The organism is Paenibacillus sp. FSL H8-0048 (genome assembly GCF_038002825.1).
GTDB lineage: Bacteria > Bacillota > Bacilli > Paenibacillales > Paenibacillaceae > Paenibacillus_AQ.
In genome coordinates this window covers 1959104-2016774 of sequence record NZ_JBBODF010000001.1, presented here as the reverse complement: position 1 = coordinate 2016774, position 57671 = coordinate 1959104, and the positions used below count along the sequence as shown (strand labels likewise).

At 54.4% G+C, this 57671-nt stretch carries 53 protein-coding genes and 1 tRNA gene (1 of these 54 cut by a window edge); 47 read left to right on the top strand and 7 right to left on the bottom strand.

Translation table 11 applies throughout. From position 1 onward, the window contains the following. From NSU18_RS08840 to NSU18_RS08815, 6 genes are all read left to right on the top strand, one after another. Window positions 1-143 carry the 3' end of a stalk domain-containing protein gene (locus tag NSU18_RS08840; protein WP_341148806.1) on the top strand. Its footprint begins 1108 nt before the window's first position, so only the last 143 of its 1251 coding nucleotides appear in the window; its start codon lies beyond the left edge, outside the window; the stop codon is at window positions 141-143. 171 nt (window positions 144-314) lie between these two features. Continuing rightward, window positions 315-1268 carry a radical SAM protein gene (locus tag NSU18_RS08835; RefSeq protein ID WP_341020381.1) on the top strand — a complete coding sequence of 318 codons (954 nt, stop codon included), beginning with the start codon at window positions 315-317 and terminating at the stop codon, window positions 1266-1268. A 65-nt stretch (window positions 1269-1333) separates the two neighbouring features. After that, window positions 1334-2371: a bile acid:sodium symporter family protein gene (locus tag NSU18_RS08830; RefSeq protein WP_341020382.1), complete on the top strand. Its 1038-nt coding sequence runs from the start codon at window positions 1334-1336 to the stop codon at window positions 2369-2371. A gap of 444 nt (window positions 2372-2815) precedes the next feature. Next, entirely contained in the window at window positions 2816-4846 is a 2031-nt protein-coding gene (locus NSU18_RS08825; RefSeq protein WP_341020384.1) for a methyl-accepting chemotaxis protein, read from the top strand. A 358-nt stretch (window positions 4847-5204) separates the two neighbouring features. Next, a complete protein-coding gene (locus tag NSU18_RS08820; protein WP_341020386.1) occupies window positions 5205-5480 on the top strand; it encodes a CD3324 family protein in 276 nt (91 codons plus the stop codon). A 239-nt stretch (window positions 5481-5719) separates the two neighbouring features. Then, window positions 5720-6709, top strand: a complete 990-nt coding sequence (locus NSU18_RS08815; RefSeq protein WP_341020388.1) for a phosphotransferase enzyme family protein — start codon at window positions 5720-5722, stop codon at window positions 6707-6709. Here NSU18_RS08815 and NSU18_RS08810 read toward each other — a convergent pair. Continuing rightward, window positions 6688-7968, bottom strand: coding sequence for a histidine--tRNA ligase (locus NSU18_RS08810; protein WP_341148805.1), 1281 nt, complete (start codon window positions 7966-7968; stop codon window positions 6688-6690). The two genes, NSU18_RS08815 and NSU18_RS08810, sit on opposite strands and share 22 nt — an antisense overlap. Before the next feature lie 123 nt (window positions 7969-8091). On the opposite strand from NSU18_RS08810, the gene NSU18_RS08805 reads away from it, so the two are divergent. The 4 genes from NSU18_RS08805 to catA all read left to right on the top strand — a co-directional run bounded on the left by NSU18_RS08805 (window position 8092) and on the right by catA (window position 11220). Next, the gene (locus tag NSU18_RS08805; protein WP_341020392.1) at window positions 8092-8229 is read left to right on the top strand and encodes a hypothetical protein; all 138 of its coding nucleotides are present in this window, start codon (window positions 8092-8094) and stop codon (window positions 8227-8229) included. Window positions 8230-8257: 28 nt separating this feature from the next. Next, entirely contained in the window at window positions 8258-8914 is a 657-nt protein-coding gene (locus tag NSU18_RS08800) for an HD domain-containing protein (RefSeq protein ID WP_341020394.1), read from the top strand. Continuing rightward, a complete protein-coding gene (locus NSU18_RS08795) occupies window positions 8911-10362 on the top strand; it encodes a DEAD/DEAH box helicase (protein WP_341020396.1) in 1452 nt (483 codons plus the stop codon). Before NSU18_RS08800 ends, NSU18_RS08795 begins: the two co-directional genes overlap by 4 nt. A gap of 198 nt (window positions 10363-10560) precedes the next feature. Continuing rightward, a complete protein-coding gene (gene catA / locus NSU18_RS08790; protein ID WP_341020397.1) occupies window positions 10561-11220 on the top strand; it encodes a type A chloramphenicol O-acetyltransferase in 660 nt (219 codons plus the stop codon). Window positions 11221-11374: 154 nt separating this feature from the next. Here catA and NSU18_RS08785 read toward each other — a convergent pair whose 3' ends face one another. Further along, the gene (locus NSU18_RS08785) at window positions 11375-13090 is read right to left on the bottom strand and encodes an ABC transporter ATP-binding protein (protein ID WP_341148804.1); all 1716 of its coding nucleotides are present in this window, start codon (window positions 13088-13090) and stop codon (window positions 11375-11377) included. Between the two features lie 220 nt (window positions 13091-13310). Between NSU18_RS08785 and NSU18_RS08780 the strand changes: the two genes are divergently transcribed. From NSU18_RS08780 to NSU18_RS08760, 5 genes are all read left to right on the top strand, one after another. Further along, entirely contained in the window at window positions 13311-13415 is a 105-nt protein-coding gene (locus NSU18_RS08780) for a YjcZ family sporulation protein (protein WP_341020399.1), read from the top strand. A gap of 217 nt (window positions 13416-13632) precedes the next feature. Further along, complete coding sequence (locus NSU18_RS08775; protein WP_341148803.1) at window positions 13633-14841, top strand: CynX/NimT family MFS transporter; 1209 nt, start codon at window positions 13633-13635, stop codon at window positions 14839-14841. A 154-nt stretch (window positions 14842-14995) separates the two neighbouring features. Next, the gene (locus tag NSU18_RS08770) at window positions 14996-16006 is read left to right on the top strand and encodes an ABC transporter substrate-binding protein (RefSeq protein WP_341148802.1); all 1011 of its coding nucleotides are present in this window, start codon (window positions 14996-14998) and stop codon (window positions 16004-16006) included. Window positions 16007-16130: 124 nt separating this feature from the next. Then, window positions 16131-17732: a helix-turn-helix domain-containing protein gene (locus tag NSU18_RS08765; RefSeq protein WP_341148801.1), complete on the top strand. Its 1602-nt coding sequence runs from the start codon at window positions 16131-16133 to the stop codon at window positions 17730-17732. Between the two features lie 77 nt (window positions 17733-17809). Next, window positions 17810-17893: transfer RNA gene (locus NSU18_RS08760), tRNA-Leu, on the top strand. Window positions 17894-18352: 459 nt separating this feature from the next. On the opposite strand, the gene NSU18_RS08755 is transcribed toward NSU18_RS08760, so the two are convergent. Continuing rightward, window positions 18353-19546 (bottom strand): IS256 family transposase, encoded by a 1194-nt coding sequence (locus NSU18_RS08755; protein WP_341148800.1) that lies wholly within the window; start codon window positions 19544-19546, stop codon window positions 18353-18355. 954 nt (window positions 19547-20500) lie between these two features. On the opposite strand from NSU18_RS08755, the gene NSU18_RS08750 reads away from it, so the two are divergent. From NSU18_RS08750 to NSU18_RS08720, 7 genes are all read left to right on the top strand, one after another. Then, window positions 20501-21124 carry an RNA polymerase sigma factor gene (locus NSU18_RS08750; protein WP_341020407.1) on the top strand — a complete coding sequence of 208 codons (624 nt, stop codon included), beginning with the start codon at window positions 20501-20503 and terminating at the stop codon, window positions 21122-21124. Beyond that, window positions 21087-21380, top strand: a complete 294-nt coding sequence (locus NSU18_RS08745; protein ID WP_341148799.1) for a hypothetical protein — start codon at window positions 21087-21089, stop codon at window positions 21378-21380. The genes NSU18_RS08750 and NSU18_RS08745 overlap by 38 nt, the downstream gene beginning before the upstream one ends. Before the next feature lie 31 nt (window positions 21381-21411). Then, entirely contained in the window at window positions 21412-22287 is an 876-nt protein-coding gene (locus NSU18_RS08740; protein WP_341020409.1) for an ABC transporter ATP-binding protein, read from the top strand. Continuing rightward, a complete protein-coding gene (locus NSU18_RS08735; RefSeq protein ID WP_341148798.1) occupies window positions 22284-23513 on the top strand; it encodes an ABC transporter permease in 1230 nt (409 codons plus the stop codon). The genes NSU18_RS08740 and NSU18_RS08735 overlap by 4 nt, the downstream gene beginning before the upstream one ends. Beyond that, the gene (locus NSU18_RS08730; RefSeq protein ID WP_341020412.1) at window positions 23510-24142 is read left to right on the top strand and encodes a hypothetical protein; all 633 of its coding nucleotides are present in this window, start codon (window positions 23510-23512) and stop codon (window positions 24140-24142) included. Before NSU18_RS08735 ends, NSU18_RS08730 begins: the two co-directional genes overlap by 4 nt. Window positions 24143-24416: 274 nt before the next feature. Continuing rightward, on the top strand, window positions 24417-27500 hold the full coding sequence (locus NSU18_RS08725; protein WP_341148797.1) for a PAS domain S-box protein: 3084 nt from the start codon (window positions 24417-24419) through the stop codon (window positions 27498-27500). A gap of 146 nt (window positions 27501-27646) precedes the next feature. Further along, the gene (locus NSU18_RS08720; protein ID WP_341023217.1) at window positions 27647-28042 is read left to right on the top strand and encodes a NusG domain II-containing protein; all 396 of its coding nucleotides are present in this window, start codon (window positions 27647-27649) and stop codon (window positions 28040-28042) included. Here NSU18_RS08720 and NSU18_RS08715 read toward each other — a convergent pair whose 3' ends face one another. From NSU18_RS08715 to NSU18_RS08705, 3 genes are read right to left on the bottom strand one after another with little or no spacing between them, the layout of a single operon-like run. After that, complete coding sequence (locus NSU18_RS08715; RefSeq protein ID WP_341148796.1) at window positions 28043-28900, bottom strand: TIGR03943 family putative permease subunit; 858 nt, start codon at window positions 28898-28900, stop codon at window positions 28043-28045. A gap of 37 nt (window positions 28901-28937) precedes the next feature. Continuing rightward, complete coding sequence (locus NSU18_RS08710; protein ID WP_341020417.1) at window positions 28938-29927, bottom strand: permease; 990 nt, start codon at window positions 29925-29927, stop codon at window positions 28938-28940. Window positions 29928-29958: 31 nt separating this feature from the next. Continuing rightward, the gene (locus tag NSU18_RS08705; RefSeq protein ID WP_341148795.1) at window positions 29959-30996 is read right to left on the bottom strand and encodes a CobW family GTP-binding protein; all 1038 of its coding nucleotides are present in this window, start codon (window positions 30994-30996) and stop codon (window positions 29959-29961) included. Between the two features lie 214 nt (window positions 30997-31210). Here NSU18_RS08705 and rpmG point away from each other — a divergent pair, with 214 nt between their 5' ends. The 8 genes from rpmG (at window position 31211) to NSU18_RS08665 (ending at window position 37383) form a co-directional block, all read left to right on the top strand. Then, a complete protein-coding gene (gene rpmG, locus NSU18_RS08700; protein WP_036725285.1) occupies window positions 31211-31360 on the top strand; it encodes a 50S ribosomal protein L33 in 150 nt (49 codons plus the stop codon). A gap of 48 nt (window positions 31361-31408) precedes the next feature. Further along, window positions 31409-32617: a GTP-binding protein gene (locus NSU18_RS08695; RefSeq protein ID WP_341148794.1), complete on the top strand. Its 1209-nt coding sequence runs from the start codon at window positions 31409-31411 to the stop codon at window positions 32615-32617. Between the two features lie 525 nt (window positions 32618-33142). Continuing rightward, entirely contained in the window at window positions 33143-33850 is a 708-nt protein-coding gene (locus NSU18_RS08690) for a metal ABC transporter ATP-binding protein (RefSeq protein WP_341020423.1), read from the top strand. Next, a complete protein-coding gene (locus NSU18_RS08685; protein ID WP_341023220.1) occupies window positions 33796-34656 on the top strand; it encodes a metal ABC transporter permease in 861 nt (286 codons plus the stop codon). Before NSU18_RS08690 ends, NSU18_RS08685 begins: the two co-directional genes overlap by 55 nt. Next, complete coding sequence (locus NSU18_RS08680; protein ID WP_341148793.1) at window positions 34653-35846, top strand: metal ABC transporter substrate-binding protein; 1194 nt, start codon at window positions 34653-34655, stop codon at window positions 35844-35846. Before NSU18_RS08685 ends, NSU18_RS08680 begins: the two co-directional genes overlap by 4 nt. 21 nt (window positions 35847-35867) lie before the next feature. Beyond that, complete coding sequence (gene rpsN, locus NSU18_RS08675; RefSeq protein ID WP_341020427.1) at window positions 35868-36137, top strand: 30S ribosomal protein S14; 270 nt, start codon at window positions 35868-35870, stop codon at window positions 36135-36137. A 153-nt stretch (window positions 36138-36290) separates the two neighbouring features. Further along, window positions 36291-36710 (top strand): DUF6157 family protein, encoded by a 420-nt coding sequence (locus NSU18_RS08670; protein ID WP_341020430.1) that lies wholly within the window; start codon window positions 36291-36293, stop codon window positions 36708-36710. Between the two features lie 49 nt (window positions 36711-36759). After that, window positions 36760-37383 carry a class I SAM-dependent methyltransferase gene (locus tag NSU18_RS08665; protein WP_341148792.1) on the top strand — a complete coding sequence of 208 codons (624 nt, stop codon included), beginning with the start codon at window positions 36760-36762 and terminating at the stop codon, window positions 37381-37383. 115 nt (window positions 37384-37498) lie between these two features. Here the strand turns inward: NSU18_RS08665 and NSU18_RS08660 are convergent, their stop codons facing one another. Beyond that, complete coding sequence (locus NSU18_RS08660; RefSeq protein WP_036702276.1) at window positions 37499-38083, bottom strand: helix-turn-helix domain-containing protein; 585 nt, start codon at window positions 38081-38083, stop codon at window positions 37499-37501. 199 nt (window positions 38084-38282) lie between these two features. Here NSU18_RS08660 and NSU18_RS08655 point away from each other — a divergent pair, with 199 nt between their 5' ends. The 17 genes from NSU18_RS08655 to NSU18_RS08575 all read left to right on the top strand — a co-directional run bounded on the left by NSU18_RS08655 (window position 38283) and on the right by NSU18_RS08575 (window position 57592). Continuing rightward, a complete protein-coding gene (locus NSU18_RS08655; protein ID WP_341020433.1) occupies window positions 38283-38570 on the top strand; it encodes a Dabb family protein in 288 nt (95 codons plus the stop codon). A 219-nt stretch (window positions 38571-38789) separates the two neighbouring features. Beyond that, window positions 38790-39230 carry a DUF86 domain-containing protein gene (locus NSU18_RS08650; protein ID WP_341020434.1) on the top strand — a complete coding sequence of 147 codons (441 nt, stop codon included), beginning with the start codon at window positions 38790-38792 and terminating at the stop codon, window positions 39228-39230. Between the two features lie 44 nt (window positions 39231-39274). Next, complete coding sequence (locus NSU18_RS08645; RefSeq protein ID WP_341148791.1) at window positions 39275-39940, top strand: helix-turn-helix transcriptional regulator; 666 nt, start codon at window positions 39275-39277, stop codon at window positions 39938-39940. Window positions 39941-40042: 102 nt separating this feature from the next. Next, window positions 40043-40519: a YtxH domain-containing protein gene (locus NSU18_RS08640; protein WP_341020438.1), complete on the top strand. Its 477-nt coding sequence runs from the start codon at window positions 40043-40045 to the stop codon at window positions 40517-40519. A 223-nt stretch (window positions 40520-40742) separates the two neighbouring features. Then, window positions 40743-41549, top strand: a complete 807-nt coding sequence (racE, locus tag NSU18_RS08635) for a glutamate racemase (protein WP_341020441.1) — start codon at window positions 40743-40745, stop codon at window positions 41547-41549. Window positions 41550-41802: 253 nt separating this feature from the next. Next, window positions 41803-43011 (top strand): M14 family metallopeptidase, encoded by a 1209-nt coding sequence (locus tag NSU18_RS08630; protein WP_341148790.1) that lies wholly within the window; start codon window positions 41803-41805, stop codon window positions 43009-43011. Window positions 43012-44159: 1148 nt separating this feature from the next. Next, window positions 44160-45098 carry a carbohydrate ABC transporter permease gene (locus NSU18_RS08625; RefSeq protein ID WP_341148789.1) on the top strand — a complete coding sequence of 313 codons (939 nt, stop codon included), beginning with the start codon at window positions 44160-44162 and terminating at the stop codon, window positions 45096-45098. Window positions 45099-45123: 25 nt separating this feature from the next. Next, on the top strand, window positions 45124-45960 hold the full coding sequence (locus NSU18_RS08620; RefSeq protein ID WP_341020443.1) for a carbohydrate ABC transporter permease: 837 nt from the start codon (window positions 45124-45126) through the stop codon (window positions 45958-45960). Between the two features lie 102 nt (window positions 45961-46062). Further along, window positions 46063-47442, top strand: coding sequence for an ABC transporter substrate-binding protein (locus NSU18_RS08615; RefSeq protein WP_341020444.1), 1380 nt, complete (start codon window positions 46063-46065; stop codon window positions 47440-47442). Between the two features lie 82 nt (window positions 47443-47524). Then, window positions 47525-49273: a sensor histidine kinase gene (locus tag NSU18_RS08610; protein ID WP_341148788.1), complete on the top strand. Its 1749-nt coding sequence runs from the start codon at window positions 47525-47527 to the stop codon at window positions 49271-49273. Continuing rightward, window positions 49254-50858: a response regulator transcription factor gene (locus tag NSU18_RS08605; protein WP_341151010.1), complete on the top strand. Its 1605-nt coding sequence runs from the start codon at window positions 49254-49256 to the stop codon at window positions 50856-50858. Before NSU18_RS08610 ends, NSU18_RS08605 begins: the two co-directional genes overlap by 20 nt. 756 nt (window positions 50859-51614) lie before the next feature. Further along, window positions 51615-52967, top strand: a complete 1353-nt coding sequence (locus NSU18_RS08600; RefSeq protein ID WP_341148787.1) for an FAD-dependent oxidoreductase — start codon at window positions 51615-51617, stop codon at window positions 52965-52967. Between the two features lie 136 nt (window positions 52968-53103). Then, window positions 53104-55245 (top strand): family 16 glycoside hydrolase, encoded by a 2142-nt coding sequence (locus NSU18_RS08595; RefSeq protein ID WP_341148786.1) that lies wholly within the window; start codon window positions 53104-53106, stop codon window positions 55243-55245. A gap of 151 nt (window positions 55246-55396) precedes the next feature. Then, entirely contained in the window at window positions 55397-55648 is a 252-nt protein-coding gene (locus NSU18_RS08590) for a hypothetical protein (RefSeq protein ID WP_076157676.1), read from the top strand. Window positions 55649-55773: 125 nt separating this feature from the next. Next, a complete protein-coding gene (locus NSU18_RS08585) occupies window positions 55774-56076 on the top strand; it encodes a HesB/IscA family protein (protein WP_036702251.1) in 303 nt (100 codons plus the stop codon). Window positions 56077-56118: 42 nt separating this feature from the next. After that, window positions 56119-56358 carry a DUF1450 domain-containing protein gene (locus NSU18_RS08580; protein WP_036725257.1) on the top strand — a complete coding sequence of 80 codons (240 nt, stop codon included), beginning with the start codon at window positions 56119-56121 and terminating at the stop codon, window positions 56356-56358. A gap of 553 nt (window positions 56359-56911) precedes the next feature. After that, window positions 56912-57592 (top strand): hypothetical protein, encoded by a 681-nt coding sequence (locus NSU18_RS08575; protein WP_341148785.1) that lies wholly within the window; start codon window positions 56912-56914, stop codon window positions 57590-57592. The last annotated feature ends 79 nt before the right edge of the window (window positions 57593-57671 follow it).

Genomic DNA, 57671 nt, shown 5'->3' with positions numbered 1-57671 from the left:
CGGTCTACAGTGAGAACGAAGCCTCTGTCAATGCCAAGATCGGTCTGGCTAAGCGTTACGGCCTTAAGGGAATTGCGGTCTGGCGTCTGGGAATCATCGGCCAGCCGGTGCTGAACCGGATGGGAGAAGCTATCGAGCTGTAGCAGGTACATCTATCTTAATGAAGACTGCTGTATGGTGAGCCTATAACCGTGCAGCAGTCTTTTTGCAAAGATCAAATATCAAATGTCACATTAACCTCACGGGCAAACCTGTATAATTCTATAGTTGACCTTTGAACAGGAACAATCAGCATCCAAGGAGGACTATAGAAGATGAGTACGAAATACAAAGCACTGGAACTGGATAAGCCGATGACGTATGAGCTGGAAGGGCTGGAAGTCGGCGTAACCTCGAACTGCAATTTCCGCTGTGATTACTGCTGCGCTTATAATAGAAATGACGGCCAGACTCTTGACGGCAAGGAGGTCATCCGCATTTTGGAGGAGCTGCCTAATCTGAAGCGTGTGCGTCTGTCGGGCGGAGAGGTTACGCTGAAGTTCCAGGATTGTGTGGAGATTGTGGCCTACTGCTCTTCGCGCGGCATTCAGACCCAGCTCAATTCGAACGGCAGTCTGCTGAATGAGCAGCGGATCGGGCAGCTGGTGGACGCAGGTCTGACGACGATTCATATCTCTTTCAATTTCACCACGGCTGAGGGCTTCTCGCGGTATTACAACATTCACACCAGCGTCTATCACAAAATCAGAGAGAACATCACTATGTTCGCCAAAACAAACGTGAATGTCGTGCTGGAGACACTGCTGTTCAATGAGACTCAGGATCATATGCAGGAAATCAGCGAGCATGTCTATTCCATGGGCGTAAGAACGCATGAAATCCAGAATAGTATTATCATGGGACATACCGGCTGGAAGGCGATTGCCGCCCGCGAGCAGCTGAAGAATGCCGTCAATGAGCTGATTGCACGGAAGCCGGAGGACACCACTCTCTACTTCACCTGTATGGACCGGTTCATGGATGCAATGGGCTTCGAGGAGCAGCCGGGCGTCTATTTCCCGCATTGCATTGAAGGCATGAAGCAGCTTCATCTGCACGGTAACGGCGACATTCTGATCTCCGAGCTGTGCCACCCGGTTATTATCGGCAATATCTATAATGGAACGTCACTGAAGGACTTGTACAGTAATATGCCTGCACCTCTGTCAGACTATCTGGAGAAACGGCCTTGCCCGGCGCTGGACGCCTTGTTCCCCCAAGGAGTATAGCTCCTTTACCGGATCTGGCAGCAGAGACAGTCAGCGGTGTATGATGGCAAAGTTTACATGAAGGGATGAGAACCATGCTTGGTGCAGTAAGACACGGATTAATATCATCCAACCGTGTGCTGGAGCGGATTATGCCGCTGCTAACACCCGCAGCCATCGTAGTTGGCGTGCTCAATGAGGTGTCTCTGCTTCCGTTAACGTGGCTGGTGCCTTGGATCTTCGCCGGTATGACACTGATCGGCAGTCTGAAATCGAATTTCCGGGATCTGCTAGCCGTGCTGGTCAAGCCGCAGAAGCTGATTCTTCTGCTGGTTATCCTGCACGTTGTGATGCCGCTGATCGGGTGGGTGGCTGCGATGCTGTTTTTCCCGGGTGATCCTTATACCGTTACAGGGTATGTGCTGCTCTTCGCTATTCCGACCGGAGTGGTCAGTGTAGTCTGGGTATCCATGCATGGCGGGAATATCGCGCTTACGCTGGCGCTGATCTTGATCGATACGCTATTATCTCCATTGATTGTACCGGCTACGCTGTATGTCCTGATGGGGGCGAGCGTACAGATGGACGCCGGTGAGATGATGCGGGGCCTGCTGTGGATGGTGGTACTGCCTTCTGTAGCAGGAATGCTGCTGAATCAATTCAGCAAAGGCAAGATCAGCACGGTATGCGGTCCGCCGCTGGCCCCGTTTGTCAAGGTGGGCTTGTTCACCGTGGTCTCGATCAATGGGGCCAGCATCGCCCGGTATCTGAAGCATCCGGATGGCAAGCTCATCCTTATTATCGCGGTTACCTTCGTTACGGTCGCGCTCGGTTACGTTATTGGAGCATTCGTTTCGCGCCGCCTGCATTATGACCATGAGAGCTCCGTGGCCGTACAGTTCAACTCCGGCATGCGTAATCTCAGTGCAGGCGCAGTGCTGGCTGTGCGCTACTTCCCGCCCGCTGTGGCACTGCCCGTGATCTCCGGTATGCTGTTCCAGCAGATTCTGGCTGCCTGCTCCGGCATGTTCATCCGCAGCAGGGTGAGACGGCGGCAGCAGCAAGCCCGGCCGGTAGCAGTGCCGACTGGCGCCTCAGCTTCGCCGGACAGCCCGGGCACTTAGTAGAAGACCAACTTCATATATGGAATGCGAACCCGCTTCTCCTAATTCAACCGCTGTATGCGGTTGTTGAGGAGGGCGGTTCTTTGCTATTTGGTAAATTATGATTTGTGCGTGTCGTGGATAAGCAGGTACCCGTTGGCTGCGAAGGCGCATAGACCAAATGTAATCGAAAAACCGGTCACAATTGGACTGTGTGTGTCACTATGGCCGTGCGTTTATCACAGGTTGTGCCAGACGTTTTTTCACAGAAAAACGAATACAATATGTTTTTACTAAGATAAATATAATAGGTTACGATTCGACAAAATTCGATAATATTTCTGAAAATACTACAAGGAATATTCATTATTTTCGAGGAAAATCCGATAATTATTGTAATAAAGTTAGCATTTTGGCTGATTAGAAGCTAGCGGATTAGAAAAGGGCGGAAGGAAGAAGAAAATCATGAAGATTCGTATGAAGCTATCGGTTATGATGATTGTCGTTACACTTATTTCTACAGCATTAATGGGGATTTTTACGTACACCAAATCCACAGCCACCATCATGAACCTGACCGAATCTTCCATGGAACAGGCTAACACCAACAAAGCGCAGACCATCGGCGCAATGATCGACAAGGAGAAGCGGAACATCCAGCTGGTAGCGGGGGAGAGTGAGATCGCGGAGCTGCTGCTTCAGGCTGCTAACGGCGGCTCAGTGGAGGAAACACTGCGGGGCCAGATCAATGTTAAGCTTCAGAGCCAGGTGAAGGATGCAGGCAATCTGGAGCATATGTTTGTGGTCGATCTGAAGGGAACGGCGGTAGCGGACAGCGATACTAAGCTGGTCGGCGCCAACTTCAGCGACAGAAATTATACGAAGAATGTCTTGAAGACCGGCCAGCCGGCCATCAGTGAGACGCTGAAATCCAAATCCACCGGGGCTTACATCCTGGTGTTTGCCCATCCGGTGATGAGCGGGGGCAAGATGATCGGGTTCGTCGGCTCGGCCGTAAATGCGGATAGCCTGATTACGTATCTGGCGGATGCCAAGGTAGCGGGCGCCCCTTCGTCCTATGCCTATCTGGTGGATGAGACGGGGAATACGCTGTATCACCCTGATCATAAGAAGATTGGCTTCCCGGTCGAGAACGAATCGATCAAAGCCGTTGTGGACCGGGTGAAGGCGGGGGAGGCCGTTGCGGACGGCAATGTGGAATACACCTTCAAGGAGGCCAAGAAAAAAGCGGCCTTCACCGTGCTGCCCGAGACGAAGTGGACCCTGGTGCTGACCGGAGATGTGGACGAGGTGCTGCAGCCGGTGAGCGAAATGACCAACTTCATCCTGCTGCTTGGTCTGGGAAGTCTGCTGCTTACCCTGTTGATCGGGACTACGGTGGCTACCCGGATCTCCTCACCGATTATCAAGCTCACGGAGCTGGTGAACCGCACGGCGGAGCTGGATCTCAAGTATGATAATCAATATGAATATTTGACTAAAAATAAAGACGAGACAGGAACCATCGCCAAGGCTATGTTCCGTACCCGCGCGGCGCTGCGTGAGATGGCGGGCAGTCTGATTGCGATCTCCGCCAAGGTGCTGGACAATGCCGAGACGCTGGAGAAGCTGTCGAATGAGGTCAGAGAGAATGCGCATGATAATTCAGCCACGACAGAAGAGCTGTCCGCAGGGATGGAGGAGACGGCAGCTTCTACCGAAGAGATGACAGCGGCCATCCATGAGACCCTGAACAACGTGAGAATGATCAGCGCTAAGGTAAAAGAAGGCTCCGGAGTATCGGGCCAAATTACGCAGCGGGCCCTGGAGCTTCAGCATGATGCAGTGACGTCTACAGAGAACGCGAAGCAGATCTACAGCTCCGTCCGCAGTGAGATGCAGCAGGCCATTGAACAGTCAGGAGCGATCCACGAGATCAATGTATTGGCTGATACGATTCTCTCCATTACAAGCCAGACCAACCTGCTGGCCCTGAATGCAGCGATTGAAGCTGCGCGGGCAGGTGAGGCGGGCCGGGGCTTCGCCGTGGTGGCCGGGGAGATCCGCAAGCTGGCCGAGAAGTCCTCCGAGACGGCTTCAGGCATTCAAGAGGTTGTGCGGAATGTCTATGCCTCCGTAGAGCAGATGACCCGGCACTCTGAGGCTGTGCTGAGCTTCATCGACCGCAATGTGCTGGGCGATTATGAGCGTCTGACCGAGGTCAGCCAGCAGTATAATGATGATGCTTCCACGATTAACGGGCTGATGAACCAGTTCGAGGCGGCAGCTGAACACCTGAACGAGACCGTCTCCAGCATCGCCATCGCTGTCAATGAGGTGGCGGCTACCGTGAACGAGGGGGCCATCGGGGTGCAGGATATCGCGGAGAAGACGGCGGATATTGTGGAGAAGACCTTCCATGAAGCCACAATGGCGGACGAGAATACGCAGAGTGCTAAGGAGATGCAACAGCTGGTAGAGAAATTCAAAATCTAAGCCGGTTTCAGCAGATCTTTACCTGGGCTTCATCTATTTTTAAGCTTGAGGGGGTATAGTACTCACATACCCCCCTTTAATATAACTTTTGGCCCCGCCGGACGCTGGCGGGGCCCCTTTTTTTGAAAGACCGGATACTGGTATGCTATAGTCAATATAAGCTATGTTAGATACTGGAAGGAGGACGCATCATGACAAGATTAATGCTCAGCTCTACGCAAAGTCTATGGATCAGCAGACAGCGGTTATTGTGTAGAGCGGACAGCTATTCTCCGCTGCAACGTTTGGCCGGATAAGGTTCTGTTCTATAGACTTTGCTGCCTTGATAAGTTGAATAACTTAAGAGGAGCGGAGCTATATGAAATATGTAAATGCAGACCTGGTATTACCGCAGCAGCTGCTGCAGGAGGTTCAGAAATATATGCAGGGCGGGATGCTCTATATCCCGAAGCCCGAGGGACAGCGCAAGCGGTGGGGGGAGAGTTCAGGCGGCAGATCCTACTTAAGCGCCCGGAACCAGTCCATTCGTGAGCAATATGCCAGCGGACTAAGCGTAACTGAGCTGGCGGAGCAATTCTGCCTGTCGGGCGACAGCATCAAGAAGATTGTCTATGGAAGCAAGCAGAGAGGGTAGAGGTCTTAAAGGCACAGAAGGTAGCCATTTCTGCTTATGGTAAAAGCAGAAATCTAGTTTATGATGATCGCCTCAAACTGATCCACCTGTAATACAGAGACTGCTCTAAGAAGTCGCGTCATGACTCTTGGAGCAGCCTTTTTTTGTGCAAAAGTCAGGTTATACCTGTCTATTATCTATGTCCCCCGCCTCCGCCGACCCTATAATAAATGCAGACATTCATAGGAGGAGACAGAAAGATGAAAGTAAAAGCAGCAACAAGGAATATAGTACTCCAAGCGCTCAAGGCATACGAATTAGATTGGACAAAAATTGAATATGTAAAGGAATCCGATAGTATCACGTTCAAGATCGAGACGGAAAACAAGCAGCAGCTGCTGCTGCGGATTCATGGCGAACGGTGCAGCCGGGAGGAGATTCTGTCGGAGCTGGAATGGCTCAGACATCTCAGTCAGTCGGCGGAGCTGGTTGTCCCCGTGGGGCTGCCGGATTCAAGCGGCAGTTATATCCTGGAGACTCGAAGTGAAGCTGGCAGTGAAGCGCAGCAGCTTAACTATGTTACCCTGATGCGTTGGGTCGAAGGGAAGCATTCGGAGGGCGATCTGCCGGATGAGCAGCTCTACGCTGTAGGCGTCATGCTGGCCGGGATGCATCAAGCGGGCGGACAGTTTGCCCCCTCTGCAGCGTTCACCCGTCCGGCATGGGGAGCGGACAGCTTCCGCAAGGAATGGGATAAGCTGGAGAAGCATCATTCGGCGCTGGTCCCGGAAGCTTGGTGGAAGCTCTATCAGGCTGCGGCTGTTAGAATTTTGGATGAAGCCGAAGCCATGCTGCCGGATGACAGCAACTATGGTCTGATTCACGGTGATCTCCACGGCGGGAATGTGGTGTTCGCTGAAGGAGAGCCGCGTGCCATTGATTTTGGCCGCTGCGGCTATGGCTTCTACCTCTATGATCTGGCAGCTGCTCTGCTGGAACTGTCCACGGAACAGCGCAGAAGCTTGATAGGGGGCTATAGCAGCATCCGTGCGCTGGAGCCGGATTACGAACGGAAGCTGGAGTGCTTCTTCATTATGATCATGATCGGGAACTATAGCCACCACATCTCTAATCCTGACGAACTCCCCAGCTTGCGGGAGGAACAGCCCTATGCACTGGCCTATCTAAAGGAGTATCTGGCGGACTCCCGGTTTCTGTTTCATAGAATTCAGCCCATCGAAATCAACTGAACCGCCTCCGCCGCCGTAACCAGTTTCTCGCTCCCCAGGTCCATATCCTTCAGCCGGAGATTGCCGAGAGCGGCTTCGCTCTCTCCGACCATAATCACGTAGCGGATGCCTCTGGCTGAAGCGGCGGCCAGCGTTTTTTTGAGCCTGCGCGTGCCGGTGTCCACCGTGGCCCGGATGCCGGCGGACCGCAGGCTAGCTGCAGCGATGAGAGCCTGCGGCATATATCCGCCGATCGGAACGATCAGCACGCCGGAACGTTCCGCCGGTTCTGCCGGGCGCCCGCCCAGCAGGGCCATGATCGATTCCATGCCGAAGGAGATCCCCACGGTAGGATATTCGATATCGTCACGCCCGACCAGCTTGCCGATGATGGCATCATACCTCCCTCCGCCGCCCAGACTGGACGAATAGCCGCCTGTGGCATCGAAGATTTCGTATACAGTCCCTGTATAGAATGACAGCCCGCGTGACAAAAACGGATCGAACACGCACACATCCGCAAGTCCAACCGCATCCATCAGCTGCTGCAAGGCAAGCACTTCAAGCGTGCCCGGCTGTCCTTCCAGCTTGTACCGTTCTACCAGTTCCGCGAATCCCGGGTTCGCCAGCTCCAGCAGCTCCGAGATCAGCGTAACCGTCTGAGCGGTTAGCTGCTTGTCAGTCAGCTCAGCCAGCACCCCGCCGCTGCCGATCTTAGCCAGCTTGTCGAGTGTGAGCATCACCGAGAGCTGCTCCTGCTGCGGTACAAAGGCCGCACCCAGAATCTCACCGAGAAAGCGGCGGTTGTTCCACTTCAGCACCACCGGAATTTCCAGTCTGCGGAAGGCTTCCACCGCAAGCTGCATCAGCTCTGCTTCCGCCTGCGGACCGGCAATGCCGGCGACATCGGCGTCACATTGCAGGAACTCGCGCAGGCGGCCTTTTTTGACCGGACCATCCCGGAACACCTTGCCGATCTCATACCGCCGGCAGGGGAATTCGATTCCCGGATTGAGAGCAATCACCTTGGCAAAAGGAATCGTCAGATCGTACCGCAGCCCCAGCCTGCGCCCGCCCTGATCGGCCAGCTGGTACATTTCGCGCAGAATCTCATCGCCCCCGGCGTATTTGGAGGTCAGCAGCTCCAGCTCATTCAGCATAGTCGTATCCATGGACTCGAAGCCGTACAGCTCGAACAGCTCCTGCAGCGTAGTGCGCACCTTCTGGCGGATGGCCTGTTCCCGGCCGAAGTAATCATAGGTTCCTTTAATATTTTGCATACAGCACAGCTCCTTTAGATGTGAATTCCGGTGAAAATATAAAAAACGCGCCGGACCCCGTGGTCCTGCGCGCTTATCTATGCCGCAGGGAGGTCGAACGCGAAATGCGCTAGCCCTCCCTGAATGAATTCAGGTGTGCTAACGCTGCTTGTGATGATGAAGCTGATTCGTTATGATGGACAAGCGGTTCATATGAATCATATCCCTTCCGGCTGGATTACAGCACATTATAGCGGATGGGGAGCAGCGGCGCAAGCGTAACATTTTTGATCGCAGAGGAGCTATTATAATGAATGATACAGAGCTGATCACAGCAGCGGAGCATTTCGCGCAGGAGCAATTAGGCCAGGATACCACCGGACATGACTGGTTTCATGTGAGCCGGGTGCGCAATACCGCAGCCCTGATTGCCGGAATGGAAGGGGCCAATGTGGTGATCTGTACCATAGCCGCCCTGCTGCATGATGTAGCAGATGAGAAGCTGAATCCCTCCAAGGAGGCAGGGCTGCTCAAGGTGAGTGTCTGGCTGGACGGACATCTGCCGGATGAAGCAGCGTGCAAGCATATTATGGAGATTATTGCCACGATGTCCTTCAGCGGCGGCGGGGGCGAACCGATGTCAACGCTGGAAGGGCAGGTTGTCCAGGATGCGGACCGTCTGGATGCGCTGGGGGCGATCGGGATAACGCGTACCCTGGTCTTCTCGGGAGCCAAGGGCCGGCCGGTCTACGATCCGGCGATCCCTCCGCGTGACGAATCGCTGCAGGAGGAATACCGGGACTATTCCAAGGGGACGGCGGTCAATCATTTTTATGAGAAGCTGCTGAAGCTGAAGGATTTGATGAACACCGCGTACGGCAAGCAGCTTGCGGAGGAGCGGCATCAGTTCATGCTGGATTTCCTGGAGCAATTCTATAAGGAATGGAATCAAGGGGGTACACAATGAGTGAAGTACAAGTGAAATTTAGTGATTATGGTCTGGATGAGGAGATTATCCGCGCGCTGGAGGCTCTGAAGTACACGGACCCTACAGAGGTGCAGCGGAAGGTTATTCCGGTGGCGCTGAAGGCGCAGGATCTGATCGTCAAGTCCCAGACCGGCAGCGGCAAAACCGCAGCCTTCGCCATCCCGCTCTGCGAGCTGGCCGATTGGGCGGAGAACAAACCCCAGGCGCTCGTGCTGACTCCTACCCGGGAGCTGGCCCAGCAGGTGAGAGAGGATATAACGAACATCGGGCGCTTCAAGCGGATCAAGGCGGTAGCGCTGTTCGGCAAGCAGCCGTTCGCCCCGCAGAAGCTGGAGCTGACCCAGAAGACGCATGTGGTCGTAGGCACACCGGGCCGCGTTTTTGACCATATCGAGCGTGGCACGCTGAACCTGAGCCGGATTCAGTATCTGGTCATTGACGAAGCGGACGAAATGCTCAGCATGGGCTTCATCGAGCAGATCGAGAAGATCATTAAGCAGTTGCCCAAGGAACGTGTAACGATGCTGTTCTCGGCGACGCTGCCGGAAGTGATCAAGAATCTGTGCCGCAAGTATATGACGGACCCCGTGGATATTGAAATTGCGGCCAGCGGCTTGACGACTGCGTCCATTGAACATGCGCTGATTGAGGTTGTACAAGCTGCCAAGTTCGGGCTGCTCAGCGATCTGCTGATGGTGGAGAACCCGGATAGCTGTATTATTTTTTGCCGGACCCAGGAGCAGGTGAATTCCCTCTTCCGCGGGATGGCCGACCTCGACTACCCGGTGGACAAGATCCACGGCGGCATGGAGCAGGACGAGCGGTTCGAGGTGATGAATGCCTTCAAGCGCGGCCAGTTCCGTTATCTGATCGCCACCGACGTTGCGGCCAGAGGCATTGATATCGAGAACATCACCCATGTCATCAACTACGATATCCCGTTGGAAAAAGAGAGCTACGTTCACCGCACCGGCCGCACCGCGCGCGCAGGCAAAAGCGGCAAAGCGATCACCTTCGTGACGCCGAACGAACACAAATGGGTCAGAGAAATCGAAGGCTATATCGGCTTCAGCCTGCCGGTGATAAAGGCTCCTTCAGACGATGCCGTGGCCGATGCCAAACCGGCCTTCGACCAGAAGCTGGGCAAGCAGCAGGTCCGCAAAGCGGGCAAAACCGAGGTCATGAACCAGGATATCATGAAGCTGTATTTCAATGGCGGCAAGAAAAAGAAGCTCCGCGCGGTGGACTTTGTCGGCACCATTGCGAAGCTTGAGGGGATTACAGCTGAGGACATCGGGATCATCACAATTCAGGATAACGTGACCTACGTCGATATTCTGAACGGTAAGGGACCGCGTGTACTCCAGACGATGAAGGAGACCACGGTTAAGGGCAAGCTGCTGAAATGTCATATTGCCAAGAAATAAGCCGGAGCTGCTGCTATTGCAGCCGGGTATCGAACGCTGTCACACTGGGCAACAAGGCCGGGGTGACAGCGTTTTTTTGAAATAGTGATGTATGATACAATAGTATGAACTCTTTCTAAAGGATGGGCTTCTAATGAAGAAAGCAGATAAGTCAGCCTCCTAAATTCAGTTTACACAAACATTTAGGAGGCATAGCCAATGATTTTTAATCTGATTGATAGAGATAACTGGAAGAGACAAGAGATCTTTAATCATTATCTGAACCAGGGTACGACCTTTAACCTGACAGCAGAAATCGAGATTAGCGTTTTATACCGAATAATAAAACAACAAGAATATAAGCTGTATCCAGCCCTTCTATTCTTATTGACCTGTGTGGTTAACTCCAATACAGCGTTCAGGACAGGGTACAATAGTGCGGGGGAATTAGGGTATTGGGACAAGGTAGACCCGCTGTATACAATTGCCGACTGTGTCTCGGAATCCTTTTCGGCGATTTGGACGGCAGGTACGAATGATTTCACAGCGTTCCATGATGCTTATGTTTCTGATGTGGAGAATTATAAGGATTCGGGGAGATTGTTTCCCAAGACACCTATACCTGAGCATAGCTTTTCTGTATCTATGATTCCGTGGGCATCCTTTACCGGGTTTAACCTGAATATCAGCAACAACAGGAATTACCTTCTGCCCATTATTACAGCCGGAAAATTTAGGACTACAGGTGATTCCATATCCCTGCCGCTGTCGTTGCAAGTCCATCATGCAGTCTGTGACGGCTATCATGCAGGATGGTTCATGAACGAGGTCCAGGCCATGGCAGATCGTGCTGAGGAATGGATTGACGGAAGGCAATAGAACAATCCGATCAAGAGGACAGCGATCCTTGAGAATATTAATTGCACCACATGCTGTTGTTAAATAAAGAAACCTTCCGGTACGGCTTAAGCCGCATTCCGGAAGGTTTCTTTGAGTCCAATAGTGTTGTCCGCTCCAGTATCACATAGAAATCCTAACTATTATACTGCGCCTGATAGAGACGGCTGTAAGTGCCACCGGCGTTCACCAGCTCCTCGTGGCGGCCTTCCTCGGAGATGCCGTCCTCATTAACTACAATAATGCGGTCGGCATTCTTGATCGTTGTCAGGCGGTGGGCAATAACGAGCGTAGTGCGGCCTACGGAGAGGTCGGCCAGCGACTGCTGGATTGCTGCTTCGGTCTCGGTATCGAGCGCCGAGGTCGCCTCATCCAGAATCAGAATCGGCGGATTCTTCAGGAACATCCGGGCGATGGCCAGCCGCTGCTTCTGTCCGCCCGACAGCTTGACGCCGCGTTCGCCGATTACAGTCTCCATCCCGTTCGGGAGGCTGTTAATCAGCTCCTCCAGGTGAGCCTGGCGGGCCGCCTGCCAGATGTCCTCCAGCCCCGCATCCAGCCGGCCGTAGGCAATATTCTCGCGGATGGTGCCGGAGAAGAGGAAGACATCCTGCTGCACGATTCCGATCTGCTTGCGCAGCGAATTCAGCTTCATGTCGCGGATATCGATTCCATCGATGGAGATTGCACCGCCGGTTACATCGTAGAAGCGGGGGAGCAAGCTGCAGATCGTAGTTTTCCCGGCACCGGAAGGGCCAACGAATGCGATGGTCTCCCCGGCATTCACCTTCAGACTGATCTCCTTCAGCACGGTCCGGTCTGCTTCATACCCGAAGCTGACATTGCTGAAGGAGATATCCCCGCGAAGCGAAGCCACCTCTACCGCATCCCGCTTGTCAGCGATATCCGGTTCAGTGTCGATGACTTCCAGATATCTTTTAAATCCGGCAATTCCTTTCGGATAACTCTCAATAACTGCATTGATCTTCTCAATCGGCCGGAAGAAGACATTAGACAGCAGAATGAAAGCGACAAATTCACCGATTTCCAGTTCTCCCTTGATGAAGAACCACGCCCCGCAGACCATCACCACAACAGTAATCAGACGGGTCATCATATAGCTGACCGAGAAGCTTTTGGCCATCAGCTTGTACGCCATCAGCTTGGTCTCGCGGAACTTCTGGTTGTCCACAGCGAACAGCTCTTTCTCAAATTCTTCATTGGCAAAAGACTGGACCACGCGGATTCCGCCGACATTATCCTCAATCCGGGCGTTGAAATTCCCGACGTTGCCGAATAAGCGGTGATAAGTGTCCGTCATGTTGCGTCCAAAATAAATAATGACCCAGGCCATAACCGGCACGATGATGAACGTGATTACGGCCAGCTGGAGATTGATATCGGCCATCAGTATAAATGCGCCGACCAGCGTCATGACCGCAATGAATACATCCTCCGGCCCGTGATGCGCGACTTCGCCGATATCGTTGAGATCATTGGTGATTCTGCCGAGCAGATGACCGGTTTTGTTGTTGTCGAAGAAGCGGAAGCTGAGCTTTTGAATATGGTTGAACATTTTTTTGCGCATATCGGTCTCAATATTGATCCCCAGCATATGCCCCCAATAGGTGACAATATAGTTCATTGCCGTGTTCAAGGCGTAGATGGCGAGGAGGGCGACACAGGCAATCAGAATCAGCGACCAGTTCTGGCCCGGCAGCAGGTCATCAATGAATTTATTGACAGCCACCGGAAAAGCAAGCTCCAGCAGACCCGCACCCACCGCACAGGTGAAATCAAGGACAAACAGCTTCTTATACGGACGGTAATAGGAGAAAAAACGACGCAGCATCTCTTGTTCACTCTTTTCTGTAATATGTTATGTATCTGGTTACTGAGATTGATTCTCAATTAAACCTTCTGCTTAGGATACTAAAGAGGGTTACATGTTTTGTCAACGGTGAGAATCGTAAAAATTAAAATATACTGCGGAATTGATTGCCGTTTAACCCATACCAAGGACATTATCTATACATATTTTAACAGTATTCAGGCATAAAGGAGGAGTTAACATGGGCGAAAATGTTGGAGGATACGGCGGAGCTTTCACTTCCACTGGCGCAATCCTGGTTCTGTTCATCCTGCTCGTAATCATCTCTAAATCCCTCTGGGTGTAATCCGGTTTCACCTGCTCTGCTGCCGCTGGTCACTTGACCGGCGGTTTTCTTCTGGACCAGGGAGACTGCTCCGGCAAGCGATATGATATAATGAAATAATGCGCCTTCGTTGAAGGGCGTAATACATATAGCGGCTATTCCCTGACAAGCTCCGGGCTTGACAGGTGTTTTGCTGCGACCCTGGAGGTACAACATGAAGCCTGGCCGTGAAAATAACATGAGGACAAGCCCGGCCTTGTCCTCATCTGCTGCGGATATCCGCAGCCGCTGGATGCTTGTCACCGGAATCATCTGTGTGGCCGCTGCCCTGCGTGCCCCGTTCACTTCCGTCGGACCTCTGCTGGAGATGATCCGGGATGATCTGGGGCTGTCTAATACGCTGGCGGGAGCGATTACGACTTTGCCTTTACTGGCTTTTGCCCTGCTGTCACCGTTCGCGCCCCGGCTTGCCCGCAAGCTGGGACTGCCCAATATCCTGGTGCTGGCCATGCTCACGCTGTCCATGGGAATTCTGGTCCGTTCGGCTTCAGGCACGGTAACCTTCTTCGCAGGTACGGCGATGATCGGTCTGTCGATTGCCGTCTGTAATGTGCTGCTGCCTGGACTGATCAAGGGGAAATTCCCGCACCGCATCGGTCTGATGACCGGAATCTATACCGTGTCTATGAACATATGTGCGGCGGCTGCTTCGGGGCTGAGTGTTCCCTTGGCCACCCGTGCGGGGCTGGGGTGGAGAGGGACGCTGGCGCTCTGGTTCATGATTGCTGCACTGGCTACGGTCTTCTGGATTCCGCAGCTGAAGAGTCTGGGTGCAGGACAGGCAGGCACTGCAGTCTCATCAGCGGCACGGGTCTGGCGCTCCCCGCTCGCCTGGCAGGTTACGCTGTTCATGGGACTGCAATCCCTGCTCTATTATGTGCTGATCGCCTGGTTCTCGGTGATCCTCGGGGAGCGGGGGATGTCTGCCAGCCATGCCGGCTGGATTCTCTCGCTGATGCAGCTGGCCCAGCTGCCGTTCACGTTCTTTGTGCCGCTCTGGGTGGGAAGGATGAAGAGCCAGCGGCTGCCGGTGGTGATTACTTCGGTTCTGTTTATCACTGGCATCCTTGGCGTCTGGTTGGGCAGCACTGCACTAATGGCGTTATGGGCTATCTGCATAGGAATTGCCGGGGGCTTCGCCTTTGGTCTGGCGATGATGTTCTTCAGTCTGCGCACCCGGACTACGCAGGAGGCCAGCGAGCTGTCCGGCATGGCCCAATCGGCGGGGTATCTGCTTGCCGCGATGGGCCCCGCGCTGTTCGGGCTGCTGCATGATGCTGCGGGGAGCTGGAATGTACCGCTTGCGCTGCTTGTTCTAGCCAGTGTGCTGCTGTTCGCAGCGGGTATGGGGGCGGGACGCGACAAGTATGTGGGGGACCGGTTGTGAACGATGGGCCCCGTCAGCTTGGCGGGGTCAAAACGTTTGTATAAGATTTTCGCTGAGAAAGTGCATTGTAAGCTGCTTATGGCGTGCTACTATTGTGTTTAAGATCATCTGAGAATGATTATCAGTGAAATTAGACACAGGAGTGAAGAGAGATATGAAGAATTGGTGCCGAAAATTCATTTGGACCGCTGTACTTATCCTGGCAATGTCCGCTATCGCAGCTTGCGGTACGAATAATAAGGCTGCGGACAGCAAGGAGGTCCAGGCAGGGAATGCGGCAGCTGCCAGCGCAGCACCTGCGGAGACTGGCGGAGCGGCAGCTTCAGAAGGGGCAACACGGACAGTAAGCGGAGAATTCGGGGAGGTAGAGATTCCGGCGAACCCTAAACGGGTAGCGGGAATCTATGTGGAGGATTATCTGAAGGCGCTCGGCGTTACCCCGGTGGTGCAATGGTATCATCCCAGCTGGGGCAAGCAGGATTATCTGAAGCTGGATGTGCCGGAATACGATATTGCGGGGAGTATTGAAGCCCTGCTTGAGAAAAACCCGGATCTGATCATCGCCGACGGCGGAGCGGATGAAGCGAGGTACGAGCAATATTCCAAGGTTGCGCCCACTTACCGCCTGCCGGAGGCTGTGCTTCAGGATTCGAGATTGATCCTGACAGCTGTTGCAGAGGCGCTGGGCATCCCGGATAAGGCGAAGACTGTGCTGGCGGACTACGACAAGAAGGTGGCGGACGGCAAAGCTGCGCTGCAGCAGGCGCTGAGCCAGGAGAAGGTGGCGGTGATCCGGCTGAATGTTGCGGACAAGACCTTTGCACTTTTTGGAGTCAAAAACCGCTATACCGGCATGATCTATGATCAATTCGGCCTGACACCTGTCCCTATGGCTGCTGAGATGACGGACTATCAGGCGATCATCTCCGAAGAAGTGATCCCGCAGCTTGAGGCGGACCATATCATTATCTTCCCTGACAATGGCGGTTGGGACAGCGCGGTCAACCAGGAATCCATCAAGCTGCTGGACGGGCCACTCTGGAAGAACCTTCCTGCGGTCAAGAACGGTAATATCTACCGGATGGAGCGTTCCCACTGGCAATCCGGGGGGATTACCGCCAACCAGATGAAGCTTGAGGATCTGCTTAAGGCGATGGTGAAGTAATCCGGCGTGAAGTGATAGTTGGTCAATAAGCCACAAGAAGGTCTATCCGCAAGGTTGATAGATCTTCTTTTTTGTTTTACACTTGAGTCTATGATAATGATTCTCAGTTAGGAGGGGCAGCAGTATGGCGGAACAGTTGCAGGAACACACCACGAGAAGGCTGCTCCACAGCCTGTTGAATATAGAAGTGGTTACACGCTCTCCGATGGGGAAGGATCAGCTCGAAGTGTATCAGGAGCATACCTTAATCATTGTGTCCGAAGGGCAGGGTTGGCTGCAGGCAGGGGACAGAAGATTTTCTTTGGAAAAAGGGGCCGGGTTCCTGATCGAAGCCGGATCACTGAACCGGATTCAGGCCGGCGAGCAGGGGATCAGCTGGTACCGGATGGAGTTCAGGCTGATTCCTGCAGGGCACGGCAGGCTTGGTACAGGGGACAAGGAACATGAAAAAAATATGCTCCGCCCCGGATATCTGGACTGCCGCCCGTTCTCACAGTGTGCTCTGCTGCTGGATTCCATCTATTATAGCTTCCGGCGTCCGGAGGATATCGAATGGTTCACGGCTCAGACCCGGTTCCAGGAGCTGCTGCTGTTGATTATGCGGGCGAATACTCCGGTACTGAGGGCTAAGGATGACCGTGAGGCCGTGGAAGCCTCGATCCGCTATATGGAAGAGCATTGCAGTGAACCGTTATCGGTCGATCAGCTGGCTGAGATTGCCGGGATCGGGCGTGCGCGTTATACGCAGATCTTCAAAGAGATTACCGGACGGATGCCCCTGGAACACCTGAACGGGCTGCGTATTGAACGGGCACAGCAGCAGCTTCTGCTGACCCGGGACCGGCTGCATGAGGTTGCCCTGGCTGCGGGCTACAGCAATGAGTATTATTTCAACCGGCGCTTCAAAAGAACGGTAGGGGTGACTCCCGGACAATACAGAAGCCTCCATCAGGAGGGAGTCCGGGTATTTGCCCCTTTTCTGGAGGATTATCTGCTGGCGCTGGGCATCACTCCGGTCGTACAGTATTGCCATGCCCAGTGGGGCAAGCAGGAATACCTTGGGTTGAATGAGGTTCCGGCGTTCGATATCTCAAGCGGAGACTGGCACGGTCTCAGCCGTTACTCGCCTGAGCTGATTATGCTGGATGACGGCTTCCGGCGCTGGCAGCTGGGAGAATGCAGCCGGGTCGCACCGTTGTTCCGGCTCCCGTTCTATCAGGAGGATTGGCGTGCCACGCTCCGCAGCGCTGCGGCCGTCTTTGGGAGAACGGGACAGGTGCAGGAGGTAATCAGCGAATATGAACAACAGGCCCGTCAGGCCAAGCGGCTGCTCAGCCGCAGCGTCCGGGGGCAGACAGTAGCTCTGCTGCGGATTTCCGCCTGTGGGGTTACCCTGTATGGTTGCGAACATCTGGGCTATGCAGCGGGTGTCCTGTATGAAGATCTGGAGCTGGGTCGGCATCCCCTGGTCCAGCAGCTTACCCGCGGGCAGAAGCGTGTACTTCTCAGCAGTGAAGAGCTGTCCGGCTTGACCGCAGATCATTTGTTCATTGCGTTTGACCTTCAGGAAGGGGAGGGGAGGGAGCTGCTGGATACCCCGCTGTGGAGAAGCCTGCCTGCGGTTCGCAACCGTTGTGTGTACGAGGTGGATTTCATGGCCTGGATGAATTACGGAGTCCTGTCGCATCAGCGGAAGATTGCGGATGTGCTGAAGGTATTGGCTTGAAAATTAAAGCTTGCAATTCCCCGTCAAAGAGAGTATATTCTTAATTACGGTGATTGAATCACTGAATTACATAATATGCGGTCATGGCGGAATTGGCAGACGCGCTGGCTTCAGGTGCCAGTGATAGCAATATCGTGGAGGTTCGAGTCCTCTTGACCGCATCCGCATTACTCAATAGCCCTTCTTTGGAAGGGTTATTTTTTGTGTCTCTACTCCAGTACACGGGAAAGAGACTTATTTCCCGGAAGCGTTACAAAGGAATGCCGAAACAGGTGTGGCGTAAGAGTGCTCACATGTAGGCGTGTGGCCCGAATGTATGTCAAAAACAGCATACATTGTGCTCGCACGCAGGCGCGTGGCCCGAATGTATGTCAAAAACAGCATACATTGTGCTCACATGTAGGTGCGCGGAAGGAATGTATGTCAAAAACAGCATACATTGTGCTCACATGCAGGTGCGTGGACGGAATGTATGCCAAAAACAGCATACATTGGGCTCGCACGGGTAGCGTCAAGAAGTTTGTGTAAGAGAGTAGAAGTACCTCCCCGGGGTTACGGGTTGGGGTGTAGTGTTTCTGGGGGGAGGGGGAACCCCGACCCCCAGAAACTGGATTTCTCTGCTATGTCTCTTCCGGTGTGGGCAAAGAGGGATAGCGTGTTTCGAATAGCTCTTTTAGCTTCTTTTTAACGGCATCCATGCCAAAGCCTTGGGCGACCCGCCCTGCATGACGTTCATTGTATTCCAGCATCTCCAGGTACACGATTTTCTCTGCCGCATCCATGTTCGTCAGACTGTTCATCGGTTTCAGACGCTTGCGGATTTCCTTGTTCATCCGTTCGATGGGGTTCGACGTGTAGATCGCTTTACGGATCGATTCCGGATACTTGTAGAACGTCAGGAGTGTGGATAACTGTTCCTCCCAGGACCTCATTTCCTTCGGATATAGCTTGTTCCACTTCGCTTTGACCGTATCAAAGTTAGCCCGGGCTACCACTTCATCCGGTGCGGTATATACGGTTTTCAACGCTTCAAGGACATCAGTTTTGTGCTCCATCCGGATTTTAGGGAACGTGGCCCGCACTTTGTGCACTACGCAATGCTGTACATCTGCCTGAGGATAGGTCTCTTTAAACGCCGCATCCAGCCCCGGTAGTCCGTCAAACACACCCAGCAGGACTTCCTGCGCTCCGCGGTCGTACAGGTCTTTGAGTACCTCCCGCCAGCCATTCGAACTCTCTTGGCCGCCCACGTAAAACCCGAGAATTTGACGCTGTCCCTCCTCGTCAATCCCCATCGCAAAGTAGACCACTTCGCCACGGACCGTGCCCCGTTTCAGCTTCACGTACAGCCCATCCAAGTAGATCACGGAGTACCGTTTGCTCAGGGGCCGTTTCTGCCACTGGTGGATATCGTCCAGCACCGTAGCCGTAATATTGCTGACCGTGGTGGGGGAGTAGTGGCTGCCAAACATACTTTCAATGAACCGGGCCACATCCCGCGTGCCCATGCCCGATTTATACATTTGGATGACAGCCTCTTCTAACCATCCGTCCCGCCGCTGATACGGCTCAAACATCTGCGTTTGGAAAAGGCTTTGGCGGTCCCGGGGCACCTGAAGATCCTCGATATGGCCGTATTTCGTGTGTAAGTCTCGCGTATAATAGCCGTTACGACTATTACTGGCACCCGCTTCTTCACTGTCCATAAACCCCTGGATTTCGGCGCGCAACAGGCGTTCCATGTTGTCTTTCACAAAATCTTTAACAAGTTTTTCAAATAGATTATTCAGAGAACTTTCGGGTAAAATATTCATTGGTAGGGTTCCTCCTTGGTGGTTTCGCAATCCCGAGGATACCCTACTTTTTTGGTGTCTGACTAGACTCCAAATCTTGGTACACAACTTACTTTACGCCATCCTCGCACGCAGGCACGTGGACGAAATGTATGCCAAAAACAGCATACATTGGGCTCGCACGCAGGTGCGTGGACGGAATGTATGCCAAAAACAGCATACATTGGGCTCGCACGCAGGCGCGTGGCCCGAATGTATGCCAAAAACAGCATACATTGGGCTCGCACGCAGGTGCGTGGACGGAATGTATGCCAAAAACAGCATACATTGGGATCGCACGCAGGTGCGTGGACGGAATGTATGTCAAAAACAGCATACATTGTGCTCGCACGCAGGCGCGCGGAAGGAATGTATGTCAAAAACAGCATACATTGTGCTCACAAGCAGGTGCGCGGACGGAATGTATGTCAAAAACAGCCTACATTGTGATCGCACGCAGGTGCGTGGACGGAATGTATGTCAAAAATAGCATACATTGTGCTCACATGTAGGTGCGCGGAAGGAATGTATGTCAAAAACAGCATACATTGTGCTCACATGCAGGTGCGCGGACGGAATGTATGTCAAAAACAGCCTACATTGTGCTCACATGCAGGTGCGCGAGGGAATGTATGTCAAAAACAGCATACATGGTGAGTGTGCAATGGCACATGGGCCAATTGTATGGATATCCATGCTGCTCATGTTTCATGCTATATGCCGCCAGAAAGCAGAGTGGATGGAGGCACGTAAAGTCTGCCTACAAGTGGCAGAAGGTACCAGCATCATTCACCCGTTGGGGTGATTTTTATTTTTTCACGAACAAACTGTAACCTTTTGCCTTACTTGAACGAATAAGCAGTAGACGGCTGGGCAGGAGAGGAGGCGTGTGAGACGAACGGGAGCGAAAGTGAGCGAGGAGAAGGCCTTGGGGCAGTGGACCAGGTGACGGCGGGTGAGGCGGCGGCTTCTCAGCTGGATGAAGAAGCGGTGCTAATCAGGTTCACGGAAGGGAGCCTGGAGGCGTTTGAATGGCTGGTCCGGCAATACCGGGAGCCTGCTGTGCGGTTTGCCTACCACTTGACCGGAGATTATCATACCGCCGAGGATCTGGCGCAGGACTGCTTCGCCTATCTGCTGGTGTACCCGGAGAAATATGATTACCGGGCATCCTTCAAAACCTATCTGTTCACCATTCTCCGCAACAAGAGCATAGACTCGGTCCGTAAGCGTGCAAGGCAGCAGAGCTTGCCGTATACGGCGGAGAGCAGCAGCGTACATAACCCGGATGAGGGGAATCCTGAACGGCTGGCCATCATCCGGGAAGAGGATGTGGAATGGCGCAGAAGATTGCATCAGATGAAGCCGGACTACGGGCAGGCAGTGTATCTGGTGGATGTGGGACAGATGTCTTATGAACAGGCGGCCGCAGTGATGGGCCGGAATCAAGTGAGCTTCAAGGTCCTGCTGCACCGGGCACGCAAGAAGCTGAGGCAGATCTATGAGAAGGAGGAGTGGGATTGTGAAGTCAACGGAACAGGAGCGGCTATTTCTGGATGAGGTCTACCGCAAGGCCCGTCTGCTGGAATACGACAAGCGTGAAGCACAGAGAGTACTGCATAACCGCAAGGTGCTGGCCAGACGCCAAATTCTTACAGTCTCAGGCATCACAATCGTTACAGCTGTATTCGCCCTAATGATTTGGATCGGTAAGGTGGATCAGTGGCTGTGTGTTGAGCTGTCGCTCCTTCTGATTACAGCAGGTCTGTTGATCGAAAAGCTGGAATTGCTGTGGAGTCTGGAGAACGACAGTTGAACGGGAGTTGCAGGAAAGGGAGAGAGATGAAATGGAGCTAATCATTAATCATTTGACCAAGACTTACGGAAGCAAGGCAGCCCTGCAGGATATCAGCTTTCGGGTAGGCGAGGGCATTCACGGCCTGCTGGGGCCGAACGGGGCAGGCAAAACTACGCTGATGCGGCTGCTAGCCACTCTGCTGACGCCCAGTTCAGGAACAGTAGAGATAGGCGGGGTTCCCTTGCAGGATAAAGCCCGGGTACGCGAGCTGGTCGGTTATCTGCCGCAGGAGTTCGCCTTCTATCCCGGAATGACCGTCTATGAGGCTATGGATTATCTTGCGCTGCTGTCCGGGATAGGCGGCCGTTCCGGGCGGAAGCGGAGAATAGATGATCTGCTGGAGCAAGTGAACCTTACGGAGCAGCGCCGGACCAAGGTCAAGGCGCTGTCCGGCGGCATGAAGCGGCGGCTGGGCGTGGCCCAGGCCATGGTGCATGAGCCGAAGCTGCTGATTGTCGATGAGCCGACAGCGGGGCTGGACCCTGAGGAGCGCATCCGCTTCCGGCGGCTGCTGGGACGGTTCGCGGAAGGGCGGATTGTCCTCCTGTCCACGCATGTCGTTGAAGATGTGGAGTCCACCTGCGAGCAAATGACTGTACTGCAGAAGGGGAGTCTGCGGTATCACGGCAGAATAGGCGATCTTACCGCCGCTGCGGCCGGACGTGTCTGGATCGCTGAGCTGGACCGGGCGCAGTGGGAGCGGGACCGCGACCGCTTCCCGGTACTGTCTGCCGTGCCGGAGGGTGCAGGCATGCGGGTCCGGGTACTGGCGGAGGAGCAGCCGTACGCAGGGGCACAGCAAGCCGCGCCATCGATTGAAGATGCGTACCTGCACCTGATGCGCAGGGAGGAATCCTGCGTATGATGGCATTGATCGGCAAGGAGATGCGCATGACGCTGCGCAGTCTGGTGTTCTATCTGTTTGTAATTGCCAGCGTATTCTTCTATTTCACTTCTTATGCTACGGAGGAGACTTGGGGAGAACTCGGTCCTCCTGTAATAAGTACGCCGCAGAATATGGGGACTGCGGAACAGCCTTATTACGGCTGGGCGGTTCCGTGGGATACCCGCAGCTTGGCTGAACAGATGAAGATTCATATGCAGTGGGATCTGAATGATGGAGCGGGTGAGAAGCTGAGGCTGGGATTCCCGATGGAGATAGGGCTGGATGCCGGAGAGAAGGCCGCCTTAACTGCTGCCATCTCGCAGCTGGATAAAGTCCTGAAGGACCCCGGCCAATATACCATGGATGAGGTGTACCAGATCGCTGAGGCATTGAACAGCGAATTGGGCGGAAGCAGTATGTATCAGCAAGGGTTGAGTAACTACGGTTATGCTACAACGTCTATAGACGAAGCAATGAAGGCGCAGGAAGCGCAGCTTGCGGAGTACAATGCTAAGGTAGACGGTGGAGAGCTGCTTCCCGGAGCCGCCCGCTATTTCAGTGATTATCTGTCGTTGCCCGCAGGGATCTTCCCAGTCTTTCTGTCCGCCTTCCTGCTGCTGCGGGACCGCTCCAGCCGGATGAATGAACTGATCTACAGCCGCAGGGTCTCCCCGTGGGTGTATGTCGGGTCCAAGTTTATCGCCCAAGGGATTATGCTCTCTCTGGTCTACCTCATTCTGGCTGTCATCGGGGGCTGGCAGACGGTGGATACGCTTGGACTTACAGCTCAGACGGGGCAGGCCATAAGGACCTTTCTCAGCTATACGGCCTGGTGGCTGCTGCCCACCCTATGGATCTCGGTAGCCTTCGGGATGTTCGGCTCCATGCTGTTCCGCCGGGGCATTGTGCCTATCGCCTTGCAGATCATCTGGTGGTTCGTATCCGTACTGCCGCTCATGGGCTCCTATGGGCTGAATCGGCTGTTCATCCGCTTTAATTCACCTAATGACTATAACCTGTACCGCGGCTGGGCAGATGAGATTGCCCTTAACCGCAGCTTCTACCTGCTGCTGGCCATTCTTCTGACCGCGGGGGCAGCCTGGCTCTGGGAGCGAAACCGCAGCCGTCTGGATTCTGCCCAGTCACTTGGCAGGAGAAAGACGAAGCGGACTCCGGCGGCGCCCGCATCCGGAGCACTGAGATGAGCCGGCAGATCATCGCGCCGCTCGCCCGTTACAACCTCAAGCTGACAGTGCATTATTCCTGGTTGTTGTCAGCGGTACTTTTGGCAGCCGTACCGGTATTCATAGACCCTGTATTAATGGACAGGCTCCAGGCTGCGAAGCTGGGAGAATTCCTCGTCAGCCTGCTGGGACTGATAGTCTATCCGCATCTGGGTCTGCTGGAGGATGGCGGTATCCAGGAGGTGCTTTATGCCAAACGGGTGCGTCATCTTCCGTTATTTCTGTTCCGCTGGCTGCTTACCGCTCTCTATATCTTCCTTGCTGTTGCTGCTTTGTTCACCTGGATACATGGACACGGCGCGGATTTTGAGTTATGGCCGATGGTGGGAGGGACGGCAATCACCGCCATTGTGATGGGGTCAGCCGGTCTGACGGCCACTCTTCTGGCCGGTAACCTCTCAGCTGGATATATTGCCGGATTCTCCTGGTATCTGCTGGATTTCACCACTAAAGGCAAACTGACTGGGCCCTTTTACCTGTTCGGCCAGCTTAAGGAGCCAGGGGATAACGGCAAGTGGCTGCTTGCCGGTCTATCGCTGACACTGGTACTCTTCTGTGCCTTCTGGCTGCCGCGCAGGAGACTGGACTAACCTGTACCGCCTTGATGTCATGCAAGTGACCAGGGCGGTTTTTTGAAAATATAAGAATGTATATGTTTTGGGGTCCCCTCAAAGCACCTGAGTCATCACCTGCGCTAAAGCCCCACTTTGTGGGGTTTTTGTGTGTGAATATGCACCGTTTCCAGCGGCAAGCTTGCCCGGAGTATCTTCATTAGCGGGACTTTAGGTCTGGAGCATAAATTCCGAAAAAAAGGTATAATGTTACTAAATTATGTCCCCCATTTTCTCAGAGGAGGCTCCAGCTTTGTCCGACACACTATTTAAGCACTTGTACATGCGGTCCTCAATAGGATATGCGGCAGTATCCATTACGGATGGAACTATGCTCATGGCCAACCCTGCGCTTTGCGGGATGTTTGGATACACCGAGACCGAACTCAAGGAGCTGCGTTACCAGGATATCGTCTATCCGGGTGAAGGGGATACCCTGGATCACGGGCAGATTATGAATGACTTAATAAGCAGACCCGATATGGCTGTAGATACCGAAAAGCGGTTCGTACATAAGAATGGTGAGATGCTCTGGGTTGCCCTGCATCTTTTTCTGATCATTGATGAACAGAGCGGAAGTCCCTCCCATCTGGTTGCAGAGATGACTGATATCACCGCGCGTAAGCTGGCGGAGAAGAAGATAGAGGAGGACCACCAGCTCTACGAGCTGGTTACGGAACACACCCCGGATATGATTTCATTCGCCGGTCCCGACGGGACGCTGCGCTACGTCTCCCCGTCGGTCGAAGCGCTGCTGGGTTATCCGCCCAGCGACATGATCGGCCGCAACAAAACGGATTTTTACCATGAAGCGGATGCGCTGGAAATGGCCGGACCGGGTAAGCTCTACTCTGACAATGATACCTTCACACGCAGAGTCAGGCATAAGGACGGCCATTATCTTTGGACCCAAAGCTCCTTTCAGGTGGTGCGGAACCGTGAAGGTGAAGTACGGCAGATCCTGACGATTGCCCGTGACATTACCGAGCGGAAGAAGGTTGAAGATATGCTGGCTGCCGCGCAGGAGCTTGGACAAATGGGCTCCTGGGAGTGGAATTCCGTATATGAGCAGCTGATCGTCTCCGGCCAGCTGATGGCTATCTTTGAATTAGGCGGGAATTGCGGAAATCATACCGTGGTCCATTATACTCAGTTGCTTGACTGTGTAGTGCCGGAGGACCTGGACAGATTGCGCGAAGAGCTGCATTATACGCTGAAGTCCGGGGCTAAGGGCGAGGCAATTTTCAGAGTAAAGGGCAGTGAGGATCGTAAGTCTCTCTACGCACACTGGGAAGTGATTCTGGACGCCTCCGGCAAGGTTCAACAGATCCGCGGTATGGTGCAGGATGTGACTGAGCGCGAGCGGATGGAGGAGCAGCTGCGTGAGAGCGAGAACCGCTACAAGTCGCTTTTCGAATACAATCCGTCTGCCATCAGTGCCATGGATCTCCAGGGATACATTCAGTCAATGAATGCCAGTCTGGAGCAGCTGACCGGATACAGCAGAGAGACCCTGATGCATTCCAGTTACAGTGAGATTATTGAAGAGGATGAGCTGGAGCATGTGAATATGCGGTTTCTGGCGGCAGCCGGAGGCAGGGCCCAGACCTTCGATACCCGGGTGATCCGTCACGACGGAGAGCGGGTGGAGGTGGGGATGATTTATGTCCCTATGCTGATTGATCATGAGGTGGTCGGCGTATTTGCCATTACCAGTGATATTACAGAGCCTAAGCGGTATTTGGAGCAGATTGAGAAGCTTAGCTATGAGCATGCGCTGATCCTGAACTCTGTGTCTGAGGGGATTTTTGGCATGAATCTGGAGGGGGAGACCGTATTTATCAATCCCGCTGCCTCTGTCATGCTCGGGTATAATCCGGGGGAGCTGGCCGGCAATATCAAGCTGCATACGATCGCGCAGACCTGGATGGACGGTGAGCTGTATCCCGGGGGACACCGGACGCTGGCGGAGTTGCTCAAGACGAGGCTCTCTTATGAGCAGGAGCAGGAAGGGATTTTCTGGCGTCAGGACGGCTCCAGCTTCCTGGTCAAATACCGGATGACGGCATTATATGATAACGGTGAGCATAAGGGGGCGGTGGTGGTCTTCAGGGATATCACCGAGGAGAAGGCTGTGGAGCGTGCCAAGGAATCTGCGGAGAAGGCTGACCGGGCCAAGTCGGAGTTCCTGGCGATTATGAGCCACGAGCTGCGTACGCCGATGAATGGAATTATCGGGATGGCCGATCTCCTGTCGGGAACAGAGCTTACGGAGGAACAGCAGTATTACACCCAGATTATCAATAAAAGCGGCGCTGCGCTCGTGCATATTCTTAACGAGGTGCTGGATTTCAGTAAAATTGAATCCGGCATGATGACGCTGGATCTCCAGCCGGTCGATATCCGGCAGGTTGTTCAGAACGTCTGTGAGCTATTCTATCCCCGTATCCAGGAGAAAGGGCTGATTCTGCGCAGCCATATTGATCCTGATATCCCGGCAGTTGTCATCACCGACGAAACCAGGCTGAGGCAGGTGCTGGTGAACCTCGTCGGCAATGCGGTCAAGTTCACGGAAGAAGGCGAGGTCGGCGTCTCAGTGAAGCTGGAGGCTGCCGGGGAGCCGGGCTCGCTGATTCTGAGGTTCTCGGTAACCGATACCGGTATTGGCATTCCGCAGGGCAGCCAGAACCTGTTATTCCAGTCCTTTTCCCAGCTCGACCCTTCGATCAACCGTAAGTACGGCGGGACGGGACTGGGGCTGGCGATCAGCAAGAAGCTGGTCGAGCTGCTGGATGGAGCTATCGGTGTGAACAGCGTCGAAGGGGAAGGCTCGGAGTTCTACTTCACCATCGGCGTGATGTATTCGGTGGAGGAGCCGGGCGAGGCGCCATTGGCAGGAGTTGCTGCCACTCAGGAGTATAAGGGCGGGATCTTCAATCTGGATCATCCCGAGGGTCAATACGGCCCGTTGTCAATCCTTGTCGCAGAGGATCATCAGGTGAATCAGCAGATCCTGCAGACTTTTCTCAAAAAGCGCGGCTACTCCTCAGACCTGGCAGTGAACGGGGAGCAGGCGGTAGAAGCTGTACGTTCCCGGCATTATGATCTGGTGTTCATGGATATTCAGATGCCGGGCATGGACGGAATTGAGGCGACCCGGCAGATCCGCGAAGCGATGGGGCTGTCCCCGGTGATTATTGCCGCCACGGCCTTTGCCCGTAAGGAAGATGAAGAGATGTGCCTCCGGGCAGGAATGCAGGACTTTATTCCCAAGCCGATCCGTGGAGAAGAGCTCGACAGAGTCCTGAGGGAATGGTCGGGCAGCATCCGCAGATAATCTTGTCATGGATTAGGCTGGAGGACTGCCGGACCAGGGAAGCGCTATTCATATTGACAGCTATCCTTTGTCTGCTTTACTATTATATAAATCGTAATTATTACGAATATATAATGGTAATCGAAAGGGTCAACCGAGTGAAAATCATGAAGCGCGGAGATTTCCTGCTGATTCTTATTGTGTTGCTGGCCGCCGGTTCCATCTACGGCTTCAAGTGGTTCTCTAACCACAGTCATCCGTATAAGCAAGGGGAGTTGGAGGCAGTAATCACAGTGAATGGCAAAGCCTACAAGACTGTGCAGCTAACCAAAGAAGAGCAGATTATTGATATCCGCACCAGGTATGGTCATAACACGCTGAAGGTATACGACTATGGTATTCAAATGACCTATTCCGATGCTCCGCTGACCATTGCGCTGGATATGGGATTCATCTCCCGGCCGAAGCAGCAGATTATTTGCATTCCGGCCCGTCTCCTGGTGGAGATCACCAATCCGGAATCTTCGCTGGAGGATGACGATGCGCTGGACGCGGTCATCTAATCAAGGCTGCAGCTCTTTCCATGCCGCTGCGGCATCGGCATTCGTGTACACATAAGGTGTGGACGGTGCTGCCGTTGCGGTTATGCTCTGCGGAGCAATCTGCAGAGTTTCAACTCCCTCATGAAGAGTCACATGAAGCTTGCCCCGAACCTCAATCCAGGTATCGGCGGGCAGGCTTATTTGTGTACCTGGCGCAAGAAGAATGCCGAAAGGAGTGGCATCTGCCGTACAACACTGAACCAGGAAGCGGCTGACGGCATAGCCGGATTGGCCGGACCCCTGCGGCTCACGGTACAGGAAGCCGGATACGGCGATCTCCTTGCCCTCGAACTGTGATTTGTACAGGTTGAGAGCGCCCAGCGTTTCCGAGAAAATCTCAGGGAACACAGGGATCACGGGCTGCCTGTAGAGCTGGCCGGCCAGCTCTGCGAATTCGGCCTCATAGGGGTTGGCCGGAGTGAACCTCGCCCCGGTGCCGGACTCTACGGCAGTGTAGGACAGGGCAAGGCCCTTCTTGGCCGCTGCGGCACTGCCAAGTGCCCGGTCGGGCAGCAGGAAGCCGAGCAGCAGCGGGAGCAGGAACAGGCTGTACAGTGCGGAGCTGCCTATGAATGAACGGGGCAGGCGGTGCTCGCAGTCGCAGAGGGCGGAGCTTCGGCCCAGCACAGCTTGGAGCCCGAGACTGAGCGCCATCAGGGAGAGCGGAACCGGGCACAATCTGATCCAGCGGGCCAGCTTGGGCGCAACATAATAATGGAGGGCGTCCTGCTGGACCAGATGTCCGATATAGAGGGCGAAGGCGAGCAGAATAACCGCCCTAAGTACGTAATGAAACCGGATGCTTGCGGAGCTATTCATGCAGATCCTCCTCCAGTTATTCGGGATTTCACGGAAGCTACAGCCAGAAGGAAGCGAGTACGGAGCCGGTGAATACGGCCGCGGCAATGAGGAAGAACAGGTACAGGGCGAATCGGGTCTTGAACAGCGAGAGCAGCATCAGCGCGTTCTTGAAATCGAGCATCGGTCCCAGCACCACGAAGGCGAGCAGGGCTCCTGCCGGGAAGGTATGCAGGAACGTGGAAGCAACGAAGGCGTCGGAGGTGGAGCAGAGCGAGAGTGCGAAGGCTAGTCCCATCATGAACACGTAGGAGCCGAGCGGACGGTCTCCAATGGCGGACAGGCTGCTCTGATTCATGAAGGTCTGGATGCCCGCAGTCAGCAGACAGCCGATGATCAGGAATTTGCCCATCTCAAAGAATTCATCCGACGTATGCACCAGGACTGCCGCTGCCCGGCCTCCGCGTAGTGTGCCGTGCTGCTCTTCGCTTCCCTCCCGGCGGATGGACAGGCGCAGCGGCGATCTGCGGACAGTCCCGTAGATGATCAGGCCAATACATGCCGCTACGGCAAAAGCCAGTCCCATCCGGGTGTAGGCCAGCTCCGGATGGGAGCGGAAGGCCGTCAGGGTGGCTCCGTAGACGACCGGATTGAGGATCGGGCCGGACAGAATGAAGACGATGGCAACATAGAGCGGCATCCCCTTATGCATGAGGCGGCGGACCAGCGGAATCATCCCGCATTCACAGACGGGAAAGAGGATTCCGAGCAGGCAGCCGAAGAGAATAGCCGGAACCGCGCGGCGCGGAATCCAGCGTGAGATCAGCTCGTCTGGCACGAAGACGCGGAGCAGGGAGGAGAGCAGCGCGCCCAGCAGGACAAACGGCAAGGCCTCCAGCAGAATGCCGAGGAATGCAGTTTTGAACGTGTCGACATAGCCGTTGTCCAGCAGGCTCAGATGTCCAGGCAGCCACAGGCTGCCCGCTGTCAGCAGAAAAGCGGCGGAAAAGAGCAGCGGCAATATTTTAATCGGATTAAGGGTGGTCATGATTTCTTCGGCTCCTTCCCGCACAGGGGTCTTAGCTGAATAACGCTGCCCAGCTGCGGCTGATGGCCTTCTCGTCCAGATTCAGGCCAATGCAGACGATATATGGCTGGCCCGGGTAGCTTGAAGCCTCCCAGGAGATGCGGTTCCCTGCGAGCTGCACCAGCTGTACGGAATCCCGGCCGGCAAGCCGCACATGGCCTTTGGCCCGGAGCAGACTGTAGCCCCATTGCCGCAAAAAATGCTCCAGCTCCTCCTTCCGGAGACTCCCTGCCCATGCCGCAGGAACGGTTAACGTCACGGCTGCGACTTGGGAAAAAGAGCCGTCCGTCCCGGTTTCAGGCTCATGCACTGCCGCCACGCTGACGCCGCTGCTACTGCCCGTGTTCATCCGCTGGAGTGTGACACCGCTGATATTGCCGGGGCCGCGCCTGGGAGCAGAGCCCTTAAAACTGCGTGCTGCGATGCCTGTGAACAGCGGAGCGAGATTAATCTGGCTGTAGTGGGTGAAGACAATCTCGGATTCCGAATTTTGTTTGGAGACCATCTTCTCAATCTTCCACAGAGTCTCAGGTTCTACCAGATCGCTTTTGTTAACGATGATGAGATCAGCGGTGGTGATCTGCTTGCGCAGAGTGCGGACGAGCTGCTTGTCGGACGAGAAGCGGCTGCTATACTCCAGTGCATTCTCGGCATCCAGCAGCGTAATGGCGTGGTGCAGCTGCAGCCGGTCTGCCAGCGACGGTGCCAGCAGCGACTTTGCGATCTCATCCGGGTCAGCTACTCCTGTAAGTTCGATGTAGATGATGTCCGGGCGGCGCGCCAGCAGGGTGCTCAGGCTGCGCGGCAGCTCCTCCTTGCGGCTGCAGCAGATGCAGCCGTCCAGCAGCTTTTCCACACTTGTGCCGGTACTCTCCTGCAGGATATAGCCGTCCACATCCTTGGCGCCCAGCTCATTCATGATCACCCCCGGGTTCAGCCCTCTCCGCTTGCTCTCCTTCAGCAGACTCAGCAGCAGGGTCGTCTTTCCGCTCCCCAGAAATCCGCTCAGTATAATCACAGGTATCTTCATGGCTCACTCTCCCGCTCCAATAGTACCGTCCCCATAAGAAGGCGGCCAAGCCGCTTCCGCTTGTAATTCCATCTATACGTCAAGCTTATTCAGGAAAGAACACTAATCTAAGAGAGCCGAAATGTTCGGGGACAGCTGTTGACAGCGCAGGGATAGAGCGTGTAGAATGTGTAAATCGTAATAATTACGATTAAACGAAAGGAGTTTGATGGAGATGAGAGTAATCGTTACCTTGGCCTGTACGGAGACGGGCGACCGCAACTATACCACCACGAAGAATAAGAGAACGACACCGGAACGCCTGGAGATGCGAAAATATTGCCCGCGCCTGAAGCGTGTCACGCTGCACCGGGAGACCCGCTAAGCTGCTTAGCAGCGTTATTCTGAAAATATAATGTACAAGGAGACTACAATGGACAAAATTCCTGTAACCGTGCTAAGCGGATATCTTGGCTCTGGTAAGACTACACTTCTCAATCATATTTTGCACAATCGTGAGGGCCTGAAGGTAGCCGTTATCGTCAATGATATGAGTGAAGTGAATGTGGATGCGAATCTGGTGAAATCAGGAAGCAGCCTTTCGCGCACAGAGGAGAAGCTGGTGGAGATGTCCAATGGCTGCATCTGCTGCACCCTCCGTGATGATCTGCTGCGCGAAGTGAATCATCTCGCTTCGGAGGGGCGCTTCGATTACATTCTGATTGAATCCTCCGGGATCAGCGAGCCGGTCCCGGTGGCCCAGACCTTCACTTACCCGAACCCGGAGCTGGATATTGACCTGACGGAGCTGGCCCGGCTGGACACGATGGTGACGGTGGTCGATGCCAACCGCTTCTGGCATGATTTCGCCTCGGGCGACAGTCTGCTGGACCGCAATATGACGGCGGGTGAAGGCGACTTCCGGGATATCGTCGATCTGCTAATCGATCAGATCGAGACCTGTGATGTGCTGCTGCTCAACAAGTGCGATCTGGTGGAGGAGGCAGAGCTGAACAAGCTGGAGGCGGTTCTGCGCAGACTTCAGCCGCGGGCGAAGATCATCCGTACGGTGAATGCTCAGGTGGAGCTATCGGAGATTCTGAATACGGGATTGTTCGATTTCGGACAGACCAGCCAGTCGTCCGGCTGGATTGCTGAGCTTGCTAAGGAAGAACACACCCCGGAGACTGAGGAATACGGCATTACCTCCTTCGTCTACCGCCGGAGAACACCGTTCCACCCGCAGCGGCTGAGCTTCTTCTTCAGCAACTGGCCCTCTGAGATCGTCCGGGCAAAAGGACTGGTCTGGCTGGCGGCCAGCGGTGATCTGGCAGCGACCATCAGCCAGGCAGGGCCGTCCATTCAGTTCGGACCCGCCGGTTATTGGCTGGCTACCCTGCCGGAGGAGCAGCAGCAGGAGGTGTTGGCTGCAGAACCGGATGTACTGGCGAAGTGGGACGGGCAGTGGGGAGACCGGCTGAATGAGATCGTCTTCATCGGAGTCCAGATGAACCGTGACGATATCGAAGCCCGGCTGGACCGCTGCCTGCTGACCGCAGAGGAGATGAAGCAGGACTGGACGAAGTTCAACAACCCGCTTCCTTGGTTCGTCGAGGAGTTGCTTGAGGCGGGACAGGAGTAGAAGGATGTTGTGGCAGGGGAAGTGGTACATTAGCTGAGGCGGTGTAAGGGAGCCGGAATCATTGAGCTGATTCCGGCTTTCCCACGCTTAATGGAGCGAGTGGGCCGGATGTAATCGGAAAACCGATTACAATGTGCGGGGCGGGAGTGCGTGGGCCGAATGTAATCGGAAAACCGAACACATTCGGCGTTGCGCGGGCACGTGGTCCAAATGTAGTCGGAAAAGCGATCACAACATGTAATGTGAGGTACGGCGATGCAAGTGCTGAGTGATTACGTAATTTGGTGTCCTACCATCAGAGAATAAAGCAAGTCCAAATCGTTGTGATTACGATTGATTTATGTTTACGGGTTTACAAATCGTAATTATTACGATAAAATCATTAAAGTTAAAACGTAATAATTACGAATAAATAGTGAGCTAATAGCTGCTTAATAGTTTTCACTAACAAGTTCATTAACAGCTAACGGACACTTTAGCTCGAAACGTTCCGCTACAGTGTCAGGAAGGGAGGAACGATGCCATATGATTCTGTCATCGATGCGGGATGTGGTGTTCGGTTACGGGGATGAGCCGGTCATTGACCGCTTGTCGCTGGATTTGGAGGCCGGGCAGTTCATTGGGATTACCGGACCGAACGGGGCTGCGAAGACTACACTGCTGAAGCTGATGCTGGGCTTGCTGAAGCCCTGGAGCGGAACGGTCACGCTGAACCGGGAAATTACCGGAGGAGGCAGGCTGGAGGTCGGTTATGTGCCGCAGCAGGTAGCCTCCTTCAATGCCGGATTTCCGAGCAAGGTCATTGAGCTGGTCCGTTCCGGCTGTTATTCCAGGCTGGGATTGTTCCGCCGCTTCACTAAGGAACAGGAGGCGCTCGTTGAGAGCAGCCTGCGGCAGGTGGAGATGTGGGAGTACCGTAACCGGAGAATCGGCGAGCTGTCCGGTGGACAGAAGCAGCGGATCTGCATCGCCCGCGCGCTGGCCCAGCAGCCGCAGGTGCTGGTGCTGGATGAGCCGGTAACGGGGATGGACGCTGCCAGCCGCACCGGGTTCTATGAGCTGATGCGGCATTATGTCAGCCGCCATGGCCGGACCGTCATTATGGTTACGCACGGCCTGGAGGAGACAAGTTCGTATCTGGATACCGTGATTACGCTGGAACGCAAGGAGCAGGAGGGCTGGACATGCTTGGTTACGAATTCATGCAACGCGCATTTTGGGCAGGAGGCCTGATCGGGCTGATCGGACCCTTGCTGGGAGTGTATCTGATGCTGCGCAGGCAGGTGCTGATGGCGGATACGCTGTCTCATGTCTCTCTTGCCGGTGTTGCACTGGGTTCCGTATTGGGCTGGAATCCTGCTCTTAGCGGTTTCACTGTAGCAGTAGCAGGAGGGCTGGTTATTGAGCAGCTGCGCCGATCTTACCGTACCTACAGTGAGCTTCCGGTTGCCATTATTATGACCTCCGGCCTGGCACTGGCCGTTGTGCTGATGAGCATGAAGCAGAACTTGACCAAGAGCTTCAGCTCTTATCTGTTTGGCTCCATCGTTGCGGTAAGCGATACCCAGCTTAAGCTGATTGCTGTGGTGGCCACAGCCGGTATTCTCTACTTCATTATTCTGCGCCGCCCGCTGTACAGCCTGACCTTCGACGAAGAGACCGCCGCTATCAGCGGTGTCCATACCGGGTGGTTGTCCTTCTCGTTCGCTGTTCTAACCGGCATGACCGTTGCCGCAGCCATGCCGGTGGTGGGTGTGCTGCTTGTATCGGCTCTGATTGTGCTGCCCGCCTCCATTGCGCTGCGGATGGCCTCAGGCTTCACGGCAGCTATAATAATCTCCGTCAGTGTGGGGCTGACCGGTGTGTTCAGCGGGCTTACAGCTTCCTACTATATCAACACGCCTCCAGGAGGCACGATTGCACTTATTCTGCTGGTATTTCTGCTGCTGGCCATTGCGGTGCAGAAGCTGATCAGGCTGCGCAGCCGCAGCCGTTATTCATCTCAAGCTAACGAAGAAAAGGGGTCTCACAACATATGATAAAATTCAAATCCATAGCAAAGTCCAATTCGGCCGCACAGTCCACATTCAGCATCCGTCAGCTTGCCGCTTTATCCTTGACCGCCATGCTGGTGATCTCCGGCTGCGGCAACAATACTGGGACCAAAGCCGCTTCTACCAGCAGTCCGGCGTCTACACCATCGGCTGCGGCCGGAGCGACTACTATACCGGCAGCGGATAAATTGAACATTAAGGTCAGCTTTTACCCGATGTATGAATTCACAAAAAGCATTACCGGTGACCTCGCCGATGTGGAGGTACTGGTCCCGCCCGGGGTCGAGCCGCATGACTGGGAACCAACCGCGAAGGATATGGCTGATATATCGGATGCAGATGTGCTTGTCTACAATGGGGCAGGCATGGAAGGCTGGGCGCAGCAGATTGTGGACAGTGCGGCCGGAAGTGATCTCATTACAATAGAGGCAAGTAAAGGACTCCAGATTATTGAAGGAGCAGAGCATGAACATGAACACGAGCATGAGCACAGCCGTGAAGAGGAAGCGGCAAGTGGAGCAGACGACGATCACGATCATGAACATCATCATGATGAATCCGCAGCTGAAGGAAGCGATCATGATCATTCCCATACTGATTCCGCTAACAGTGAAGCAGACAACGACCATGACCACGCTCACGACCATGGCGGCCTTGATCCTCATGTATGGCTGGATCCTGTGATGGCAATCCGGGAGGTTCAGACCATTGAAGCAGCACTCTCCGCAGCTTTTCCCGGGAATGCCGCTGCCTTCCACGCTAACAGCGAAGCTTATATCGCCAAGCTGGAGCAGCTGGATCAGGATTTCAGAGCCGGGCTCCAGAACACGAAGCGCAAGGACTTTATTACTCAGCATGCCGCGTTTGGTTATCTGGCACAGCAATATGGCTTGACGCAGGTGCCGATTGCCGGGCTGTCGCCGGAGCAGGAGCCCTCTGCTGCACAGATGGCGTCAATCGTGGAGTTCGCCAAGGCGAATAAGGTGACCACGATCTTTTTTGAAACCTTGGTCTCCTCGAGTGTCGCCGATACTATTGCCCAGGAAATAGGAGCCAAGACCGCCGTGCTGAATCCAATTGAAGGATTAACAGAGGAAGACGCTGCCCACAATCTCGATTACCTGAGTCTGATGCGGCAGAATCTTAACGCGCTGACCCAGGCGCTGAACGAATAAAAACGAAGGAGCTGATCTATAGTGGCCAAGAAATCCAAGGTTGTGAAGGAACAGAAGCGGCAGGAGCTGGTGGCGAAGTACGCCGACAAGCGCAGAGAGCTGAAGGCGGCGGGCGATGTAATGGCACTGCAGAAGCTGCCCCGGGATTCCTCAGCCACCCGCCAAAAGAACAGATGCAGCGTGTCCGGCAGACCGCGGGGATACCTCGCCAGATTCAAAGTATCCCGGATCGTCTTCCGGGAGCTGGCACATAAGGGACAAATTCCAGGTGTCACCAAGTCCAGCTGGTAAACTTTTAACTTAACCAAATACGATAACGGCAAGACGGCTGATCTCTCTGTGCTACAGGAGCCAGCCGTTTTGCTGTGTCTATAGACTTTGCCGGATCGGGCAGAGTGGACTATGATAGGAGGATAGTATTGTCCTGCTGAAGGAGGCTTACCTATGAGCTATACTGATACATTTATCCGGATTGCAGAAGATTGCCCGGTGGAGACCGGCACCATCCCTGTATCTGATCGTCCGCTCCCGCCTGCTCATGTTATTCAGTATCATCTGCTGGCCGGCTCGCCTTACCGTTATAATCATGAAGAACTGCTGTACCAGGTGTATGTGCGGCACAAGGCTATTCCTGAAGAAGAGCGTGAATCACGCCGGGAGGAAATCTGGACAGCGCTGTTCTCAAAAAATCATCCGTGCCTGCGGGCCTCCATGCTGCCCAAGAAATACGGCTGGGGTGTCCATTACGATGCTGAGGGGAAGATCGCACTCTATGCCAAAGAGTCTCCAGAGTATGATTATTACACTACCAAGGATGAAGCCGGAGTGAAGCTGTTGAATGCCATGCGGAATAAGCGGCGTTAATCTTAAGACCACGCAGGATCATATTCTGAACACAGAAAGAAGGAGCTACATGACAGAGTATTGGAGTAAAAGATTTGCGCAGGAGGGGATGATCTGGGGGAGTGAGCCCAGCCCGTCGGCAGAATGGGCAAAGCGGAAATTCAGGGAGGCAGGCGTATCCACTGTGCTCGTTCCGGGTGCCGGGTATGGGCGGAATACCAAGGTGTTCTCCGCTGAATTTACAGTATATGGAATAGAACTAAGTGAGGCGGCACTGGAGCTGGGTACAGTATGGGACCCGGGAACGAGTTTTATTGCAGGCTCGGCGCTGGAGCCGCAGCTTGGGCAGTCTGTAGATGCCGTATACTGCTACGATGTTCTGCATTTATTCCTCGCCGGGGACCGCCGTCGCCTGATTGAGGCCAGTCTCAGTCAGGTTAGAACTGGAGGGCTGCTCTACTTCACCAGCTTTTCTGATGAAGATCCCCATAACGGCTGCGGGAGAGAGCTGGAGCCGGGCACATTTGAATACAAAGAGGATAAATACGCCCACTTCTTCAGCGATGCCGATTTGCGGGAGCATTTTGCCGGGACGGAGATTCTGGAGACAGGTTCCTTTACCGAGTCGCTACAGAGCCCGCAGGGCGGGACTCATGAATACATACTAAGAACGATCCTTGCGCTTAAAAGGTAGCTGCGTTCTGAGACAGAAACGCCAACATGGCCCCTCCCTGCGGCGAGAAGGACCTTACTGTGAACCTATGCTGTACTTACTCCCTCATCATCCTGCGGCTTTCTATTTAATGAAGTTAATGGAGCTCGCAGTCGGCGAACAGGATATGCCGCGGAATGCGGAAGAAGTTCTCAGCTTTCTCCTGAAGCGCCAATGTAGGCAGATGACAATGGTGCAGCCACTTGCGGAAGGTGCCGGGATGGACGCCGATCCAGATGCTGACATCGGTGACAGAGAAATCATACACCATGCAGAGTCCGGTCAGAATCGCGTTGTGCTGCGGTGAATGGGCAAGCGTTCTTTTCATGAAACGGGATGGGGTCGGCTGGCACACAATCGGACTTTGCCGCAGAAGAGCTTCGTTGAACAGGATATGGGGCGGATAGCCTAAGTGGCGGCAGACCTTGTCCAGATTGGTTCTGGAGGGAATGCGTCCTTCATATACCCATGCGCTTACGCTGCGTGAGGAGACGGAGAGCTCTTCTGCAAGTCGGGAGAGCTTCATGTCCTTGGCCATCAGGATGGCCAGCAGAACGCGGTTGCGGATCTGGCTGCGTTTGGGGCGGCGAAATCGTTTGACCCGTACGCCTTGTCCAAGATATTTGCGGTTGATCAGAGACCAGGCCTGAATTTTATGTGTTTCTTGCTGATTTTTAGCCATAATACCTCCGGGTGTACTGATTTAATGAAGTGACGGATCATCTAGTTTAACTGTTATGACTTTACCATTTCATTACGGCATTCGTCCAGAGTGCAAAGCACCTGTTTTGGTCATGAACCAAGATTGTTTCAGTAATGCTGCGGTTTATGATATATTTTGAGTAATCCATTTCACATTAATCAGGCTGGGAGCGGGATAGATGATCAAGCATATTGTTTTCTTCAAATTAAAGGACCGGTCCCGAGACAAGGTCGCAGAGACGGTTGCAGTCCTCCGTAATATGGAAGGAAGAATTCCGCAGCTGCTGTCCATTGAAGTCGGGGCCGATCTGATTCACTCGGAGCGTTCGTTCGATATCGCCCTGGTCACGGTTGTGGCCTCGATGGAGGATCTACAGGCGTATCAGGTGCATCCGGCCCACAAGGAAGTCATTGCCCATATCAATGAAGTTAAGGAACTGTCGGTAGCGGTCGATTACGAGATCTGAGACGGCACGTACTTGCAAGGCTGGAACCCATTAAGCACGGAAAGCGGTGAGCGGAATGCGCGAGCTTGAGTATCCGATGGAAGCATTGACGTATCTGATTGTTTTTATGGCGGCGTGTGTCGTGATGGTGTTCTGGCTGAAGCGCCGGGGCAGGCGTGGGAAATAACGGCAGTTCATGTTAGGGAAGTTTACTAAATACCGCAGGGTGGAGGGTCAGCTGTGTATTATGTCAACCGGAAGCAAATAGAAGTTATTCTTGAACAGATCCCGGATCTTAACGAAGGTCTAGCGTATGCAGCTTCTTCCTGGGACGGCAGTACGCTGCTGGGTCTGGTGCAGGAACGGTGCTTACATCTGGCCGTTGAAGTCGTGACGGATGTGGGCAGCTGTCTGATTGACGGGTTCATTATGCGTGATGCCGGAAGCTACGAGGATATTATATCTATTATTCATGAGGAAAAGGTGCTGGGAGACAGCGGGATCTACGAGGATCTGACTTCGCTTGTGGCCTTGCGCAAGCCGCTGGTTCAGGATTATTTTGTGTGGGAACGCAAAGAATTGCACCCCATGACCCTGACGCTGCCGGATATTCTGGAGAAATTCGCCAGCGAGGTGCGCAGGTATCTGGATCAGGAGCTGGGCAGCGGGGTCACGGGCTAACTGAAGCCGGGGCTGTGTGCATACAGACAGAAAGGAGGTCCTTTATGGCGAAGAAGAGTCAGGAGAGCGGTTCAACCCGGCGGATGATTATGACACTGCTGAAGATGAGAGGTCCGCTGACAATCAGCGCTCTTGCTGAGGAATTGGGAATTACCGAGATGGGTGTCCGCCGCCATGTGCTTCAGCTGGAGCAGGAGTCACTGGTGAGAACCAAGGTCGTGCGCCAGGCTATGGGACGTCCGATGCATGTATATTCGCTTACCGAGCGGGCGGAGGATCATTTTCCCAAAAGCTATCACAATCTGGCGCTGGAGCTGCTGCGGGAGCTGGACCACGGGAGCGGGACGGATGCGGTCAATATGCTGTTCGAGGGCCGTAAGCGGCGGATGCTTGCCCAGTATAGCCCTATGATGAAGAGCCGTGAGCTGGAGGAGCGGGTTGCGGAGCTGTCAACGATTCAGAATGCCGGGGGCTACATGGCGGAGTGGAGCAAGGAAGAGGACGGCTCCTACACACTGCGGGAGTATAATTGTCCCATCCGTCAGGTGGCTACCCAGTACCGCAAGGCCTGCCAGTGCGAGCAGCATTTGTTCGAGGAGCTGCTGGAGGCGAAGGTGACACGCAGTGAGTGTATGGCGGAGGGCGGCCAATGCTGCCGGTATGCGATCACGCCGAATCCCAAGCAGAAAACTTCCGAAATCAAGGGCTGAGCAGTCACAGGACATCCTCTCTATGCTTATGATATAGCAGAAATAGGCGATCGCCCGGGTGGCCGGGCAGAGGCACAATAGAATCCAAAGGAGAGATTGATGATGAAAAAAGATAACAAAAGCTTGCTCTGGGGCGTCATTGCCGGCAGTATTGTAGGATCGGTGACAGCGCTGCTGTTCGCCCCTAAGCCGGGTAAGGAGCTGCGCAAGGATATTGCCGAAGGCACAACGGAAGCGGTGGATAAGGTTCAGGTGATTGCCGGCCAGGCCAGTGAGAAGACTACAGAGATCTACGGTAAGGCCAAAGAAGCGGTAGTCTCGGTGGCGCATGAGGTGAAGGAATGGAGCAAGTCCGCTAAATGTGCCGTGGAAGAAGCCGATGTAGCCACAGTAAGCGGTATTGCTGAGCAGGCTGTAGAGGTCACAGATGCAGTGGAAGCTGTAAAAGACGAGATCGCTGCTTATGAAGCTGCGGAGCAAGCCGCCGTGGCTGACGCTGAGATCGAAGCTGTGACCGGTACGGATGCGGCAGTAGCTGAAGCTATCGAGGATGGCAAGACCGCAGGGAAGCTGTCGTAAGCTTCGCTTGATCGATATGAAGCCGTTCTCCGCTGGCAGGCGGGGGGCGGCTTTTGCGTGTGACGGCATGCTTCAGGAGGGTGCGTATTGTGGCTTCCCTGGCTCCCTACTTGAACTGAACCCGTAAATGGAGTATTATCTGCAATTGGGGCTGAAATCCTGGTACACATTATTCCAGCCTTACATAAGCTACACAAAACGAGTTAAAGGATGCGGTGTGTTCGTGCAGCAGGCAATAGCAATATTAGACTCAGGTGTAGGAGGATTGACCGTTGTCAAGGAAGTGATGCGACAGCTCCCCCGGGAGAAAATCATCTATTTCGGCGATACGGCAAGAGCCCCGTACGGACCCCGTTCCACTGAGGAAGTGAAATTGTTCACTGAACAAATCGTGGACTACTTAATTCAATTTAATCCTAAAATGATCGTCATTGCTTGCAACACAGCAACAGCAGCAGCTCTTGATTATATCTCCGCCAAGGTAGCCATTCCTGTGATCGGAGTCATTCACCCCGGTGCCCGCGCTGCCATCAGCGCCTCCAAGAGCGGACAGGTCGGCGTGATCGGGACCATCGGTACGATTACAAGCGGTGCCTATACGGCGGCGCTGAAGCAGCTGTCCCCCTTCGTTCAGGTGGTCAGCCAAGCTTGTCCGGCGCTTGTGCCCTACGTGGAGCAGGGGCTATTTCGCTCGGAGGAGAGCCATCTGGCGGTGGCTGAATCACTGAACGGCATGAAGTACGAGCCGATTGACACGCTGATTCTCGGCTGCACGCATTATCCGTTCCTGGTCGAGCCGATCGGCAAGGTAATGGGACCCGGCGTCAAGCTGATTAGCTCGGCGGATGAGACCGCGCGGGAGATCAGCACCATCCTCTATGATAAGGGCCAGCTGGCACGCGGGGATGAGAGTCCGATTCACCAGTTCTTTTGCAGTGGAGATGCGGAGATCTTCCAGCGGATCGCCCGGGACTGGCTGGGCGAGCAGATCAGCCGGACGCCTGTCGTCTGGCAAGTATCCACTCTGTAGGAAGAGAGCATTACAGCAGTGAACTGAATAGGGACAAACCCCTTGCAGGGAATGTCAGGGAGATGAGACCGGGAGGACTTCCCGGTCTTTTTCCTCTTGATTGTCTGCGGAACGTTCTGCACACCTCCGAGTTGTTACATTTCCACATGACCCGCTGCTGCTGCTCATATACTAGGCATGAGGGCCGGGTCCCGCAGGTCATTAAGCAGGATGATAGGGACGCAGGCACAAGAGGGCCGGGAGGATGAGACCTATGCAGCAATACATTGCCCGCAGGGGAGATACCGTAAGCCGTATCGCCGCAAGGCACGGATTAACACCAGAGCATGTCATACAGGGGAATCCATGGGCTGGCAGCCAGCCCTATTTATATCCGGGACAGGTACTGTTTCTGCCATCTGCCCCGCGCAAGCGGTATATGGTGCAGGCGGGGGACGATGCGCTTAGCATTGCGGCCTTGTTCGGGGTGGGCGTAGATGAACTGGAGATGCTGAATCCCGGGGTAAGCTCGGGACGCATCTGCCTGCCGGGCAAGGTGCTGGTGATTCCGGCGCTCACCCGGGGGACAGAGGTCTATCTGCGCGGGGAATACGGACCGGCTGAGATAGAGGCGGATGCTGCAAGGCTTGCGGCCCGCTATTCTTGTGTCAGCAGCGAAGTTATAGGCCACAGTGTACTCAGCAAGCCGCTCCGCCTGCTGCGGATCGGCAGCGGCCCGCGCCACCTGCATGTGAATGCCGCGCTGCATGCCAACGAGTGGCTGACGGCCCCTTGTCTGATGCGCTTCCTGGAAGAATATGCCGCTGCCTATACGTCTGGTGTGGACTGGCACGGACGTCAGCCTGCGGACTGGCACCGGGACTGGACGCTCTGGGCTGTGCCCATGGCGAATCCCGACGGTGTTGAGCTGGTGCAGGAAGGGGTTCTCGCGGATAATCCTTATTACCGGGAGTTGATGGCGTGGAACTGCGGCAGGCGCAGCTTCCGGCACTGGAAGGCGAACATCCGCGGCGTCGATCTGGGGGACCAGTTCCCCGCACACTGGGAAGAGGAACGTGACCGGCGGCAGGTGCCCGGACCGGCTCCGCGCGATTACAGCGGACCGGCACCGCTCAGTGAGCCGGAAGCGGCGGCGCTGGCGGCACTGGCTGAGCGGGTTCCGGGCGATGCGGCCGTCTCGCTGCACAGCCAGGGAGCTGAGATCTACTGGAACTACCGGGGCTATGAGCCGCCGGAGAGCAGGGATTGGGCGGCCCAGCTGGCAGCAGCCAGCGGCTACCGGGCGGTGGAGCTGACCGGCAGCGATGCCGGCTACAAGGACTGGTTCATCGAGCGCTTCCGCAAGCCGGGCTTCACCGTCGAGCTGGGAGTGGGCAAGAATCCGCTGCCCGTGGCTGATTTTGAGGATATGGCGCTGGACACAGGCCTAATTCTCAGTGCGATTCTGTCAAATTTGAAATAAAAATGAAACAATCTCTGCAAATTTGCGTAAGATAACAGCAAAGGGCACGGCCGCAATCCTGACCAATTGATGCTTTGCGGCTGTATCCTTTTTTTGGTGTGGGAATGAAGCGCAGAAGTGCCCCTGATCTCGGCAAAAGTCGGCTAGATGAGCAAATGAGGCGCAGGAGAACACTGTATTCTCCCTAAAAGTGGGCCAGGTGAGCAAATGTAGTGTATAAATCCCTCTGATTTCCCCAAAAGTGGGCCAGGCGAGCAAATGTAGTGTATAAATCCCTCTGATTTCCCTAAAAGTGGGCCAGGCGAGCGAATGTAGTGTATAAATCCCTCTGATTTCCCTAAAAGTGGGCCAGGTGAGCAAATGTAGTGTATAAATCCCTCTGATTTCCCCAAAAGTGGGCCAGGCGAGCGAATGTAGTGTATAAATCCCTCTGATTTCCCCAAAAGTGGGCCAGGTGAGCAAATGTAGTGTATAAATCCCTCTGATTTCCCCAAAAGTGGGCCAGGTGAGCAAACGTAGTGTATAAATCCCTCTGATTTCCCTAAAAGTGGGCCAGGCGAGCAAATGTAGTGTATAAATCCCTCTGAGTCGGCTGATCAGGTTGCTCAACCCCTAAGTTTGTTTCCATACCTCCCATTACCAGCCCGACTCCCTGCGATCAACCTGTAACGATCCACTCACCAGCCCTGCCAGCACTCATAGTCAATCCTCATCATTTCACACGCGTCAGCTAGTCACCTACCAACCACCCGTCAGCACCCCTTAGTCAATCCCCATCATTCAATCACCCGCCATCCATCCATCACCCATCCAACGTCAACCCGCCCCGGCAGTCACCCACCCGTCAGGCCCTCTCTCCCAGCTTCCCAGCGCCATATGCCCAACCTGTTCAACCAGCTCCTCGCACTCGCTTCCCCCCCTGAAAGTCAAAATAATACACATCAACCCGTATGAAAGCTATACCGTACTCCTCCGGGTCTCTTGCTAAAATTAGCGTATAGATGAGCGGCAGGCGGCCTAGGCTTATAGCATAGCCCAAGTGTCTGCCGGGAAAGTGAGGGCGAGATGGAGTACGAAACATATGCATTAGTTAGTTGTAAAAGCCCACAGCCGGCCTCCTGCGGCGCAGCAGCAGAGGTGGGTGCGCGATGAGTGAATCTGCGGTTACCCGGAAAACGGCCAAGCCCGCAGCCGGCACGTATTGGACGCGCAAGAGACGGGAGCAGCTCGCCGGATGGCTGTTCATTGCGCCGGAGGTGATCGGGATGCTGGTCATCGCGGTGTTCCCGCTGCTGTTCAGCCTGTTTCTCAGCCTGACGGAGTGGAACCTGGTCGGCGGCTTGTCGGCGATCAACTTCGTTGGCTTCGATAACTTTATCGAGCTGTTCAGGGACAACCGCTTCCTGCTGGCCCTGAAGAATAATGTGCTGTTCACGGTCGGTACGGTGCCGGTTACGATGCTGCTGGGTGTAGTGCTCTCGGCGCTGATCCATAAGAAGCTTTATGCCAAGACGTTTTTCAAGGTCGCCTTCTTTGTACCGTATATCTGTTCCACCGTGGCGATCGCGGCAGTCTGGCAGGCACTCTACCATCCGTCCAAGGGGCCGGTCAATCAGATCCTGATGCAGCTCGGGGTATCCGAACCGCCGCGCTGGCTGGTTGATACCAGCTTCTCGCTGATTGCGATTATGATTATTTATGTCTGGCAGCTGCTGGGCTACCAGATGATTATTTTCCTGGCGGGGATGACGAACATTCCCGAGGAACTGTACGAAGCGGCGACGATTGACGGAGCCAGCGGGATCGGACAATTCCGGCGGATTACGCTGCCGCTGCTGGGGCCGACTACCTTTTTCCTGGCAATCACGAGCACGATCTCTTCCTTCAAAATCTTCGACATGATCAAGTTCCTGACCAGCGGCGGTCCCAACTATTCCAGTACTGTTATCGTGTACCAAATTTATGAGGAAGGCTTCGAGCGCTTCAAAATGGGCTACGCCTCCGCGATGTCCTGGGTGCTGTTCCTGATCATTATGCTGGTCACCTCCATTACCTGGATGACTCAGAACCGTAAAGTCCATTACTAGCCCAAGGCGAAAGGAACGAAAGGCAATGACAATGAAAAAGCTTAAGCCCGGCAATCTGATCTTCACGGTCCTGTTCGCCCTGTGCTCGGTATTCTTCCTGATGCCGCTGGTGTGGATGCTGTCGGCCGCCTCGAAGACGGAGAAGGAGGTCTGGACCTTCCCGATTCAGTGGATTCCCACCGACTGGAATCTGGTCGCCAACTTCAAGGCCGTGTGGATGGGCGATGTCGCGTTTGGATTATTCTATATGAACTCGCTCAAAATCGCCCTGATCTCCACCCTGGCGACCATCATCATCTCAGCCATGGCCGGGTATGCACTTGCCAAGCTGGATTTCAAGGGCCGGGCGCTGATCTTCACCCTGATGCTGGCGTTCATGATGATTCCCGAGCAGGCCACGCTTGTTCCGCGCTATATTATGATTAAGGAGCTCGGCCTCTACGACTCCCATGCTGCGCTGATCCTTATGGGCATGTTCTCCAGCTACTTCACCTTCCTGCTGCGCCAGTTCATGATCGGCATTCATAATGATATGCTGGAAGCGGCTGAGCTGGACGGTGCCGGGTTCTTCCGCATCTTCTGGAGTGTCGTGCTGCCGCTGAGCCGCCCGATTCTGGCGACGGTTGGGATCATCAAGTTCATCTGGACCTGGAATGATTACCAGGGGCCGCTGATTATGCTGAACTCGACCAAGCTGTACACCATTCCACTGGGGATGCAGTTCTTCAAGGAGGAATTCGGCACGCAGATCTCCGTCATGATGATGGCCTCCGTGGCTGCGATTCTGCCGCTGCTGGTCCTGTTCCTGATCCTCCAGAAGCAAGTCATCAACGGGATTGCCATTGGAGGCGTCAAAGGGTAAAGGTCAAAAAAGTGTACGCGTACACCGCATAGCTGTACACGGTGTGCGCGGGCCTTCAATTGTATAATGAGCTTGCAAAACATAAATCTAGGGGGAATTGCTGTGAAGAAACTATCAATCATGCTCGCCAGTGTGGTGCTTATGCTCTCGGTCACTGCGTGCGGCGGAAATGGCGGGAACGGGGCGGGCAGCTCAGCGGCCACCGATGCGCCGGGGTCTGCGTCAGCCGAACCGGGTACTGGAAGCAGCGGCACAGACGGGACGGCAGGCAAAGCCAAAATTAAGTTCTACACCTTCAAAGCCGATAAGCCGGAGGAGCCGATCTACCAGGCCGTTCAGGCATATAACAAAGCTCAGGATAAAGTGGAAGTGGAGTATGAATCCCTGGTCCAGAACAGCGACAGTACGGATTTCATGAAGAAGCTGGATATTCTCGTGGCCGGTGGCGAAGTGGTCGATGTGTTTATGACCGGGAACGAGGATGAGCTGCTGGAGCGCGCTTCGCGGGGAGTTGTGGAACCGCTTAATTCTTTTTTTGAACAGGAGAAAATCACTCCCGAGGATGAATATTCCAAGCTGCTGAAGCTGGAGGACAAGGTCTACGGCATTCTGCCCAGCTCCACGCAGTGGCTGACGGTCTTCAACAAGGATCATCTGGAGGCCGCAGGGCTGACCCTGCCTGAGATGGGCTGGACCTGGGATGACTTCCGCGACTATGCCAAGAAGCTAACCACGCCTGAGCATTACGGAACCTACTTCCATACCTGGGGCGAATATCCGAACATTATCGCATACACCGAGAAGCCGCATCCGCAGCTTAGCGCGGATTTGAAGCCGATTTTCGACGATCCGTCCTTCGAGTACTTCTTCAACCTCCGCCGCACGATGGAGAAGGAAGATAAGAGCGCGGAGCCGTATGCCGATGTCTTGGCCTCGAACTACCATGTGCTGCAGCAGTTTTTTGCCGGAAATGCCAGTATGCTGGCTGTGCCGAGCTATGCCGTCCGGGCGGCGCTGAATCTGGAGAAATTCCCGCATGAGTTCCAGAGCATGTACGCCCCGCTGCCGCGTTCGGTGGACAGTAAGGAGCTGGGCATGACGAATATTTCCGGAGGCGGTCTGGCGATGGGCGCGAAATCAGCGAATAAGGAAGCCTCGTATGACTTCATCCGCTGGATGTCGAAGGAAGCCTACAAGTTCACCAAAGAGATTCCTTCGTTCAAGGGCGTGGACGGAGCGGAGCTGGTAGGCAGCTTTTTCGGGGAAAATACAGACCTGATCGATACCGTCTCCCTCTCCAAGACGCTGTTCGATCCGAATATTAAAATGCCTGACTCCTTCAGCGTGCCGTACGGCAGCGAACTGAAAGCGATTGTGGAGAACGGCTTCGCCAGCTTCATTCTGGATAACCGCAGCTTCGATGAGGTCAAGAATGAGATGACAGCGGAAGTCGAGAAGGTAGTTTCTGCCAATCAGAAATAACGGTTGAAGTGCAAAGGCAGCAGGGATTTTGGATTATAATAGGGACGTTGAAGCTTTCATTACAGTGCGGGGTGGAATTCTTATGAAATGGTTAAGCCGTTTTTCCTTCCATCGCAGACTGCAATACACGTTCCTGATCCTGATCCTGCTGCCTTTTGTTGTCGTTACGTTCTGGTCCTATACCTCTGTGCGGGAGAATGTGAGTGAGAAGATCGCCCGTTCCAATGAGGAGACCCTGAAGGTCATCGGCAGTCAAATGGAAAAAACGGTGGACAGCATCTCGTTTGTCTCGGTGTATTTCTCTGAGGCGTATGATCCGGCCGTGCTGGAGAGTCTGCGATATCTCAAAAATACCGGGAGCTTCGGAAATTACGGAGTGTATACCCATTACAACAAGCTCAAGACCACGGCCAATATTCTGTCGGTGCAGTCCCTGGATGCCGATCTGCAGATCATGCTGGTCAACCGAGAAGACCGGATACTGATCGGCAATCAGAATATTCCGGTATTCTCTGTGCTGCCGGAGACTCTTCTTAAGGAGAGCAGCAGGCTGGATGAGCGGGAAAAAGTGTCGCTGCAATGGTTCCCCTACGGTGGCACCCCCGCTGCACCGGATTATTATTATGCCGTACGCTTCATTACCGACCCGCTGAATCAGGACAAGCTAGCCACGCTGTATGTAGGCATTCCGAGCCACTACTTCCGCAGTCTGCTCGACACGGGCAATGTGGTAAGCAGGCTCACACTGGTCGACCAGAAGGGGAGAAGCATTGCTGTCACCGGAGAAACGGCTCCTGCGGATGAAGGTCCGCTGCTGGTCAGTGAGGTCCGTATTCCCAAGGTCGGCTGGCTGCTGACCAGCAAGACGCCCCGCAGCTCCATTGACAGCCATATCAACCGGGAGTTTCTGGTATCGATCTCGCTGATTGGACTGTTCTTCCTGGCGTTCCTGGTGCTGTCCATGCTGTGGGCCGGTTATATGAACAAGCCGATCAGCCTGCTGCGGGCCAGCGTCAAGCAGTATGTCGGCGGCAACCGCGCGGTGCGGATACCCGTCAAGGGCAAGGATGAGGTGGCGGTGCTGTCGGCAGCCTTCAATCAGATGCTAGAGGATATGAACGGGCTGCTGCAGCAGGTCGAGAGTGAACAGGAGGAGAAGAGGCAGCTGGAGCTTCAGGCGCTGGCGGCGCAGATCCGGCCTCATTTTCTGCTGAATACGCTCAATTCGATCAAGGTGGATCTGCTGCTGAGCGGGGACCCGGCGCATGGGGCCATGATCGATGCGCTGATGAAGCTGCTGCGTGTGTATGTCCATGTGGATAAGCCGCTGGAGCTGGCGGAGGAATGCAGGGTGCTGGGCAGCTATGTGCAGGTGATGCAGATCCGCAACCGTCTCGATATCGCCTGGGAATGCGAGGTGGGCGAGGCGGAAGGAGCGGTGATGCTGCCCCGGCTGCTGCTGCAGCCCATTGTGGAGAATGCGATCAGCCACGGCTTCTCCGCCCGTCCGGACCATCCGGCGATCCGGCTCGAAGCAGCGTTCGAACAAGATCTGCTGCGGATCAGCATTAGCGATAACGGCCGCGGAATGCCGGAGGATAAGCTCCAGCGCCTGAACCGGCGGCTGCAAGGAAGTGAAGACCCGGCGCTCTGGCCGGAAAAAGGAGTCGGGCTGGTCAACACAGCACGCCGTCTACAGGTGTTGTACGGATATCGCGCCCGGCTGAGCGCGCAGGCAAGAGAAGACGATGAAGGCATGACGTTCACTCTATATATTCCCGTGACCCGGGAGAAGGAGGCGGTTCCCCTTGATGACCCTGATGCTGATTGACGATGATGTCCCGATGCTGGAATATGTGGAATATCTGCTCGGGCCCTTGGGGCTGGATCTGAAGCTGGTGGCTTCGGCATATAGCAGTGAAGACGCACTGGAGCAGTTCCATGCAGCACTGCCGGATATTGTGATTGTGGATATCGGGCTGCCGGGGATGGACGGGCTGGAGCTGGCGGATGCCTTCCGGATCACGAAGCCGGAGGTGCGCCTGATTTTCCTGACCTGCTATGAGGATTTCCATTACTCGAAACGGGCGATTCAGCTTGAGGCGGATGATTATCTGATCAAGGATGAGCTGTCGCCTGAGCAGCTTAAGAGCAGTCTCGCCAAAGCGATGAGCCGCTTCAGGAGCCGGGAGGAACTGCTGGAGCGCTACTCTTTCCGCCAGGCGATTGAGCGCAATAAGGAAGTGCTGAAGCAGAGCTTCCTGAAGCAGCTGCTGTCGGGTGCAGCGGGCCAGGAGAACACGCTGGAGTTCGGCGAACGGTTGGGTATCTCCTGGAAGCACCCCTTTCTGCGTCATGGATTCCTTCATATGGATGCCGCATCTGTCACCGAGCGTTACCGGTACAAGGATATTCCGCTGATCCATTCAGCCGTGAACAATATTGCACTGGAGCTGTCTGCTGCTGCTGAGGCTTCCATTACACCGATTATGAGCCGGGACGCCGATATTTATCTGGTCTGGAATGTGGCGGACCCCAGCCTTACAGAGAACAAGCTGGCTGAATTCATGCGGGCGGTACAGGATAAGGTGGAGCAGTATCTGAAGATTACCCTGCGGGGGTTCTATTCGGAGTCCTGCGCACCGGTCCGCAGCTTCGATGTGTTATTCAAGACACTGACGGATTGCCGTGAAAATAACTTCTATCAGCCAGTGACGCCTGTATCTCTGCTTGAGGAGCATGAGGATTTCGGGCACACATTAGAACGGCGCGGGGAAAAGGAACGCGGCATGCTGTCCTTGGCGCTTCTTGATCAACAGGCCGCCTGGATTGATCTGGCCGTGAATCAGTGGACCCAGCAGGCTTCGGCAGAGCGGCTGCTGCCGCGGCTGGTGAAGGAGACCTGCGGGGATCTGGTGCGCCAGCTGGCCTTCGAAGCCGGAGGGCTGGCCGAGGAGGACTTCTTCACGCAGCTGGAGCAGACGGTTCATATCGGTGAGGCGGCCAGCCTGACCAAGCGGGAGCTGAGGCATCTGTGGCGGCAGCATACTCTGGCCCCCGCAGCCGCTGAGGAGAGGGATGTCCGGCTTCAGGCCGTGGACCAATTCTTGGAGGAGCATGTGGACCGGATGGTCACCTCTACCGACATGGCAGAGCATTTGCATCTGAATGCCAGCTACTTCTCCCGCTATTTCAAGAAGCTGTCCGGCGTGAACTTCACCGATTACGTGAACCAGTACAAGATGAATATGGCCATCACTATGCTGGCCCGCCCGCAGGAGACCGTCGAGAATGTCGCCTACACCCTCGGTTTCTCCGACCGGGCGTACTTCTCCAAGGTGTTCAAGAAATACAGCGGCCGGAATCCCAGCGAGTATAAGGCAGGACCGGTTGGGGAGGACGACAGGGAGCCTTAATCGAAGAGCATCAAATGTAAAGCTGTGGGTAAGGTTATAGCCCTAGGGGTTCGGTGAAGAGAACCAACAGCAACCTTGTCGGCTCCTTACGGACCCGAGAGTCGTTATGTTCAAGAAAACGCCACTTTTTTAGCCTTAACGGACCAGGGAGCGCTTATTGTCTCTCAAAGGAACGCCTGGGAGCGGAATATTCGATAATAAAGCCCATGGTGTCCGTAACTTCCCAAAGTCATGACTTTCATCCGAAATAAGCGCACCCCAGTCCGTAACGCCGAGTCAATCGCCCAATGTAAGAACAAACTATCTGGGATGGGCTACATCTTAGGAAGAATCACTCCACGCCTTCAGTCCGGCGGGCATCGCAGGCACCTACTCCACCATTTACATTCTGATGCTCTACTATGGAGCAGCAGATGTAAAGCTGTGAGCATGACTTTAACCAAACGTATGCTAAGGGTTTGCCGTGTTCCAGATAAGGAGCAGGCGGTACGCTTACTTGCTGTCTGTACAACTAAATCCTCTAACGTATCACCCAAAATCCATTTAACTGTAAACCGTGCAATTAAATTGTCCTTTCTACCCAGGTTCCCTGAATATTAACTTCGAAGGAAACTTCATACATGATCTAATAGAACGTCACGAAGCCCTATAAGTCAAAACTGTCCACCGTAACAGGCAATCAGTCTGCACGCTGTTGCAGCCTCCTTCTCACTATAATGGTGAAGAGTCTAAGTATAGCTTCAAGGAGGAACAACGATGAACAGAACTGTATTTACCTTGCCTGCGGAGGAGATAACGATATCCCGTGAGGTGGATGTGCTGGTTGCGGGCGGCGGGCCTGCGGGCGTCGCAGCGGCGATAGCTGCGGCCCGCAGCGGGGCGCGGACACTGCTGATTGAGCAGCGCGGCTTCCTGGGCGGCATGGGCACGGTTGCCCTTGTGCCCGCCTTCTGCCCTTACAGCGACGGGGAGAAGGCCGTGGTACGCGGCATCGGCCTGGAGCTGCTTGACCAAATGAAGGCCGGATGTGAGCCGGAGTTCCGCGAGCGCTTCGGGGCGGAGCTGGACTGGGTGCCTATTGACCCGGAGGTGTTAAAGCGCGTCTACGACGAGGCGGCTCTGGAGAGCGGGGCGGAAGTGCTGCTGCATACCGTGGCGAGCCAGACGGTGATGGACGAGACCGGAAGAAGCATTGCAGGCGTGGTGATCGTCAACAAGTCAGGCCGGAGTCTGGTCCGCGCCCGGACCGTCATTGATACGACTGGTGACGCCGATCTGGCCGCGCTGGCGGGAGCGCTGTTCCATAAGGGCGGAGAATCCGGCGAGCTTCAGGCCGCGACCATGTGCTATCTGCTGGCGAATGTGGACCGGCAGCGTTTTGAGGAATACCGGAATGTAAGCGGTGACACCGATCAGATTCATCAGGCGGTCCAGCAGGCGCAGGCGGACGGGAAGCTGCCGCAGGGCCGGGACTCCGTCTCTGGCCTCGCTTGGGTGGCCGATTATCTGGTCGGTGTGAACTTCGGCCATGTGTTCGGCATTGACGGCTCCCGCGCAGAGGATCTGACCCGGGGAGCCATAGAGGGACGCCAATTGGTCCATCGCCAGCTGGAGTTCTTCAGGGCTTATGTGCCCGGATTCGAGCAGGCCCATCTGGTATCCACCGGCGAGCAGATCGGTATCCGCGAGACGCGCCGGATTGTCGGCGATTACGTGCTGACCCAGGAGGATTTCATGAATATGGCATCCTTCCCGGATGACATTGCCCGTAACAGCTACTTCATCGATATTCATATGGCCCGCAGCAGTGGGGCGATGCATATCCACCATCTTCCGCCCGGGCAGTCGCACGGTGTCCCTTACCGCTGCATGCTGCCGGTGGGCCTGGACAATGTGTGGGTGGCGGGGCGCGCCGCTTCCTCGGACCGTGTCGTGCAAGGCTCACTGCGGGTGATGCCCAACTGCTTCGCCATGGGGCAGGCGGCAGGTATGGCGGCGGCGATGGCCGCCGGAGCGGAGGGGCAGAGCCGGAGCGTGGATCTTGCTAAGCTGCAGAAGGAACTGGTGCAGCAGGGAGCTTGGCTTGGCGAGGCTCTAGCTGCTTTATAGCTATAATAAATTGAACTTGAACATACACAGAGTGGGACAAGTGACAGCGGCATGAAGTCCAAAACTTCTCTGGAGTCACGGTGATCCCATATGAAAACTATATGTACAATTCATTATCTGCGGGAGCGTGATCCGAATGACAACAAGAGGGTATCGCAGTGGAGCTATGAATCCGGCACAAGGCAAGCCGCGCAGGTGGCTATACCGTTTCTGTTTGCCGGGACTAACCGGCTTGCTGCTGTTCAGTCTGCTTGCAGGCATGTCAGCCCCGGTCGCTGAGGCGGCTGGAACCACCTATTACGTCGATGCTGCCCAGGGCAGCGATACCAATCCAGGTACAGGTGAAGCGGCAGCCTGGAAGACGCTGGGCAAGGTGAACGGTGTGACCTTCAGCCCGGGCGACCGGATTCTTTTGAAGGCAGGCAGCGTATGGAATGATCAGTATCTGGACCTGCATGGCTCCGGGACAGAGGGGAATCCGATAACTGTTGACCGCTACGGGAGCGGGGACAAGCCATTGATCCACTTCGGCAACACAGCTGTGGGCGGGGAGGGCTTCGGGGTCCGGCTGCGTAATGTCTCCTACTGGGAGGTTAATAATCTGGAGATTACAAGCGGGCAGCATGCCACCGACATGCGGCGGAGCGGAGTGCTGGTGGTCGGTGAAGGCTCAGGAGCCGGGAATTTCCGGCATATTACGATCCGCAATCTCGATATTCATGATATTTTCGGCACGGACCGCCGTACAGGGGGCATTAACTTTCATGCGCGCGGAGCAGGTTCCGCGCCAGAGAGTACCTGGGATGGCATCCTGATCGAGAATAACACTATAACGAATGTGGCGGATACGGGGATTCAGACGATGACGGATGCTTTTCTGAATAGTGCCTGGACGCATAAGTTCGACGCCTTCCGGGGTGTGGTCATCCGGGGCAATACCGTGGAGCGAATCCACCGGGACGGTATCCTGGTCAGAGCCGCCGTATCCCCGCTGATCGAATACAACCAGACGAAGTCCATCGGCGAAGCCTGCGATATTGATCCCGCAGTGGTAAATTATCTGGAAAACATAGCTGTCGTGGCCGCGCAGTGGGCCTATTATACAACTGGTGCCGTCTTCCAGTACAATGAGGCCTCGGATACCAGGATGCTGGAGGGGGACGGTCAGCCCTGGGACTTCGACGTTGAGGTGCATGACAGCATCTACCAGTACAATTACAGCTATAATAATCAGGGCGGCACGCTGCTCGTTATGAATAACACGAACAATAATATTTTCCGCTATAACATCAGTCAGGATGATCTGGACGGCAACGGGGCGTTCCATCTGGTGAGCGGCGGGGGCAACCTGCAAATCTACAACAATATCATCTACCGTTCCGGGACGCAGAACCGGGCGCTGACTCATGCGAGCAATACGGGAATGGTTAATTACACGAATAATATATTTTATAATACCGCCGCAGGCCAATATACGAACAGTCCAAGAATGACGTACAGCCATAACAGCTTCTACGGGGCGAATGCCAATGTCCCAAGCGATCCTTACAAAATCACCGGCAACCCCGGGCTAGTCAGCCCCGGCACCGCAACCGGACGCGATTCGGCAGACGGCTATAAGCTGCTCCCGTCCTCTCCGCTGATCCACGCAGGTGTAGCTGTGCCGGACAATGGGGGTCTCGATTACTTCGGGAATCCGCTTTATAACGGTGCGCCGGATGTGGGGGCGTTTGAATTCCAGGGTTCGATTACACCGCCTGCGGTGCTGTTACAGGAGGATTTCGAGAATAATGATTACGCCGGCTGGACTACCTCCGGGGGAGCCTGGAGTGTGGCCGATGATGTTACCAAGGCGTTCTCACAGAACTCCGGGACAGGTGAAGCACTTGCCTATACAGGCGATGCCGCCTGGAGGAATTATACGTATTCGGCCAGAGTCAAGCTGCTGAATGCTTTTGGCAACGCAGGCTTGCTATTCCGTTATGCGGACGCTTCCAATTACTATATGTTCCGACTGAATGATTCGGGCGACAAGGCGGAGCTGTTCAAAAAAACCGCCGGCACGCTCACCATGGTCAGCAGCACGAATACTCCCGTTACACCTGGCCAGTGGATGGAGCTGAAGGTAACAGTCAGCGGCAGTACGGTTACCGCCTACGCTGGAGGTGTCCAGCTGCTTCAGTGGACGGATACGGCGGTACCACCGGCCGGAGGAAAGATCGGTCTGCGGATGCATTCCAGCACCGCACGGATCGACGATGTTAAGGTGACGGAGTGAACAGTGGGCACGGTTCGGGAGGATTCGATTAAATTTTACTTAAAAGTGAAACGAATCCTGCGCATTCGCGTAAGATAACAGCAAAGGGCACAGCCGCAATCCTTTTACAGGGGCTTAGCGGCGGTGCCCTTTTCTAAAGGAGGTATAACTCATGAAATTCAGAAAACTGTTGTCGCTCAAACAATGGTCTCATATATTCCGCAGCTCCTGGCATTATATCGTTTCGCCTAATGTGGCTATGGCCGACAAGCTGCTGTTCACTATTCCGGCATTGCTGTACTGGGTGCTGCCCGATTTCATGCCGTTTATACCGATTGACGATATTGGCGTAACGATGCTGCTGATGGGCTGGTTCGTCTCGCGGATGGACCGTAAATACGCGGCACTGCACAGCGGAAGATGACATTTTAGCGACGATTGCACCTTTAACTGCGGATGTCCATCTCCTAATGGTTGCTTTATCCTCCCATATTCCTTAAAATGAATTATTGAGTATTTAAAATATAGAGGCCTGGGAGATGGAATCGAATGAACGTCAAAATTACCCGCAACGCGGCTAAAGTGATAAAGAAGACCATGGAACTTGAAGGCAACAGCGAGCTTAAACTTCGTGTAGCGATTACACATGCCCATGGCGACCATGCCCACTACGGACTGGATCTGGACACGCCTAAGGAGAACGATGTAGTAGTCTCCACTGACAAGGATATCGATGTGATTCTTGATCCGAACCAGCCGCTGCTGGACGGGGTGAAGATTGATTATCTCTACTTGCCGGAAGAAGGCTTTGTGATTACTAATCCGTCTAAAGGAAATCATGGCGATCACTAGTTGATCCGCCCGTATTTTACGGACATAAAGAAGGGTTGCTTCATGGCTAACGATATAAGATTATGTGACGAGTGCAATCATATCAAAATGAAAAGCATCGTGCCCAAGCTGCTGAAGATGGCACCGGATGCCGAAATCAAGACAGGCTGCATCTCCTACTGCGGACCGTGCGGCAAACGCCCGTTCGTCTACATTAACGGCCGCTACATCAGCGGCCCGACGGAAGACGAGGTGCTGGCCAAAGCGGAAGCCTTCGTCAAACGGCCGGTGGAAAAGAAGTAATTCAGAGCTGCTGCGCCTGCGGCATCGTGCAGCCCCCGCGTTATTTGCGGGGGTTGTTTTGGTGTGCGTGGGGATATGCGGACAACCGGATACATTGCGCGGGGCGAGGGGTGCGAGGGCGAATGGATGTGGAAAACAATATACAATGTGTAGCTTCAAGGGTGTGCGGGGCGAATGGATGTGGAAAACAACATACAATGTGCAGCTGCGAGGGTGAGCGGGGTGAATGTATGCCGAAAACAACATACAATGTGCAGCTGCGGGGGTGAGCGGGGCGAATGTATGTGGAAAACAACATACATTCTTTATAGCCGCGAGTGCAGGAAGTAAAGATTTAGGATTACCAAATACCAACAAGTTCTTGCTGATTTTTATACCGGAGGAAATTGTAACTTTATAGTACTACCTTTATCTTGCATTCGCTGCCCAAAAGTGGGACACTAGTTTTAGTACAAATTAACGCGGCAAAGAATGCCCCGCTCCCTTCCATTCAGAAGGAGGCGGGGTTTTGTGCGTTCTGAGATTAATTTCAATGCTAATTGGGGGGACTGAAATGGGCTTTGCAGGAGAGCATGATCAATGGTTAAACAATCATCTCAAACGAAGAAAGGGGGAGCGGCTAGATGCGCTTAAGCGGGGACATGGCTACGGGAACCGCTTATTCGTCGAGAGTGTATGGTGGCCGCTTGCCGGACATTTTCACGGACTGCACCCGGAATACGAAGTAAAGGACTGGCGCGGCAGATCTTATTTTGTCGATTTGCTATGGAAGGTTGGATCTTCGCGCATTGCGTTTGAGATTATGGATTTTGGGTCGCATGGCACGGACCGTAGCAAATACCGGATGGACCTGAATCGGGGTCTATTCCTGCAATCACAAGATTGTTTGGTGCTCTACATCTCTCTGGACGAGATGAAGGATAATCCGTCTTTCATCCTTTCCGCACTGCGGAACCTTTTGTTTCCTTATTTGTCGGCTGAAACTACAAATCGGAGTACCGAGAAAGCATATTCGAGAATTGAACGAGATTTAATGCGATTAGCTATCCGTAACAATCGTGTGCTTCGTCCGGGCAGTGCTGCGAGAGAGCTTGAACTGCAAACCGCGACAGTCATTAAGTACAGCCGCATGTTGGTGGATAAAGGTAAATTTCGCGCTGTAGCTCGAGGAGTAACTCAACGGATTATTTACTATGAGTATGTAGGTTCGCTGCAAAGCCCAGATCTGGTTTAAGATCTGACCCCACCCGCATTTGTATGTGGAAAACAACATACAATGTGCAGCGGCGGGGGTATGCGGGGAGAATGTATGT

Coding starts and splice junctions, on each gene's coding strand:
- NSU18_RS08835 (WP_341020381.1), top strand. CDS start 315: ATGAGTACGAAATACAAAGCACTGGAACTGGATAAGCCGATGACGTAT.
- NSU18_RS08830 (WP_341020382.1), top strand. CDS start 1,334: ATGAGAACCATGCTTGGTGCAGTAAGACACGGATTAATATCATCCAAC.
- NSU18_RS08825 (WP_341020384.1), top strand. CDS start 2,816: ATGAAGATTCGTATGAAGCTATCGGTTATGATGATTGTCGTTACACTT.
- NSU18_RS08820 (WP_341020386.1), top strand. CDS start 5,205: ATGAAATATGTAAATGCAGACCTGGTATTACCGCAGCAGCTGCTGCAG.
- NSU18_RS08815 (WP_341020388.1), top strand. CDS start 5,720: ATGAAAGTAAAAGCAGCAACAAGGAATATAGTACTCCAAGCGCTCAAG.
- NSU18_RS08810 (WP_341148805.1), bottom strand. CDS start 7,968: ATGCAAAATATTAAAGGAACCTATGATTACTTCGGCCGGGAACAGGCC.
- NSU18_RS08805 (WP_341020392.1), top strand. CDS start 8,092: ATGAATTCAGGTGTGCTAACGCTGCTTGTGATGATGAAGCTGATTCGT.
- NSU18_RS08800 (WP_341020394.1), top strand. CDS start 8,258: ATGAATGATACAGAGCTGATCACAGCAGCGGAGCATTTCGCGCAGGAG.
- NSU18_RS08795 (WP_341020396.1), top strand. CDS start 8,911: ATGAGTGAAGTACAAGTGAAATTTAGTGATTATGGTCTGGATGAGGAG.
- catA (WP_341020397.1), top strand. CDS start 10,561: ATGATTTTTAATCTGATTGATAGAGATAACTGGAAGAGACAAGAGATC.
- NSU18_RS08785 (WP_341148804.1), bottom strand. CDS start 13,090: ATGCTGCGTCGTTTTTTCTCCTATTACCGTCCGTATAAGAAGCTGTTT.
- NSU18_RS08780 (WP_341020399.1), top strand. CDS start 13,311: ATGGGCGAAAATGTTGGAGGATACGGCGGAGCTTTCACTTCCACTGGC.
- NSU18_RS08775 (WP_341148803.1), top strand. CDS start 13,633: ATGAGGACAAGCCCGGCCTTGTCCTCATCTGCTGCGGATATCCGCAGC.
- NSU18_RS08770 (WP_341148802.1), top strand. CDS start 14,996: ATGAAGAATTGGTGCCGAAAATTCATTTGGACCGCTGTACTTATCCTG.
- NSU18_RS08765 (WP_341148801.1), top strand. CDS start 16,131: ATGGCGGAACAGTTGCAGGAACACACCACGAGAAGGCTGCTCCACAGC.
- NSU18_RS08755 (WP_341148800.1), bottom strand. CDS start 19,546: ATGAATATTTTACCCGAAAGTTCTCTGAATAATCTATTTGAAAAACTT.
- NSU18_RS08740 (WP_341020409.1), top strand. CDS start 21,412: ATGGAGCTAATCATTAATCATTTGACCAAGACTTACGGAAGCAAGGCA.
- NSU18_RS08735 (WP_341148798.1), top strand. CDS start 22,284: ATGATGGCATTGATCGGCAAGGAGATGCGCATGACGCTGCGCAGTCTG.
- NSU18_RS08730 (WP_341020412.1), top strand. CDS start 23,510: ATGAGCCGGCAGATCATCGCGCCGCTCGCCCGTTACAACCTCAAGCTG.
- NSU18_RS08720 (WP_341023217.1), top strand. CDS start 27,647: ATGAAGCGCGGAGATTTCCTGCTGATTCTTATTGTGTTGCTGGCCGCC.
- NSU18_RS08715 (WP_341148796.1), bottom strand. CDS start 28,900: ATGAATAGCTCCGCAAGCATCCGGTTTCATTACGTACTTAGGGCGGTT.
- NSU18_RS08710 (WP_341020417.1), bottom strand. CDS start 29,927: ATGACCACCCTTAATCCGATTAAAATATTGCCGCTGCTCTTTTCCGCC.
- NSU18_RS08705 (WP_341148795.1), bottom strand. CDS start 30,996: ATGAAGATACCTGTGATTATACTGAGCGGATTTCTGGGGAGCGGAAAG.
- rpmG (WP_036725285.1), top strand. CDS start 31,211: ATGAGAGTAATCGTTACCTTGGCCTGTACGGAGACGGGCGACCGCAAC.
- NSU18_RS08695 (WP_341148794.1), top strand. CDS start 31,409: ATGGACAAAATTCCTGTAACCGTGCTAAGCGGATATCTTGGCTCTGGT.
- NSU18_RS08690 (WP_341020423.1), top strand. CDS start 33,143: ATGATTCTGTCATCGATGCGGGATGTGGTGTTCGGTTACGGGGATGAG.
- NSU18_RS08680 (WP_341148793.1), top strand. CDS start 34,653: ATGATAAAATTCAAATCCATAGCAAAGTCCAATTCGGCCGCACAGTCC.
- NSU18_RS08670 (WP_341020430.1), top strand. CDS start 36,291: ATGAGCTATACTGATACATTTATCCGGATTGCAGAAGATTGCCCGGTG.
- NSU18_RS08665 (WP_341148792.1), top strand. CDS start 36,760: ATGACAGAGTATTGGAGTAAAAGATTTGCGCAGGAGGGGATGATCTGG.
- NSU18_RS08660 (WP_036702276.1), bottom strand. CDS start 38,083: ATGGCTAAAAATCAGCAAGAAACACATAAAATTCAGGCCTGGTCTCTG.
- NSU18_RS08655 (WP_341020433.1), top strand. CDS start 38,283: ATGATCAAGCATATTGTTTTCTTCAAATTAAAGGACCGGTCCCGAGAC.
- NSU18_RS08645 (WP_341148791.1), top strand. CDS start 39,275: ATGGCGAAGAAGAGTCAGGAGAGCGGTTCAACCCGGCGGATGATTATG.
- NSU18_RS08640 (WP_341020438.1), top strand. CDS start 40,043: ATGAAAAAAGATAACAAAAGCTTGCTCTGGGGCGTCATTGCCGGCAGT.
- NSU18_RS08630 (WP_341148790.1), top strand. CDS start 41,803: ATGCAGCAATACATTGCCCGCAGGGGAGATACCGTAAGCCGTATCGCC.
- NSU18_RS08625 (WP_341148789.1), top strand. CDS start 44,160: ATGAGTGAATCTGCGGTTACCCGGAAAACGGCCAAGCCCGCAGCCGGC.
- NSU18_RS08620 (WP_341020443.1), top strand. CDS start 45,124: ATGACAATGAAAAAGCTTAAGCCCGGCAATCTGATCTTCACGGTCCTG.
- NSU18_RS08610 (WP_341148788.1), top strand. CDS start 47,525: ATGAAATGGTTAAGCCGTTTTTCCTTCCATCGCAGACTGCAATACACG.
- NSU18_RS08605 (WP_341151010.1), top strand. CDS start 49,254: ATGACCCTGATGCTGATTGACGATGATGTCCCGATGCTGGAATATGTG.
- NSU18_RS08600 (WP_341148787.1), top strand. CDS start 51,615: ATGAACAGAACTGTATTTACCTTGCCTGCGGAGGAGATAACGATATCC.
- NSU18_RS08595 (WP_341148786.1), top strand. CDS start 53,104: ATGACAACAAGAGGGTATCGCAGTGGAGCTATGAATCCGGCACAAGGC.
- NSU18_RS08590 (WP_076157676.1), top strand. CDS start 55,397: ATGAAATTCAGAAAACTGTTGTCGCTCAAACAATGGTCTCATATATTC.
- NSU18_RS08585 (WP_036702251.1), top strand. CDS start 55,774: ATGAACGTCAAAATTACCCGCAACGCGGCTAAAGTGATAAAGAAGACC.
- NSU18_RS08580 (WP_036725257.1), top strand. CDS start 56,119: ATGGCTAACGATATAAGATTATGTGACGAGTGCAATCATATCAAAATG.
- NSU18_RS08575 (WP_341148785.1), top strand. CDS start 56,912: ATGGGCTTTGCAGGAGAGCATGATCAATGGTTAAACAATCATCTCAAA.